53 protein-coding genes, 5 pseudogenes and 1 riboswitch (1 of these 59 running past the window's edge) are annotated in these 57,671 nt (G+C 41.8%); of the genes and pseudogenes, 32 read left to right on the forward strand and 26 right to left on the reverse strand.

Annotation, left to right across the window (positions count from 1 at the left end):
- Positions 1-200 (forward strand): transposase family protein (locus GBN19_RS01915; protein WP_308469259.1); only part of this gene is annotated, 200 nt, incomplete at its 5' end.
- Positions 201-214: 14 nt separating this feature from the next.
- Here GBN19_RS01915 and GBN19_RS01920 read toward each other — a convergent pair.
- The 6 genes from GBN19_RS01920 to GBN19_RS01945 form a co-directional block, all read right to left on the reverse strand.
- Positions 215-1,393 carry a heme biosynthesis protein HemY gene (locus tag GBN19_RS01920; protein ID WP_151776958.1) on the reverse strand — a complete coding sequence of 393 codons (1,179 nt, stop codon included), beginning with the start codon at positions 1,391-1,393 and terminating at the stop codon, positions 215-217.
- 9 nt (positions 1,394-1,402) lie between these two features.
- Positions 1,403-2,236, reverse strand: coding sequence for a hypothetical protein (locus GBN19_RS01925; RefSeq protein WP_151776959.1), 834 nt, complete (start codon positions 2,234-2,236; stop codon positions 1,403-1,405).
- Positions 2,233-3,000, reverse strand: a complete 768-nt coding sequence (locus GBN19_RS01930; protein WP_151777002.1) for a uroporphyrinogen-III synthase — start codon at positions 2,998-3,000, stop codon at positions 2,233-2,235. Before GBN19_RS01930 ends, GBN19_RS01925 begins: the two co-directional genes overlap by 4 nt.
- Before the next feature lie 2 nt (positions 3,001-3,002).
- Positions 3,003-3,923 carry a hydroxymethylbilane synthase gene (gene hemC / locus GBN19_RS01935; RefSeq protein WP_151776960.1) on the reverse strand — a complete coding sequence of 307 codons (921 nt, stop codon included), beginning with the start codon at positions 3,921-3,923 and terminating at the stop codon, positions 3,003-3,005.
- Positions 3,924-4,007: 84 nt separating this feature from the next.
- Positions 4,008-4,748 (reverse strand): LytR/AlgR family response regulator transcription factor, encoded by a 741-nt coding sequence (locus GBN19_RS01940; protein WP_151709340.1) that lies wholly within the window; start codon positions 4,746-4,748, stop codon positions 4,008-4,010.
- 43 nt (positions 4,749-4,791) lie between these two features.
- Positions 4,792-5,934 (reverse strand): sensor histidine kinase, encoded by a 1,143-nt coding sequence (locus GBN19_RS01945; RefSeq protein ID WP_151776961.1) that lies wholly within the window; start codon positions 5,932-5,934, stop codon positions 4,792-4,794.
- On the opposite strand from GBN19_RS01945, the gene argH reads away from it, so the two are divergent.
- A complete protein-coding gene (gene argH, locus GBN19_RS01950) occupies positions 5,925-7,358 on the forward strand; it encodes an argininosuccinate lyase (protein WP_081407025.1) in 1,434 nt (477 codons plus the stop codon). The two genes, GBN19_RS01945 and argH, sit on opposite strands and share 10 nt — an antisense overlap.
- Before the next feature lie 13 nt (positions 7,359-7,371).
- Positions 7,372-7,644 (forward strand): oxidative damage protection protein, encoded by a 273-nt coding sequence (locus GBN19_RS01955; RefSeq protein ID WP_151709337.1) that lies wholly within the window; start codon positions 7,372-7,374, stop codon positions 7,642-7,644.
- Between the two features lie 318 nt (positions 7,645-7,962).
- Here the strand turns inward: GBN19_RS01955 and phoU are convergent, their stop codons facing one another.
- Positions 7,963-8,685, reverse strand: a complete 723-nt coding sequence (gene phoU / locus GBN19_RS01960) for a phosphate signaling complex protein PhoU (RefSeq protein WP_151776962.1) — start codon at positions 8,683-8,685, stop codon at positions 7,963-7,965.
- A 305-nt stretch (positions 8,686-8,990) separates the two neighbouring features.
- Between phoU and GBN19_RS01965 the strand changes: the two genes are divergently transcribed.
- The 7 genes from GBN19_RS01965 (at position 8,991) to gluQRS (ending at position 16,333) form a co-directional block, all read left to right on the forward strand.
- A complete protein-coding gene (locus tag GBN19_RS01965) occupies positions 8,991-10,085 on the forward strand; it encodes a hypothetical protein (protein ID WP_151776963.1) in 1,095 nt (364 codons plus the stop codon).
- A 65-nt stretch (positions 10,086-10,150) separates the two neighbouring features.
- The gene (locus GBN19_RS01970; RefSeq protein WP_151776964.1) at positions 10,151-11,032 is read left to right on the forward strand and encodes a DMT family transporter; all 882 of its coding nucleotides are present in this window, start codon (positions 10,151-10,153) and stop codon (positions 11,030-11,032) included.
- Between the two features lie 77 nt (positions 11,033-11,109).
- Positions 11,110-11,232: riboswitch (TPP riboswitch) on the forward strand.
- Between the two features lie 91 nt (positions 11,233-11,323).
- Positions 11,324-13,219, forward strand: coding sequence for a phosphomethylpyrimidine synthase ThiC (thiC, locus tag GBN19_RS01975; RefSeq protein ID WP_151776965.1), 1,896 nt, complete (start codon positions 11,324-11,326; stop codon positions 13,217-13,219).
- A 75-nt stretch (positions 13,220-13,294) separates the two neighbouring features.
- A complete protein-coding gene (locus GBN19_RS01980) occupies positions 13,295-13,903 on the forward strand; it encodes an NUDIX domain-containing protein (protein WP_151776966.1) in 609 nt (202 codons plus the stop codon).
- A 24-nt stretch (positions 13,904-13,927) separates the two neighbouring features.
- Complete coding sequence (locus GBN19_RS01985) at positions 13,928-14,716, forward strand: metallophosphoesterase (RefSeq protein WP_151776967.1); 789 nt, start codon at positions 13,928-13,930, stop codon at positions 14,714-14,716.
- Between the two features lie 213 nt (positions 14,717-14,929).
- Positions 14,930-15,442, forward strand: coding sequence for an RNA polymerase-binding protein DksA (dksA, locus tag GBN19_RS01990; protein WP_151709330.1), 513 nt, complete (start codon positions 14,930-14,932; stop codon positions 15,440-15,442).
- 3 nt (positions 15,443-15,445) lie between these two features.
- A complete protein-coding gene (gluQRS, locus tag GBN19_RS01995; protein WP_151776968.1) occupies positions 15,446-16,333 on the forward strand; it encodes a tRNA glutamyl-Q(34) synthetase GluQRS in 888 nt (295 codons plus the stop codon).
- Positions 16,334-16,360: 27 nt separating this feature from the next.
- On the opposite strand, the gene ftsW is transcribed toward gluQRS, so the two are convergent.
- The 5 genes from ftsW to GBN19_RS02020 all read right to left on the reverse strand — a co-directional run bounded on the left by ftsW (position 16,361) and on the right by GBN19_RS02020 (position 21,453).
- Positions 16,361-17,554 (reverse strand): putative lipid II flippase FtsW, encoded by a 1,194-nt coding sequence (ftsW, locus tag GBN19_RS02000; RefSeq protein ID WP_151709328.1) that lies wholly within the window; start codon positions 17,552-17,554, stop codon positions 16,361-16,363.
- Positions 17,555-17,568: 14 nt separating this feature from the next.
- A complete protein-coding gene (gene murD, locus GBN19_RS02005) occupies positions 17,569-18,918 on the reverse strand; it encodes a UDP-N-acetylmuramoyl-L-alanine--D-glutamate ligase (RefSeq protein WP_151709327.1) in 1,350 nt (449 codons plus the stop codon).
- Positions 18,919-19,072: 154 nt separating this feature from the next.
- Positions 19,073-19,324, reverse strand: coding sequence for a DUF6587 family protein (locus GBN19_RS02010; RefSeq protein ID WP_151776969.1), 252 nt, complete (start codon positions 19,322-19,324; stop codon positions 19,073-19,075).
- Positions 19,325-19,342: 18 nt separating this feature from the next.
- Entirely contained in the window at positions 19,343-21,196 is a 1,854-nt protein-coding gene (gene feoB / locus GBN19_RS02015) for a ferrous iron transport protein B (RefSeq protein ID WP_151776970.1), read from the reverse strand.
- The gene (locus tag GBN19_RS02020) at positions 21,193-21,453 is read right to left on the reverse strand and encodes a FeoA family protein (RefSeq protein ID WP_151709324.1); all 261 of its coding nucleotides are present in this window, start codon (positions 21,451-21,453) and stop codon (positions 21,193-21,195) included. The genes feoB and GBN19_RS02020 overlap by 4 nt, the downstream gene beginning before the upstream one ends.
- 151 nt (positions 21,454-21,604) lie before the next feature.
- Here GBN19_RS02020 and xerD point away from each other — a divergent pair, with 151 nt between their 5' ends.
- The 4 genes from xerD to thrC all read left to right on the forward strand — a co-directional run bounded on the left by xerD (position 21,605) and on the right by thrC (position 26,047).
- A complete protein-coding gene (xerD, locus tag GBN19_RS02025; RefSeq protein WP_151776971.1) occupies positions 21,605-22,522 on the forward strand; it encodes a site-specific tyrosine recombinase XerD in 918 nt (305 codons plus the stop codon).
- 114 nt (positions 22,523-22,636) lie between these two features.
- A complete protein-coding gene (locus GBN19_RS02030; protein ID WP_151709322.1) occupies positions 22,637-23,449 on the forward strand; it encodes a DsbC family protein in 813 nt (270 codons plus the stop codon).
- A gap of 99 nt (positions 23,450-23,548) precedes the next feature.
- On the forward strand, positions 23,549-24,850 hold the full coding sequence (locus GBN19_RS02035; protein WP_151709321.1) for a homoserine dehydrogenase: 1,302 nt from the start codon (positions 23,549-23,551) through the stop codon (positions 24,848-24,850).
- Between the two features lie 57 nt (positions 24,851-24,907).
- The gene (gene thrC, locus GBN19_RS02040; protein ID WP_151709320.1) at positions 24,908-26,047 is read left to right on the forward strand and encodes a threonine synthase; all 1,140 of its coding nucleotides are present in this window, start codon (positions 24,908-24,910) and stop codon (positions 26,045-26,047) included.
- 209 nt (positions 26,048-26,256) lie between these two features.
- On the opposite strand, the gene GBN19_RS02045 is transcribed toward thrC, so the two are convergent.
- Positions 26,257-27,273, reverse strand: a complete 1,017-nt coding sequence (locus tag GBN19_RS02045; protein WP_151776972.1) for a serine hydrolase — start codon at positions 27,271-27,273, stop codon at positions 26,257-26,259.
- Between the two features lie 211 nt (positions 27,274-27,484).
- Between GBN19_RS02045 and gacA the strand changes: the two genes are divergently transcribed.
- From gacA to GBN19_RS02060, 3 genes are read left to right on the forward strand one after another with little or no spacing between them, the layout of a single operon-like run.
- Positions 27,485-28,120 (forward strand): response regulator transcription factor GacA, encoded by a 636-nt coding sequence (gacA, locus tag GBN19_RS02050; protein ID WP_151709318.1) that lies wholly within the window; start codon positions 27,485-27,487, stop codon positions 28,118-28,120.
- Between the two features lie 13 nt (positions 28,121-28,133).
- A complete protein-coding gene (locus tag GBN19_RS02055; RefSeq protein ID WP_151776973.1) occupies positions 28,134-29,705 on the forward strand; it encodes a sensor histidine kinase in 1,572 nt (523 codons plus the stop codon).
- A gap of 14 nt (positions 29,706-29,719) precedes the next feature.
- Entirely contained in the window at positions 29,720-31,207 is a 1,488-nt protein-coding gene (locus GBN19_RS02060; RefSeq protein WP_151776974.1) for a sigma-54-dependent transcriptional regulator, read from the forward strand.
- A 54-nt stretch (positions 31,208-31,261) separates the two neighbouring features.
- On the opposite strand, the gene GBN19_RS02065 is transcribed toward GBN19_RS02060, so the two are convergent.
- The 3 genes from GBN19_RS02065 to GBN19_RS02075 form a co-directional block, all read right to left on the reverse strand.
- On the reverse strand, positions 31,262-32,455 hold the full coding sequence (locus tag GBN19_RS02065; protein ID WP_151776975.1) for a S41 family peptidase: 1,194 nt from the start codon (positions 32,453-32,455) through the stop codon (positions 31,262-31,264).
- 10 nt (positions 32,456-32,465) lie between these two features.
- Positions 32,466-34,013 (reverse strand): 2,3-bisphosphoglycerate-independent phosphoglycerate mutase, encoded by a 1,548-nt coding sequence (gene gpmI / locus GBN19_RS02070; RefSeq protein ID WP_151776976.1) that lies wholly within the window; start codon positions 34,011-34,013, stop codon positions 32,466-32,468.
- Positions 34,014-34,337: 324 nt separating this feature from the next.
- A complete protein-coding gene (locus tag GBN19_RS02075) occupies positions 34,338-34,754 on the reverse strand; it encodes a hypothetical protein (RefSeq protein WP_151709313.1) in 417 nt (138 codons plus the stop codon).
- A 58-nt stretch (positions 34,755-34,812) separates the two neighbouring features.
- Here GBN19_RS02075 and GBN19_RS02080 point away from each other — a divergent pair.
- From GBN19_RS02080 to GBN19_RS02100, 5 genes and pseudogenes are all read left to right on the forward strand, one after another.
- Positions 34,813-35,481 (forward strand): annotated as a pseudogene (locus tag GBN19_RS02080) (helix-turn-helix domain-containing protein); the annotation flags it as partial.
- Between the two features lie 88 nt (positions 35,482-35,569).
- Entirely contained in the window at positions 35,570-35,998 is a 429-nt protein-coding gene (gene tnpA, locus GBN19_RS02085) for an IS66-like element accessory protein TnpA (RefSeq protein WP_151776977.1), read from the forward strand.
- Positions 35,995-36,330: an IS66 family insertion sequence element accessory protein TnpB gene (gene tnpB / locus GBN19_RS02090; RefSeq protein ID WP_068523813.1), complete on the forward strand. Its 336-nt coding sequence runs from the start codon at positions 35,995-35,997 to the stop codon at positions 36,328-36,330. Before tnpA ends, tnpB begins: the two co-directional genes overlap by 4 nt.
- 74 nt (positions 36,331-36,404) lie before the next feature.
- Positions 36,405-38,023 (forward strand): annotated as a pseudogene (tnpC, locus tag GBN19_RS02095) (IS66 family transposase).
- Between the two features lie 29 nt (positions 38,024-38,052).
- Positions 38,053-38,444 (forward strand): annotated as a pseudogene (locus tag GBN19_RS02100) (IS481 family transposase); the annotation flags it as partial.
- Positions 38,445-38,580: 136 nt separating this feature from the next.
- Here GBN19_RS02100 and GBN19_RS02105 read toward each other — a convergent pair.
- From GBN19_RS02105 to ispH, 8 genes are all read right to left on the reverse strand, one after another.
- Entirely contained in the window at positions 38,581-39,021 is a 441-nt protein-coding gene (locus tag GBN19_RS02105; protein WP_171494415.1) for a type IV pilin protein, read from the reverse strand.
- The gene (locus GBN19_RS02110) at positions 39,022-39,486 is read right to left on the reverse strand and encodes a type IV pilin protein (RefSeq protein ID WP_171494416.1); all 465 of its coding nucleotides are present in this window, start codon (positions 39,484-39,486) and stop codon (positions 39,022-39,024) included.
- A 12-nt stretch (positions 39,487-39,498) separates the two neighbouring features.
- The gene (locus GBN19_RS02115) at positions 39,499-43,371 is read right to left on the reverse strand and encodes a pilus assembly protein PilY (protein ID WP_151776978.1); all 3,873 of its coding nucleotides are present in this window, start codon (positions 43,369-43,371) and stop codon (positions 39,499-39,501) included.
- 10 nt (positions 43,372-43,381) lie between these two features.
- Entirely contained in the window at positions 43,382-44,149 is a 768-nt protein-coding gene (locus tag GBN19_RS02120) for a pilus assembly protein PilX (protein WP_228271192.1), read from the reverse strand.
- A gap of 5 nt (positions 44,150-44,154) precedes the next feature.
- Positions 44,155-45,084: a prepilin-type N-terminal cleavage/methylation domain-containing protein gene (locus GBN19_RS02125; protein ID WP_151776980.1), complete on the reverse strand. Its 930-nt coding sequence runs from the start codon at positions 45,082-45,084 to the stop codon at positions 44,155-44,157.
- A gap of 1 nt (position 45,085) precedes the next feature.
- Positions 45,086-45,679 carry a type IV pilus modification protein PilV gene (gene pilV / locus GBN19_RS02130; protein ID WP_151776981.1) on the reverse strand — a complete coding sequence of 198 codons (594 nt, stop codon included), beginning with the start codon at positions 45,677-45,679 and terminating at the stop codon, positions 45,086-45,088.
- Positions 45,669-46,187 (reverse strand): GspH/FimT family pseudopilin, encoded by a 519-nt coding sequence (locus GBN19_RS02135; protein WP_151776982.1) that lies wholly within the window; start codon positions 46,185-46,187, stop codon positions 45,669-45,671. The genes pilV and GBN19_RS02135 overlap by 11 nt, the downstream gene beginning before the upstream one ends.
- Before the next feature lie 128 nt (positions 46,188-46,315).
- Positions 46,316-47,266 (reverse strand): 4-hydroxy-3-methylbut-2-enyl diphosphate reductase, encoded by a 951-nt coding sequence (gene ispH / locus GBN19_RS02140; protein ID WP_151709306.1) that lies wholly within the window; start codon positions 47,264-47,266, stop codon positions 46,316-46,318.
- A gap of 119 nt (positions 47,267-47,385) precedes the next feature.
- Between ispH and gmk the strand changes: the two genes are divergently transcribed.
- The 6 genes from gmk (at position 47,386) to bfr (ending at position 52,139) form a co-directional block, all read left to right on the forward strand.
- Entirely contained in the window at positions 47,386-48,006 is a 621-nt protein-coding gene (gene gmk / locus GBN19_RS02145) for a guanylate kinase (RefSeq protein ID WP_151776983.1), read from the forward strand.
- Positions 48,007-48,081: 75 nt separating this feature from the next.
- Positions 48,082-48,360, forward strand: a complete 279-nt coding sequence (gene rpoZ / locus GBN19_RS02150; protein ID WP_151709304.1) for a DNA-directed RNA polymerase subunit omega — start codon at positions 48,082-48,084, stop codon at positions 48,358-48,360.
- Between the two features lie 205 nt (positions 48,361-48,565).
- Complete coding sequence (locus tag GBN19_RS02155; RefSeq protein WP_151776984.1) at positions 48,566-50,674, forward strand: RelA/SpoT family protein; 2,109 nt, start codon at positions 48,566-48,568, stop codon at positions 50,672-50,674.
- A gap of 76 nt (positions 50,675-50,750) precedes the next feature.
- Positions 50,751-51,131 carry a RidA family protein gene (locus GBN19_RS02160; RefSeq protein ID WP_004754460.1) on the forward strand — a complete coding sequence of 127 codons (381 nt, stop codon included), beginning with the start codon at positions 50,751-50,753 and terminating at the stop codon, positions 51,129-51,131.
- A 156-nt stretch (positions 51,132-51,287) separates the two neighbouring features.
- On the forward strand, positions 51,288-51,482 hold the full coding sequence (locus tag GBN19_RS02165) for a bacterioferritin-associated ferredoxin (protein ID WP_151709302.1): 195 nt from the start codon (positions 51,288-51,290) through the stop codon (positions 51,480-51,482).
- A gap of 183 nt (positions 51,483-51,665) precedes the next feature.
- Positions 51,666-52,139, forward strand: coding sequence for a heteropolymeric bacterioferritin subunit Bfr (gene bfr, locus GBN19_RS02170; protein ID WP_151709301.1), 474 nt, complete (start codon positions 51,666-51,668; stop codon positions 52,137-52,139).
- Positions 52,140-52,181: 42 nt separating this feature from the next.
- Here bfr and GBN19_RS02175 read toward each other — a convergent pair whose 3' ends face one another.
- Entirely contained in the window at positions 52,182-53,834 is a 1,653-nt protein-coding gene (locus GBN19_RS02175; protein WP_151776985.1) for a PglL family O-oligosaccharyltransferase, read from the reverse strand.
- 207 nt (positions 53,835-54,041) lie between these two features.
- Between GBN19_RS02175 and GBN19_RS02180 the strand changes: the two are divergent.
- Together GBN19_RS02180 and GBN19_RS02185 are read left to right on the forward strand one after the other, a co-directional pair.
- Positions 54,042-54,923: pseudogene (locus tag GBN19_RS02180) on the forward strand (pirin family protein); the annotation flags it as partial.
- Entirely contained in the window at positions 54,920-55,333 is a 414-nt protein-coding gene (locus GBN19_RS02185) for an OsmC family protein (RefSeq protein ID WP_151776987.1), read from the forward strand. The pseudogene GBN19_RS02180 and the gene GBN19_RS02185, both read left to right, overlap by 4 nt.
- A gap of 6 nt (positions 55,334-55,339) precedes the next feature.
- Here the strand turns inward: GBN19_RS02185 and GBN19_RS02190 are convergent, their stop codons facing one another.
- Entirely contained in the window at positions 55,340-56,203 is an 864-nt protein-coding gene (locus GBN19_RS02190; RefSeq protein ID WP_151776988.1) for a pirin family protein, read from the reverse strand.
- A 144-nt stretch (positions 56,204-56,347) separates the two neighbouring features.
- On the opposite strand from GBN19_RS02190, the pseudogene GBN19_RS02195 reads away from it, so the two are divergent.
- Positions 56,348-57,272 (forward strand): annotated as a pseudogene (locus GBN19_RS02195) (LysR substrate-binding domain-containing protein).
- Positions 57,273-57,361: 89 nt separating this feature from the next.
- A protein-coding gene (locus tag GBN19_RS02200; protein WP_151776989.1) for an FFLEELY motif protein crosses the window boundary here: on the forward strand, positions 57,362-57,671 show its 5' end (the start). The gene runs 395 nt beyond the window's last position; only the first 310 of its 705 coding nucleotides appear in the window; the start codon lies at positions 57,362-57,364; its stop codon lies off the right edge, out of view.

Here is a 57,671-nt window from a genome sequence, read left to right on the forward strand (position 1 = left end):
ACAAAGGTGGTAACTTGCATTCTGAGCTCAAAAAATACAACCGAGAAATCAATAAAAGAAGAATAGGAATTGAGCATGTATTTGGCAGACTCAAAACCTTTAAGATTCTTGCTGGACGTTATCGAAACCGAGGCAAAAGACTGGGACTAAGGTTTAATCTAATTGCTGGAATTTACAATAGGGAGTTGAGCAAAAAATGATTTATGAAAGAGGTCTAATTATTATTGCCTTCAAATAATAAATTTAACTGCTGCAATAATACTTCATTATCTTTTAATTGATTTTTAATTCTTAAATAACTCATTAATATATTATCTGGATATAATTCCAATAATTTTTCTGCACCCTCAAAACGTTGGGTTGCCTGATAAACAAACCATCGCGCAAAACTAAATACAGGAATATTAGGATATTTTTCTTCCCACATATTTAACTGTTGTTCAATTTTATCATAATCAGGGTTTTGCTTAAGCAATTGTTTTTCAAACCATAAATAAAAAACTTCCTGATCAAATAATTCATCTAGCAAGTTTTCTGCAAGCAAAGCATGCATCTGACTCATCTCAGGTAACCGCGCTAAAATTTTCAACCATAAAATCTTGTTCTGACGAGTAGCCTGCTGAATTTTAGTGTCTTTATACGTTTCATAGCGCTGCTGCAAAACCGTTAATTCATCTGGATTGGCATGTTCAAAGTTTTGTAAGACCTGCTGTAACCAGATGGTTTTATCCGCATCATGTAGATTGCCAAATTGAGTACTCTGCAAATATAACCATGGAAACTGTGCTGCAAACTGCCCCCATAATCGTGTTAGACATTGTGCATAACCTTGCTGAATATCTCTCAACCATGGAGAAAGTTCATGTTGAGATAAAAATTCCAAGTGAGTCAATGCTTGATGTGCATTATACTCAGATAAGTAAATCTTAATTCGTTGTAATTCAGCCAACTCAAATGCCATTGCCGAGCTTTTTTCCAGTAGATTTAAAGCTGTTTGATTTTCACCTTGCTTTGCTAAAAAATAAGCTTGAATTACCTCATTCAGTAGTTGTGATTGTTTAAAAATCCCTTCAACCATGTTTCTTTTTTCTTGGTTTGCATCTAGCAACCACAAAACTGCTAATTTTTCATAAGGGTGTAAATGTTCAAAATTAAATACTTTTTGCTTACGTTGCTCAAGTCGACCAAAATAACGTTTTAATAACAACCATAATACCTGCCCAATTAAACTGAGTAACACCAGAAAAATGAGTAAAGCCCAAAAATTACTTTGAATCTGCCAATGACGGAAATAAATATAAACATAGCCTGATCCATAGCCATAACTTAAAATACTGACAACAGCAACCAAGATCAGTAGCACAAATAAATATAAAGAAAGAATTTGTTTCATGCCTGACCTCTAATTCAATATTGCCAGTGCGGTCAATTTAGGTGCAGTTACCACAGGAATTTGTTTGGCCTTTTCTAATAACTGTTCTAAAGTTTGGCGGTTAAATGTTGGAGCTTGAGTGAGTAACTGATTTACATCCAATAAAGTTTGTTGGTATTGATCATATTCACCAGAATTTAGCAATTGTCTGGCGAGGACTAACCGCAACTGGATTTCCTTTAAAACCAAACGCTGGTTCATTAATTCTGTTTTTGGCTGATCTGTCGATTCGACTTTGAACCAACCATTCCAGAAATGCTTTTTCTGCAAAGGCTGATATTGTTGAGTTTGCCGAGATAATAATTGATTCAATTGCTGATCAATCTGGCGAAATAATAAATGTAGCTGATCCAATTGATTTTGGTGGTTATCATGATATTGCTGCAGATTCTGTAAATCCTGACCAATTGCCTGATATAAACTTTGCTGCAAAGCAGGCGACAACTGATAATTTGCAATGTCATGATTCAACTTTTGTAATTGTTCAAAAGCATAAACTTCTTGCTGCTGTTGCAAAGCAAACTGTACCAATTGCAGTTGTTGTTTGACCAAAATCGTAGGATTTAAACTCTGTTGATTGGCTAGTGGAGCATTGCTCGTCGCTACAGTTGATGCTGTTGGTGCATCGTTGAATTGACGCTGTAATGCCACCACTTGATCATTGACATTGGCATTGGCTTGTTCACTATGCAAAATGCGCGTTTGTAGCTCTTGCAATTGTTTTGTGTTTTGCAGCACATCATAGTTGAGTTTTGCAATCCAAAATAAAACCAATAGGCTCGAGGCTACAACTAGCTTTCTCATGCGCTACCTTTGTGTTGAATTAGAAAATGGCAGATCTGCTCAGGGTCTAAATCATCTAGCTGATGCGTGACCAATGGCATCTGCTGCTGCCTAACCAAGGTGGTTAAACGAGTCCCTAAAGTTAAATACTGACATTGAGATAAAATGTCGGGGCTATTTTGACATAGTTTAAGCCAGTTCAACCAACTCGCTTCACTACTTATACAAACCCATACAGACTGATGTTGATGTCTAAATCTGGACTGAAATTGTTCAAACTGAATGTGAGCCTGCTCAGGACATTGACGTTGATACAACACAAAATTTTGAATCTTTACTCCACGCTGCTGTAAAGCGTCCATCATAAACTGGCGTCCACCACGCCCTCGCCAAAATGCTACCTGTTTTACCGCTAAATTTTGCAAAACAGGTAACGCAAGCATACCTTCCGATGTTTCAACGTCAGGAATGCTTGCAGAAATTCCATAATCTTTTAAGCGTTGTGCTGTCGCCTGCCCTACTGCAATCCACTGTATATGCGCCAGACTCGACATCTCAATTTGGCTTACTTGAAGATATTGCATTCCTACATCAACGGCTGTTGGACTCACCACCACAATCACTTGTTTATCAGCAAGCTGTGCATAAAGTGCTGCGAGTTCTGCCGAATAGGGCAATCCCGTCAATTCAAGCAATGGCAGTTCAACAACCTCTATACCTGCTCGATTTAGTCTTTGACTCAGCGTAGCAGCACGCTGAGTTGGTCGCGTATTCAGCAACAACATCATTAGTGCTGTAAAGCCTTGAGTAATTCACCTGCCCCTTGAGCAAGTAATTGTTGAGCTAAGGCTTCACCAAGTTGGGTTGCATCAGCAACTGCACCGTGTACTCGTGCTTTTAGTAGAACCGTGCCATCGACACTTCCCACACGCCCTTCAATTTGCAACTGTTGATCATGTAACGTTGCAAAACCTGCGATTGGAACTTGGCAGCCCCCTTCCAAGTAGGCATTAAATGCACGTTCAGCCGTCACACACGCTTGTGTTTCCGCATGAGCCAATGGTGCGATTAAATCCAGAACAGTTTGATCATCTGTGCGACATTCCAAACCCAATGCCCCTTGTCCAACCGCAGGCAGGCTCATTTCAACCGCAACATGGTGACGAATACGTTGCTCAAGCCCTAAGCGTTTTAAACCCGCACTGGCCAAAATAATCGCATCGTATTGACCATCATCCAATTTTCCAAGACGTGTTCCAACATTGCCACGTAAGTCTTTAATAGTCAGATCAGGACGCTGCTGTAAAATTTGACATTTACGGCGTAGACTGGATGTACCCACCACCGCACCTTGAGGTAGCTCATTAAAGTGTGCGTAGTGATTCGATACAAAAGCATCCATTGGATTTTCGCGTTCACAAATCACGGCTAGACTTAAGCCTTCAGGCAGTTGCATTGGAACGTCTTTCATCGAATGGACAGCTAAATCAGCACGCCCATCGAGTAAAGCATTTTCTAATTCTTTTACAAATAAGCCTTTACCACCAATTTTTGCCAATGGTGTATCGAGGATTTTGTCCCCTTGCGTCACAAAAGTGACCAATTCTACAGTTAAATACGGATGCAGTTGCTCAAGTCGACTTTTAATATGCTCCGCTTGCCACAGGGCAAGTGGGCTTTGACGAGTCGCAATTTTCAAAATATTCATAATGGATGAAGTCTGAGCATTGAAATAATGCACTAAACTTAACCTGATCTAATAAAAATGCAAGACCCAAACCCAAAAAACTGTTTAGAGTTGCTGCATGGACTCACGTAACTGCGGCAAATGCCGACGGCTAATCACAAGACGTTCGCCAATCTCACGTAAGCGTACTTGGTACTGCCCTGAACAAATGCTTTCAATACCATCAAGAAAATGGATTGAAACCAAAGCATTACGATGAATTCGAATAAATTTTTCAGGAAATTCAGATTCTAGATCTTTCAAAGTTTCATCAATCAGCACACTGCCTTTTTGATGGCGAATCGTTACATATTTTTGATCTGCCAAAAAATAATAGATTTGATCGACAGGAATTAATTCTACGCCACGATGAGATTTAGCCGTAATATGTTGACGTTGCTTCTTCGCTACAGGTGCTGCTTCTTGTGGTTTTAACTGATTCATCTGTGCCTGATTAGGTTTACAGATCTGATCCAAAACCTCTCTCAGTTCAGTTTTTGCAATTGGTTTTAAGAGATAGGCTTGTGCTTGCGACTGAAATGCTTGTAATGCATGCTGATCATATGCCGTGCAAAATACAATAGCAGGTTTAATTTGTAGTTGTGCCAACTGACGGGCACAGCTTAAACCATCCATTTCAGGCATTTGAATATCCAATAAAATCACTTCAGGCTCATGGGTCAAGACCAAGTCATAAACTTGCCCACCATGTGTTGCCGTTGCCACCACCTGATGTCCTAAATCAGTGACTAGGCGTTCCAGTCGCTCAACTGCGAGTGGCTCATCATCACAAATTAAAATATCCATACGCGCTTTATATTCCCCCTATCTGTTTTGTTTCATCCGCTTATTATTGATACGGATAGGTTAAGATTGTGGTAAAGATGCCTTGCCCCGCAAAACATTGTATATAGGCAGCATCGCCATAATAGGCACGTAGCCGTTGTTTAACATTTTCTAATGCAATGCCATTGCCTTGGCGTTGCCCTTGTTGTTGTTGTAAATATGGATTGGTAATCACAATATTGACTTGTCGATCAAGAATCTCGACCAATACACTGATCTTACACGGACTGCTTATTTTTTCAACACCATGAAAAATACTATTTTCAAGTAAGGGCTGCAAACTTAATACAGGAATTTGAATATATTGCAATGCCTGTAGATCAGGTAAGCGCCAGTCCATTTCTAAACGATCTCGCAGACGGATTTGCTCAATTGCAATATATTGACGACATATTTTTAATTCTTCTGCCAAACTGACCAATTTCAATTCCTGAAAACTGACCCGAAATAAACGAGATAAATTAATCAACATATCCTCAGCTTTATCTGGATCGGTCGCAATCAAGCTGACGACACTATTTAAGCTGTTAAATAAAAAATGAGGTTGAATCCGTGCCTGCATCGCCTGAATACGGGCTTGCAACTCGCTATGTTGTTGTTTAAGCCACTGATTTCTTATATATAAATATCTCAAACAGAACGCACTCATCAACACCCCATAACTCAAGTGCAATCCAACACCATCCCACCAGCGCGATCCCTCAAATAATCGCTGCCAACCAAAATGCACCCACAGCAAAAGCGCATTCAGAGATAGGCTACTGAGTAAAATGATTGCCTGTAATAAAAAAAAGGCGGCTGTAAATGCCTGAGTATGGTTCATTTTATTTAAAGGCTGTTCTAGTTTTTGTACAGCAACCACAAATGCCAAAATCACCCAGTAAATATAGAGCAAATATTGAAGCGTATGTCCCCAGCTCATAACCTCCCAACCACCTGATTCTGCAAGACTTAATGTAAGTGCCAAAATACTACTGGCTGCAAATAATTCGATTAAGTGTTGCCAACGCCCTATTTTCGTAAAAAAATAGGCAGACTGATTGTGCAGCGCGTCGCTACTCTGGACTGAATGATGATCTTGAGCATCGGCAAGTTGCTGAGCTTTTGTTATACTGCTTTTTATTTTACTGAGCCGCCATGACCACATCTTCTCATTCCTCTAATACTCCGCAAACCAATGAAACCTCAGGTATGTGGGGAGGTCGTTTTACTGAAGCTACTGATGCCTTTGTTGCTGAATTTACTGCATCTGTACAATTTGACCAACGTTTTTATCAACAAGATATTGCAGGTTCGATCGCACACGCGACTATGCTTGCTAAAGTCGGCGTTCTCACTGAAGCTGAACGTGATGATATTATTCAAGGCTTGACTGAAATTCGTCAGGAAATTGAAGCGGGTACGTTTGAATGGCGTATCGACCTTGAAGATGTTCACATGAACATTGAATCACGTTTGACCAATCGTATTGGCATCACAGGTAAAAAACTACATACAGGTCGTAGCCGTAACGACCAAGTTGCAACCGACATTCGTTTATATGTTCGTGATGAAATTGACGACATCTTAAAACTACTTGAACGCCTACAAAAAGGCATTCTGGGTTTAGCTGCAAAAAACACCACGACGATCATGCCTGGCTTTACCCATTTGCAAACGGCACAGCCTGTGACTTTTGGTCACCACTTAATGGCGTGGTTTGAAATGTTGGTACGTGACAGCGAACGTCTGATCGACTGCCGTAAACGTGTTAACCGTATGCCACTTGGTTCAGCAGCTCTTGCAGGTACAACTTATCCAATCGACCGTGCGTATACTGCCGAATTGTTAGGCTTTGAAGCCGTAAGTGAAAACTCGCTCGATGCAGTTTCTGACCGTGATTTCGGCATTGAATTCAATGCGGCTGCATCTTTAATCATGATGCACTTGTCACGTATGTCTGAAGAAATGATTCTATGGACATCGGCTCAGTTCAAATTTGTGAATATTCCTGACCGTTTCTGTACAGGTTCATCCATCATGCCACAAAAGAAAAACCCAGATGTTCCTGAGTTAATTCGTGGTAAGACAGGTCGTGTTTATGGTGACCTGATGAGCTTGTTGACCCTCATGAAAGGTCAGCCATTGGCATATAACAAAGACAACCAAGAAGACAAAGAGCCTTTGTTTGATGCGATTGATACCGTTCGTGGTTCACTTATGGCATTTGCTGACATGATTCCTGCGCTGGTTCCAAACATCGAAGTGATGCGTGAAGCAGCTCTGCGTGGCTTCTCTACCGCAACGGACTTGGCGGATTATTTGGTGAAAAAAGGCGTGGCATTCCGTGATGCGCATGAAATTGTGGGTAAAGCAGTTGCTCTTGGCGTACAGGAATCGAAAGATTTGTCTGAACTCAGCCTTGAACAATTACAACAGTTCTCTGACCTGATCAGTGAAGATGTATTTGAAAAAGCATTAACCCTTGAGGCTTCTGTCAGCGCACGTAACCACATCGGTGGTACTGCTCCTGTACAGGTTGCTGCAGCAATTGAGCGTGCGCACGCACGTTTAGCTAAACTCTACGCTTAAGGATCAATAAGATATGACTCGACAAGTCTTTTGCCGTAAATATCAAGCGGAAATGGAAGGTTTGGATTTTGCACCGTTCCCAGGTGCAAAAGGACAAGAACTGTTTGATAGCGTGTCTAAACAGGCATGGCAAGAATGGTTAAAACACCAAACTACACTGATTAATGAAAAACGCTTAAATGTGTTTGAACCAGACGCGAAAAAGTTCCTTGAAGAACAGCGTGAAAAGTTTTTCAGTAATGATGATAGTGTTGAGAAAGCAGAAGGCTGGACAGCAGAGAAATAATATTTTTAACCATAAAAATATGATCTTGTACTGACCATTCGATAAAAAAAGCAACGACCAGATCGTTGCTTTTTTATACAAAATTTACGTTATATCTACAAACAAGCATAGAAAATAACAAGTCCTCACAGGACTACACATGACAACTTCTTAAACGATGGTTATGATGTTTTTAACAAGGCGAAGTTCTTGCTGATATAACGAATTACCCTTTTATAGATCCCAGATCACCCCCAACTCTGGGATTTTTTTTATTCTCAATAAGCATAAAAAAAAGGTGAAAATCATTTCACCTTTTCAAAGCCAGTGAGTCGTCAATTAACGGCTATGTACTCGCTGCTCAATTTCATCAACGCTGGTATGACGCACATCTAAGCCTTTGACAATATAAATCACCTGTTCTGCGATATTACGTGCATGATCACCAACACGCTCTAATGAACGCAGTACCCACAGCACACTCAAAACTCGTGAAATATAACGCGGATCTTCAATCATATATGTCATAAGTGTACGTGTTGCAGACTGATACTCACGGTCAATATCTGCATCGGCACGCAAAACGTGCAGGGCTTGTTCAGCATCTAAACGTGCAAATGCATCGAGCGCCTCATGAATCATGACCCGTACCTGATTTCCAATATGTCGCGTTTCCATGAAACCTCGAGGCGATCCCCCTTCTTCACACAGACTTTGAGCAATATTGGCAATTTTTAAGGCTTCATCCCCAATTCGTTCCATATCCGTATTGGCTTTACTCATCGCAATCACCATACGCAAATCAATGGCTGCAGGATGGCGACGTGCTAAAATCAGAGTTAAACCTTCATCAATCTCACATTCTAGGCGATTGACATTTTTTTCCTGATACTGAACATCAAGAGACATACTGACATCTGTATCGAGTAGCGCATGAATGGCATTGGTGACTTGTTGCTCGACTATCCCTCCCATCGCCATAAATTTAGCATTCACTTCTTGTAAATCTTCATTGAATTGTGAAGAAATATGATGCGCTAAGATGGGGTTTTTAAGGCTCAAGAGAAATCTCCAAAATCGAGAAACGAATAATCGTATTGAAGCATACAGCGCATGACGCTTTCATGACAGCAAGCATTATTTTTTGATCTGAGTTTTAAAATCTTAGAGATTTTATGCCTATTTTTTTGAAAAAACATACTTGTTTACATGCTAAGGGTATATCGCTGCTTTTCTTGACACTTCGCTAAATTTATTAACCAAAGTTTGCAACTCTACAACAGCTTTTATTGAGCAATCGACTGAAAATATCCTGAATAAATTCGCACTGTTAGAAAACATATCCATCTAAATTCTGAGGTTGATCTATGCCGTTGAGACTAGGGCGCGTCACGTTGCTGCTCGTGCTGTTGATCGCAGGCTGCCATCAACAATCTAGCGAACCGCATCGGGAAGAATCTCAACCGCATGTTGCACACAAAACAGTGATGTCTTTATGTAATCTGCTCAGCCAGCAAATGCAAAATATCAATAGCAGCAGCTCAGTCGAAGATTTGCAATTTGTCAATCAGCAGCTTGAAAAATGCCTACCACAAATTCCAATGCAACAAAGACAGCAACTTCTCTACGCCTCAACCAGTATGTACCAACGCTTTTTATCCACAGAGCGTACGCCTGAGCAAGAGCAGGCTTTTGACCAATATGCCATGAATAGCAATGGCTATGCCACCAGTTATCAAGCTCAATTTGCTGAGCGTGATCGCTACTTACTGCAACATCAGGGGAGCCGTGCCTACTTTGAGGTCTATGACTCTGGTGATACAGGCATTATGTACCGCCGACAGCCACAGTATTTACTGCATATCTTTGCGCCTTACTTACCCAAAACCGAACAAATTTTTATTAAAAATCTTGCTGCTCAAAATGAATTTCCGATTTTATCGGGAAGTACATTTAATGTGTCGTGGTCTGAAATTTCTAGACGTGCGCGCTTTTGGCAAAATTATGTCAATGAGTATGCCAACAGTGCTCTGATTGATGATGCTCAACGCTTAAAATTCAAATATGCCCAATTTCTGTTTCATGGCATCAGTAGCTTGCCTGTCTCTACAGATTATGTCGGTGAGGATTCGATTAATCCTGAAGCTTTACAGGAAATTAAATATCTTGCGGCTGAAGATCATTCTGCATTAGGTTTACAAGCAGAAAAATTCTTACAGTTTATCCAGATTCCCACAGCGCAACGTGACCAAGATCTGCCGATTGAACTCAGCCCAACCGAAAAACGTTCCAGTCAGTATCAAACAATTAAAACCATTAAACAGTTAGACCGTTATATGGGGCTTTATGACCCTCTAACTTTAGATAGTACCCACATCAATCGTGACTGTTTAAGTGATGCAATTTGTATTACACATGCGGGGAAGGTCGCCAATAGTTTGGTCAGTAAACAACAGTTCTAGACAATGCCGTAAAAATAGCCAATTTATGCTATCTTGAGCAGCGATTTAAACTTTTCTCTCCCATCATGACCTCTGCTCCTTCAGATCCGTTAAAAGCAGTTGCTTGCCTTATTGTTTCTGCCTTTTTATTTTCCATTATGGGGGTCTGCATCCGCTATGCTTCACATAGTGTTGATAATTCAACCGTGGTATTTTTCCGAAATTTTGTTGGATTATTTATTTTTATTCCAATGTTAATCCAAAAAGGTCCCAGCTTTTTTAAGACTGAAAAACTCTGGATGCACCTTTGGCGCAGCATCGTTGGCTTATCCGCCATGTATGGATTTTTCTATGCGATCGCCCATTTAAAACTCTCCAATGCCATGGTGTTTACCTATTCCTCACCAATTTTTATTCCCCTGATTGCTTGGCTGTTTCTCAAAGAACGCATTACTAAATCAATGCTGATTGCTGCTGCAATTGGTCTCACAGGCGTACTCTGCGTTGCAAAACCCGATTCTGGCATGTTCAATAGTATTTCCCTGATTGGTCTTAGTGCCAGTTTCTTGGCAGCAATGGCTTTTGTGACAGTACGTGCCCTGACCGACACTGAACCTGTTGAACGAATCGTGTTTTATTTTTGTGTGTTCGGCTCTCTCGTCTCTGCCATTCCGATGTTTTGGCTGATTCGTCCCTATCATTTGCATGAACTCGCCTTTTTAGTTGGCGCAGGTTTACTCGCCAATATCAGTCAAATTTTCATGTCGAAAGCTTATAGTCTTGCACCTGCGGGGCAGATTGGCCCTGTGAATTATGTCGCGATTATTTTTGCAGGAATTTGGGGTTATTTATTTTGGGGAGAGCTGCCTGACTACACCAGTTTGATTGGTTTCACTTTAATTTTCACCTCAATCTTGCTATGTAACCCTGTGGTTTTATCCAAGCTCAAAATTAAAAAATATTTCTAATTCAAATCATTAATTTGAACCGCTTAGCATTTTTCCCCTAGAGTCTTTTTTCTCAGATAAAACATGCTAAGCTGTTGCCATGCTTGACGGAGCGCGAGTAATACCTCGCTGAGATTGTGTCAGTGCCTTTGCATTTAAACACAAGTACCGTTGAACCTGATCAGGTTAAGACCTGCGTAGGAATCAAGCCATCTAAAAACTACAGCCCTCTTTTTATCTTTTTTACAAGATAAATCCGCCAGGTTTTTGGTCGTGCTTGATTCGTTGATGTCATTCATAAGGATCATGACCATGAACCAATTAACGAATCTATCCCCTGCTGATATTTCAGCACAACATGAACAAGATGCGAAAGATCTCACCCGCATTTTACCTGCATCTCGCAAGGTCTATGTCGAAGGTTCTCGTCCAGATATTCAAGTGCCTTTTCGCGAAATTTCACTGACTGAAACTCCAACAGGTTTAGGTGGTGAACACAATCCCCCTATCATGGTCTATGACACTTCAGGTGCCTATACCGATCCAAATGCACACATCGACCTGAATCAAGGTTTAGCTTCTGTGCGTAGTGCTTGGATTGAAGAACGCGAAGATACTGATATCCTCGACAGCTTGACTTCTAAATTTGGTCAGGAACGTCTACGTGACATTCGTACTGCTGAAATCCGCTTTGCGCATATTCAAAACCCGCGTCGTGCTAAAGCAGGCAAAAACGTATCGCAAATGCACTATGCCAAGCAAGGTATTATTACCCCTGAAATGGAATACATCGCCATTCGCGAAAATCAGCGTCAGCGCCACGATGTCGATATGCGTCAGCATGCTGGACAAAACTTTGGGGCACAAAACCTGAAAGAAATCACGCCTGAATTTGTGCGTCAGGAAGTGGCTGCTGGGCGTGCGATTATTCCTGCCAACATTAACCACCCTGAACTTGAGCCGATGATTATTGGTCGTAATTTCTTGGTGAAAATTAATGCCAACATTGGTAACTCGGCACTGGGTTCATCAATTGATGAAGAAGTCGCAAAAATGACATGGGCAACCCGTTGGGGTGCAGATACCATCATGGACTTGTCAACAGGTAAAAATATTCACGAAACCCGTGAGTGGATTATCCGTAACTCGCCAGTGCCAATCGGGACTGTACCAATCTATCAAGCACTAGAAAAAGTCGATGGCGTTGCCGAAAACCTGACTTGGGAAATCTTTAAAGACACGCTCATCGAACAAGCTGAACAAGGCGTGGATTACTTCACCATCCATGCAGGTGTCTTGCTCCGTTATGTGCCGATGACAGCAAACCGTCTGACAGGCATCGTGTCCCGTGGTGGTTCAATCATGGCGCAGTGGTGTTTGGCGCATCATGAAGAAAACTTCCTCTACACGCATTTCGATGAAATTTGCGAAATCATGAAAGCCTATGACGTGTCGTTTAGTTTAGGTGATGGTTTACGTCCGGGCTGTATTCAAGATGCCAATGATGAAGCGCAGTTCAGCGAATTGAAAACTTTAGGTGAATTGACCCACCGTGCTTGGGAACATGATGTTCAGGTGATGATCGAAGGGCCAGGACACGTGCCAATGCACATGATCAAGGAAAATATGGACTTGCAGCTTGAAGTGTGTAAAGAAGCACCATTTTATACCCTTGGGCCACTGACCACGGATATCGCACCGGGTTATGACCATATCACTTCTGCGATTGGTGCAGCGATGATTGGTTGGTACGGCACAGCGATGCTCTGCTATGTCACACCAAAGGAGCATTTGGGTCTGCCGAACAAAAAAGACGTGAAAGATGGCATCATCACTTACAAGATTGCTGCTCATGCTGCTGACCTTGCCAAAGGACATCCAGGTGCTCAAGTCCGTGACAATGCGTTGTCAAAAGCACGTTTTGAGTTCCGTTGGGATGACCAGTTCAACCTGAGTTTAGACCCTGACACAGCACGTAGTATGCATGATGAAACTTTACCCAAAGATGCACATAAATCGGCGCACTTCTGCTCAATGTGCGGGCCTAAATTTTGCTCAATGAAGATCACACAAAACGTGCGTGATTATGCAGAAAATCAAAAGAATGTAAACCACTTAACTATTGAAAATCAAGAAGTTGAACAAGGTTTACAAGAGATGAAAGCCACTTATCAACAAACTGGACAAAAGTTATACCACAAGGTCTAATTTTGATAAAAAAAGTGTTGCCTTAATCGCCAGCTCAGTTAGGATGAAGTGAAATATTTCATCCTAATTTTGCTTATGAATATCGTTGAGCATGCCAGCTATAATCAACACGATGTTGAAGTGACTTCACGCGAAACATTATTTAAAGGTTTCTTACAAGTTGAGAAAGTCAGTCTACGTCACCGCCTTTTTGAAAAAACAGGCTACACACCCATCTTACAACGTGAGTTAATTCATCGCCCAGAAGCTGCTGGAGTACTCATTTATAATGATCAACAACAACGCTTTGCTCTGATCGAACAATTCCGTGTCGGTGCACTCGATGATGCACAGTCACCATGGCAACTCGAAATTATTGCTGGGGTTCTCGATGGTGATGAATCACCAGAAACCTGTATTCGCCGTGAAAGCCTTGAAGAATCAGGCTGTGCGATTGATCAACTCCAGCATTTATTTAGTTTCTATCCTTCTGCGGGCGCATGTTCAGAACTGTTCCATTTATATGTCGCACAAGCCGAACTGCCTGAACAAGGTGGAATTTTTGGGGTCGCTGGGGAAGGTGAAAATATTCAATTGCATTTATTTCATTATTCTGACCTTGCACCATTACTTCGCAGTGGACGATTGGTCAATGCACCTGTGATCATGGCATTGCAATGGCTACAGCAACATATTCAAAAATAAAAGCATTTAAGTGTGATGGATGCAATGACACAACAAGCTCAGACCATTATTCAGATTAGTGATACTCACCTCATGGAACACGCAGATGCCACATTTGTCGAAATGTGCCCTGAGCATAGTTTCCATGACATCATGCAGCATATTGTGGCTCAGCATCCAGATGCAAAAGTCATCATTCATACAGGGGATGTTGCACAAGATGCGACCCCTGTCACCTACGCACGCTACCTTCAATATATGCAACGCCTTGGAATCCCTTTTTATCAAACCCCAGGCAACCATGATGATTTAGAGATTTTCCCTTATTCACAATCGTCACCCATCACCGTGATTGATCTCAAGCCTTGGACAATCATTTTACTGACCAGTGCCGTCACGGGAAAAATTGATGGACATATTGATAAAGATCAATTAGATCAATTAGATCAATTGTTACAACAAATAAATGATGGTTTTGTGCTGATCGGCTGCCATCATCATCCGCTCCATATGCAGTCCGACTGGATTGATCATCATCGTCTGAAAAACAGTGCTGATCTTTGCTCGGTATTGCATAAATTTCCTCAAGTCAAAGCCGTTATTCACGGTCATGTTCATCAAGAATTTTCACAGATTCAAGACAATATCCAATTTTTAGCCGTCCCTTCTACCTGTATTCAGTTTGAACCACAAAGCCATGATTTTGCTTTGGGACAGCATGATGCAGCAGGTTATCGTGTATTGGAATTGTATAACGATGGGCACATTGAAAGTCAGGTTTATCGTTTAGACCATCTCATTCCAAAAATAAATAACGAGATTTCAGGTTATTAACTTTCCATTTCGTGTAATTTCGATTAATTTAACTGTCTTGAAAAAGGATCGCTTGGGTAGAATTTAATACTATTCAAGTATGCAAAAAGTCTTTATGATGACGACCCCTTGAACATGAATTAAATTCTTGTTTAAGGGTGAAATAACAACAAACTTGCATATCACCATAGCGATTACGTCGATCTCGATGTATATGATGAGGAATGCCCTATTATGGCGAATGACAACCTAAACCAAGTCTTAGATGACCAAACAGATGCACCGAAACGTGCACGCAAAACCAAGCCTAAGGCTTCAGAAGGCAGTTCAACAGCAAGCTTATTCGGTATTGCTCCTTACGAGCCGAAAAAAAATGAAGAATACATGTCTGAAGGCCAGCTTGATCACTTCCGCAAAATCTTAGAAGCATGGAAAGCGGAACTGATGACCGAAGTGGATCGTACCCTCAACACCATGCAAGACGAATCTACCGCATTGCCTGATGTCAATGACCGTGCGACTCAAGAAGAAGAGTTTGCGATTGAACTACGTACCCGTGACCGCGAACGTAAACTGATTCGTAAAATTGAACAGTCTCTTGCGACCATTAAAGACGAAGACTACGGTTTCTGTGAAACTTGCGGTATCGAAATCGGTTTACGCCGTTTAGAAGCACGTCCAACAGCGACTTTATGTATCGACTGCAAGACGTTGGCGGAAATCAAAGAGAAGCAAAACAACGGTTAAACCATGAGTAAATTGCAGTCCATGCAGTCTGCTTACATGGGTCGGTTTGCACCATCGCCAACCGGCCCGTTACATTTTGGCTCCCTGCTCACCGCAGTGGCAAGTTATTGTGATGCAAAGTCACAACAGGGAACATGGTTGGTTCGCATAGAAGATACCGATATTCCCCGCATTTATCCTGACAGCGAAACGCATATTCTGCATTGTCTAGATGCCTTTGAGTTCGAACCCGATGCCGAGATCATTTTCCAAAAAGATCGCCTAGAGATTTATGAAGAAGTTATCTATCAACTTCAACAACTCAATTTGGTCTACGCCTGTCAATGTACCCGTAAAATGCTTGGTTCAAATGCCATTTATGCAGGTACGTGTCGTGATCTCAATTTAGCCTTTGAACATCAGGCGATTCGTGTCAAAGTCAATGATCAACTGATCTGTTTTGAAGATCGTTTACAAGGTCAGCACTGTTCCAACCTTGCACATGACTTGGGTGATTTTGTACTGAAACGTCGTGATGGCATTATCAACTACCAATTGGCTGTTGTGGTCGATGACTATCTGCAAGGCATGACCCATGTCGTGCGTGGTGCAGACCTGCTGGATAACACTGAACGGCAAATTTGGCTTGGACAATTACTCGGTTACCCACGCTTGCAATACATGCATTTACCTCTAGCAATGAATGCACAGGGACAAAAGCTTTCAAAGCAAAATCTGGCGCAAGCCCTTGATCCTGCTCAAGCACCGCAGCTTTTACAACAGGCGATTCGTGCCTTACATCAATTGCCCGTAGATCTAGATCGACCTGCCCGTATGCTACAACAAGCCGTAGCTCAGTGGGATGTATCACGCATTCCAAGAACAACGCAGCTCGAACAGATCTATCAATAAAAAACCACGCGATTGCGTGGTTTTCTTTTAGAAGTTGGAAACTTCCTGATTCGGATTTGTATTCTGTGTAGAGGAATCAATCTTTAAGACAAAGGCAACCATCACCGCACACATCATTAAAGATGTCCCACCATAACTAATAAATGGTAAGGTCAAACCTTTGGTCGGTAACATCCCCATGTTCATCCCTGCATTCACCAAGATCTGCATCAGGAAAATCATGCTGATACCGTAAGCCAAATAACCTGCACGTAAGTAGTTATTTTTTAATGCACGTTGCCCAATACGGATACAACATGCCAGCATAATAAACTCAAGTGCCAGCACCGTGGTAATCCCGATGAAGCCAAACTCCTCACCCAAAATTGCCAGCATGAAGTCGGTATGTGCTTCGGGTAAATAAGACATTTTCTGCATACTATGCCCTAAGCCAACCCCGAACCATTCACCGCGCCCAAATGCCATTAAGGCATTAGAAAGCTGATAACCCGAACCGAGTGGGTCTGCCCACGGATTACTAAATGAAACCAGACGTTCATAACGATACGGTTCAAATAGAATCAGGAAGACCAAGGCAATAATAATTGCGCCGATATAAAACAAAAACTGAATAATCGGTGCGCCCGCCAAGAAGAACACGCCAAACATCATCATGACAATCACGACGGTCGCCCCAAGGTCAGGCTCAGCCAAGATCAAGCCGACGGTAATGGACATGATGCCACCAAGACGAACCAGTCCCATCCAGCTATTTCGGACTTCATGCGCACGACGCACCACATAGTCTGCGGTAAAAATCGCCATCATCAATTTAGCAATTTCCGTTGGCTGTAAAGTAAATCCTGCTAGGCGAATCCAGCGAGTTGAGCCGTTGACCTCTGTACCAACGCCTAAAGCCACCACCAAAAGACCAATCGTGACAAGCCAAAAAAGGAAAGTATTTTTAAACCAATAGTCCAATGTAAAACGTGATGAAACAAAAGCCGCAAATGCAGCAATCACAATCGAAATGGCATGACGCTCTAAGAAATAAAATGGGTCATGCTGCTTGGCATCTGCATACGGCATCGATGCCGATGCCACCATAATTGTGCCGATAATCAGTAAAGTCGATACACAAAAAATGAGAACATTACGCGCTGTAATTTCCGCAGGTAATTTTGGTGCAATACGTGCATACCAAGTTTGGAATTTACTCATCCCTTGGGCAATTCCTGCCATAGATGCCCCCTTACTCATACAGATAATGCGCTAACACAAGCGACAAATTGATGCCCACGGTCAGCATATCCTTTAAACATGTCAAAACTGGCACAGGCAGGTGATAACAGCACAACATCATTTGCATGGGTCTGTTGTTGGCAAAGTTGAACGGCTTGCATCAAGCTTTGTGCATGCAATAGCGTTGTTGTCCCTTCAATCGCCTGTTCAATCACAGGTGCATCTTCACCCATCAGCACTGCCACTTTGACATATTTTTGTAGTGAATCACGTAAAGCTTTAAAGTCCTGACCTTTCCCCTGACCGCCTAAAATCACCGCCACTTTACCTTGTTGAACTTCAATGGCAGCGCCTAAACCATCAATTGCGGCTAACGTTGCGCCAATATTGGTACCTTTCGAGTCATTGTAATAACGTACGTCATTGACGGTTGCCACATATTCACAGCGGTGCTCTAGACCTTTGAAATTTTTCAAAGTTTCTAGCATCGAATCCATCGGTAAGCCAATCGCCTCACCCAAAGCTAAACATGCCAAGGCATTGGCAACATTATGCGTCCCCTGAATATACATCTCAGAACTTTTCAGCAAACGCTCACGCCCACGTGCCAACCAAATCGTACCATCTAAATCTTTTAAAATGCCGTATTGATGAATGTCTGGTGCATTTAAACCAAAGCTTTGCATTGGCGTGGTATCTGGAACAAGCGGACGAGTCAGATTGTCATCTCGGTTAAACACCACCTTTTTCACGCCTTGGAAAATACGGTGCTTGGCTTGATGATAACCCCACATATCACCATGACGGTCGAGGTGATCTTCACTCATGTTTAAGACCACTGCGACTTCAGCATTCAAATGGGATGTGGTTTCCAATTGGAAGCTCGACAATTCCAATACCAAAAGTTCAGGGTCATCTTTGAGCAAGTCCAGTGCTGGGCGACCTAGATTGCCACCAACAGCTACTTTCTTACCTGCATCTTTAGCCATTAAGCCAACTAAAGTGGTCACGGTACTTTTCGCATTTGAACCTGTAATTGCCACAATCGGCACTTCGGTCGCACGGCGAAGTAGTTGCACATCACCCACAACTGAAATTCCTTTGGCAATTGCCTGCTGAATTTCAGGCAATTGTGGTGCAAGTCCTGGGCTTAAAATAATTTCTTCAGCTTGCAGGAGCAAATCAACATCCAGCTTACCAAAACTGGTCTGTACATGACTTGGAATTTGATCATGTCCAGGCGGTGTAGCACGTGAATCAGTGACTGCAACCTGATACCCCTGTTCCACCAGAAAATTCACAGCTGAAACACCAGAAATACCAAGCCCTGCAACGACTTTCAATCCACCGCGTTGAATTAACATATTTGCCCCATCGCATTTATTTTTAAACTTGGCAAATGTTAGCACTTTGCTTTTTGGAAAGCTTTTCCCGATGATGGCTTATCGCATTTTTTTTGTATATTCACGTAAAAAAACCGCCAGTTTTAGGCGGTTTTTAATCGTGGCAATCAATCGATTATTTCCACTTTACGGCTTGTAGCGTGGCTTTTTTAGGCTGTGAAGAATTGTCCGCACTACAACCACAACCACCCGAACACCCTGCTGCCATTGTAGGGCGCAACCAATTTGCCAAAGTCATCCAACCCCGCTGTTCACACAGGCGAGCTAAAGCAGAAAAGACTTTAAATGCAGATTGTGGAAAAATCTTTTTAAAGCTATAGATGGTACTCCAAAGTACCAATACCGCAATAATTAGATACTGAACCATGAGAAACCTCCTTTACCATTAACCCAAATAATGCAATGCAATTTGATAGGTTAAAAACGCCATAAAATATGCCAAGCCAAATAAATAGCCTGTCATCCATGCCACCATTTTCCATGACCCTGTTTCACGGCGTACCGTTGCCAATGTCGATAAACAATGTGGTGCATAGATGTACCACACCAAAAGTGACAAGCCTGTTGCCAGACTCCAGCCACTACCTGGTGCACTGATTAAATGACTTAAACCCTGTGCCATCGCATCATCGTTGGCAGCAGACAATGCATAGACTGTTCCAAGAGATGCCACCATCACTTCACGGGCAGCCATCCCTGGAATGAGGGCAATACAGATTTGCCAGTTAAAACCAATCGGTGCAAAGAATGGCTGCATCAAGTGCCCTAGACGTCCCGCAAAACTGTAGTCAATCGGTGGCAACGTAGCATGATCGGGCGGGCTTGGAAAACTACACAAAAACCAGAGTAAAATTGAAAGTGCGAAAATAATCCCCCCCACCCGCTTCAAGAAAATCTTGGCGCGGTCGAGCAAACCAATCCCGATACTTTTCGCATTCGGAAAGCGATAGCTTGGCAATTCCATGAGCAAAGCGTATTGGGATTTGTCTTTCTGGAAAAATTTCAGCACAAATGCCACGATTAATGCACTGATAATGCCTGCCATATACAACGCAAACAGCACTAGCCCCTGCAAATTGAAAATGCCCCACACCATTTTGCTGGGAATAAAGGCCGAGATCAGCAAGGCATACACGGGCAAGCGTGCCGAACAAGTCATGAGCGGCGCAACAAAAATTGTGGTTAAGCGGTCACGCGGGTCCTGAATGGTTCGGGTCGCCATAATCCCAGGCACAGCACAGGCAAAACTCGACAATAACGGAATAAATGCACGCCCACTTAAGCCTGCTTTATACATGAGTTTATCAAGCAAGAAGGCTGCACGAGGTAAATAACCCGTTTCTTCCAGTACCAAGATAAAGAAAAACAGGATCAAAATTTGTGGCAAAAATACCACAACACCACCCGCTCCAGCGATCACGCCATCGACAACCAAGCTATGTAAGAGTGGCTGACTAATCAATGCCCCAATCTGCTCGCCTAGCCACGTAAATGTACTTTCAATGGCATCCTGAAAAGGTGCAGCCCACGTAAATACCGCTTGGAACACCACAAACATCAGGACTGTTAGACTGATCAGACCTAACACAGGATGAAGAAAAATTCGGTCTAAAAATTCAGTTCGTTTATCTTCATGATCAGAAAACACCACAACATCGGACAGAATTTGTGCCACTTTCTGGTGCTGATCCCCCACTAAACCATTCATTTCAGTTTGAGGCAAAGCAAATTTTTGCTGACTTAGAGCATCAATCAGGTTGGCAACCCCTGAGGTTGTTTTAGCCACTGTTTCGACAACAGGAATACCCAAACGTTCCGAAAGCTTCTGTGCATTGATTTGAATACCACGACGACGTGCTTCGTCCATCATGTTCAGCACCAACAATACTGGTCGCCCTAACTCAATGACTTCCAAGACTAAGCCCAAATGTAGACGCAAGTTGGTCGCATCAACGACACACAAAAATGCATCTTGCTGGCTTTCATCTTTGATTTTTCCAAGGCAGACATCTCGGGTGACTGCTTCATCTGGACTTGTCGCATCTAAGCTATATGTGCCCGGCAAATCCAGTACCCGAACCTGATTGCCTGAAGGTAACTGGAAAAAACCGACTTTACGTTCTACTGTTACGCCTGCATAGTTGCCGACTTTTTGGCGTGTTCCAGTCAGTTGATTAAAAACAGATGTTTTACCGCAGTTTGGGTTTCCAACTAGCGCAACACGTAAGGTTTCGCTCATGTTGCTGTCCCCTGTGAGGAAATCTCGATTTTATGAGCTTCCGCTTTACGCAAAGCAAAACGAGTAAAACCAATTTGAATCAGCAAGGGGTCACCACCAAAGACACCTTTGGCAATCACTTTGACAGGCGTACCTGGAATAAATCCCAGTGTTTCCAGTCGACTTGCTATTAAATCCGCCTTGCCCTCATCAACAGTTTGACGATTGACTTTGGTAATGACAGCGGCTTGTTTAACTTTCAGCTCAGATAACCGCACAGCGTTCCACTCACAATTGTTTGATTTATTATAAACATAAATGAGAATAATTTACATACACGACTTGCATCTAGCTTAGCTTTACAATTCGACTTTTCTCAGATTTTATTTTAGAGTGAAACAGCTTTTTTATGTTGATAGATTTTCATCAATGCTGAACAAAAAACCACGTATTCCAACAGCGATTAACATACCAGAAAAATTAGATTTCTTAGTTGGTTATAAAGATTATCTCATTGCAAATACAGTCAGCCCACATACTCGAAATGCCTATTTATCTGATCTGATTCAGTGTAGCCAATATCAGGACAAACGATTACCAGAGTGGTCAAGCAGTGATATTACCGATGTATTGATTGCGTTAACACAACAAGGAAAAAGCCCTCGCTCTATTGCACGTTCGTTATCTGCATTACGTTCATTTTTTAAATTTCTACGTGAACAGCAATTACGCACTGACAATCCTCTCAGTACACATAAAACGCCCAAGCTAGGTCGTGCCCTACCGAAAGATCTATCAGAAAGCCAAGTCGAAGCGCTGATTGCTGCCCCCAATACCGAAACAGCATTAGGTTTACGTGATCGCACCATGCTCGAGGTCCTTTATGCCTGTGGATTACGGGTTTCCGAGCTGATCACCCTACGTCTAGAACTACTTAACCTTAGACAAGGCTATGTGCGTATTGTTGGTAAAGGCAACAAAGAGCGACTGGTACCACTAGGGCAGATCGCCTTAGAATGGCTAGGGCATTATCTGAATGAATCGCGCCCTCAATTACTTAAATCAAGTAGTGATTATGTATTTTTGACTCAGCAAGGTGGCATTATGAGTCGGCAAAACTTTTGGTATGCGATTAAACGCTATGCATCACAAGCTAGTATCGACTTTGAAATTTCTCCCCATACCTTACGACATGCCTTTGCGACCCATTTACTCAATCATGGTGCTGACTTACGTGTCGTGCAAATGCTATTAGGTCATAGTGATCTCTCTACTACACAGATTTATACGCATGTTGCACAGGTTCGGATGCAACAACTACACCAACAGCATCATCCTCGAGCTTAACCATTAATCGGCGGATTAATGGATAACAGAAGATCATGAAAAGTCACGAAGCACCGAATATTTTTTGTTATGCTAGCGGCTTGTTCTTTTTATTGACCAGTCAAAGGGTTATTTATGTCCTTGCACCGTTCCAAAATTCTTCTGGCGTGTATGCTTACTGCGGGCATGCTCAGTGCTTGCTCTAAAGATAAAAATGCTGAACAAAAAACAGATTCTCTCACCGCAACCGCACCTGCAACAGGACAAGCGTCCCCAATTTTAGAACGTAATGCAAAACAGCGTTTAATCAACACTTTGCAAGAAGGTCTTAAAAAAGCCAATATTAATGTCAAAATTATCGACATTAAAACAACAGAAGTCCCTAACCTGTATTGGGTCAATCTAGAGGGTATGCCATCGGTATATGCCACAGCTGATGGCAAATATATTATTCAAGGTGATGTACTGCGTTTAGGTGACAGTAAACTGCAAAATGTTAGCCAAGCCTTACAAGCCACTGAAAACAAAAAACAGTTTGCTGCGCTGAATCCAAAAGATTTGATCGTTTACCCTGCTCAGGGTCAAACTCAGCATGTTGTATATGTCTTTACCGATGCCAACTGTCCTTATTGCCATAAACTGCATGAACACATCCCCGAACTCAATGCCAAAGGGATTGAAGTTCGTTATATCGCATGGCCGCGTGGCGACCAGTTCTTCCCTGCAATGGAAGCAATTTGGTGTAGCAGTGACCGTAAAGCCGCATTTAATGCCGTGGTTCAAGGTCAACAAATTGTTCCAACCCAATGCAATAGCCCTGTCAAAGCCCAATATCAACTGGGTATAAAAATTGGGGTAAATGGCACGCCTGCGATTTACTCAGAAGATGGCTTATATCTAGGTGGCTATCTAAGCCCTGAAGAATTAGAGCAACGTTTGGAAAAATAATCTGAAATAAGGTGCAGATATTATGATTTGCACCCTAGAGTCTGTGCATTTTTTTAGCTATGATCAAACCTCAATCGCAATAAATATTTGGAGTGTGACGTGAAACCAGTTCGTCTGGCTATATTAGGTCTTGGTACCGTAGGTGGCGGTGCCCTTAAATTATTACAAGAAAACGCCGCTGAAATTAAACGTCGCACAGGTCGAGAAATTCAAATCACCCACGTAGGCACCCGTCGTCCACGTCCTGATTTGAATTTGGAAGGAATCAAACAAAGCGCTGACTTACTCGAAATCGTCCGTCAACCTGACGTGGATGTTGTGGTTGAAGTCATGGGCGGTATTCACCCTGCTTATGAAGTCATCAGTGAAGCCATTAAACACGGCAAACAAGTCGTCACTGCCAACAAAGCACTCCTTGCTGAACATGGCAATGAACTGTTTAAAGCGGCTGAAGACAACGCGGTACAAGTTGCCTATGAAGCAGCCGTTGCTGGTGGTATTCCAATTATTAAAGTGATTCGTGAAGGTTTGGCTGCCAACAAAATTGACTGGTTAGCAGGCATCATCAATGGTACAGGCAACTTCATCTTGACTGAAATGCGTGATAAAGGTCGTGCCTTTGCTGACGTATTAAAAGAAGCTCAAGAATTAGGTTATGCCGAAGCTGATCCAACTTTTGATGTTGAAGGGATTGATGCTGCACACAAGCTCACCATCTTAGCGTCTTGTGCATTTGGTATCCCATTACAGTTTAATAAAGTCTATACCGAAGGCATCAGCAAAATTACAGCTCAAGATGTGAAATATGCTGAAGAACTCGGCTTCCGTATCAAGCATTTAGGGATTGCTCGTCGTGCAGAAAAAGGCATTGAACTGCGTGTTCACCCAACTCTAATCCCTTCTGAAGAACTGATTGCCAATGTCAACGGCGTTAAAAACGCGGTGCTTGTTCAAGCCAATGCCGTCGGCCCAACATTGTATTACGGTGCGGGTGCGGGTGCTGGCCCAACAGCTTCAGCCGTTGTTGCCGATATTATCGATATTGTTCGTGACATTTCTTACACCGAAGATGGTGCAGGTACAATTCCTCAATTGGCCTTTGAAGCATTAACCGATATGCCGATCTTGAGCCGTGAAGAAATGACCACAGGTTATTACATTCGCCTCAATGCAGAAGACCAAACAGGTGTGCTTGCCGATGTCACAACAATCCTCAGCCGTGCAGGCATTAGTATTGATGCCATCATGCAGCAATCTCGCCTTAAAGATTTGATTCCTATTGTGATTTTAACTGATCCAATCGTTGAATCAAAAATGGATGAAGCACTTGCTCAAATCCAAGCTTTACCTGCCATTCATGGCGAAATCGTGCGAATTCGTTTAGAATCGCTGGATAACTAATCAGGTCGAGGGGAAGCAATCCCCTCGTCATGCTTCTTTTTTCATTGGAACATCATCATGTCGAATGCCAATCGTTATACTGGTCTTGTAGATCGTTATCGTGATCGTTTACCTGTATCTGCAACTACACGTGCAATTTCTTTAGGTGAAGGTAACACCCCTCTCATTAAACTGGAGAATATTCCACGTATTATTGGCAAAGATGTTGAAATCTATGTGAAATACGAAGGTCTTAACCCAACTGGTTCATTTAAAGACCGTGGTATGACCATGGCAGTGACTAAAGCAGTTGAAGCAGGTTCGAAAGCTATTATCTGTGCATCTACAGGTAACACTTCTGCTGCTGCGGCGGCTTATGCAGCTCGTGCTGGCATCAAAGCATTCGTTTTGATTCCTGAAGGTAAAATCGCAATGGGTAAAATGGCTCAGGCGATGATGTACGGTGCAATTACCATGCAAATCCGTGGTAACTTCGATGATGGTATGCGTCTTGTAAAAGAAGTGGCTGATCAAGCACCTGTAACAATTGTCAACTCAATCAACCCTTACCGTTTGCAAGGTCAAAAAACCATTGCTTATGAAGTGGTAGAAGCATTGGGTCGTGCACCAGATTATCACTGCTTACCTGTCGGTAATGCGGGTAACATCACTGCGCACTGGATGGGTTATACCGAAGCCGTTGCCAATCAACCTGCTGACCAGTTTGAACAAGTCATTTACGATGCTGAAACTGATCAATTCACAGGCCCTAAACCAGAAGGCTTACCAACAATGGTCGGTTATCAAGCTGCTGGCGCTGCACCTTTCCTTCGTGGTGCACCTATTGCGAATCCTGAAACAGTTGCAACAGCAATTCGTATTGGTAATCCACAAAGCTGGAACCATGCGAAAGCGGTTGTTCGTGACTCTAAAGGTTGGTTCGACGAATTACAAGATGCTGAAATCCTAGAGGCACAACGTTTGCTTTCAATGTATGAAGGTGTGTTTGTTGAGCCTGCTTCTGCTGCTTCAATTGGCGGTGCGATTCGCGATATTAAAGCAGGTAAAATTGCTGAAGGTTCTGTGATTGTATGTACAGTGACTGGTAACGGTTTGAAAGACCCAGATACAGCGATCAAACAATGTGCAGATGCTGTCATGTTATCTATTGATGCCACTATGGATCAAGTGAAAGATTCTATCCTTTCAAATATGTAAGTCTTTTGCTGAAGTAAAAAAACCAGTTGCTTGCAACTGGTTTTTTATTTTGATCTTCTCGCTTAGATGAGCTAATAAAAGTTTAAAAATGTTGTTTTTTTAGAAATTTTCCAGTTCAATCAAGCATCTGCAAAATACCAATACACCCGATTTGTTAGACATAAAAAAGCCTTTCATCTTAGAAAGGCTTTTTTTGAAAAGTCATCAGATTAGATCTGTTTTGGTAACTGATTCACCCAGCTCAACAAATTGGTTGCATCACTGTTACGTGATTGTGTGGTTGGTTCACCCAACAATACCACAACTGTCGGGCGTGAATTGATCGTTGCATGCATGACAACACAACGACCTGCTTCATTAATAAAACCTGTTTTAGACAAGTTGATATTCCAACCACCATTACGTACCAAAGCATTGGTATTATTTGATTTAAGTACACGATAACCCAAATCAAAATCATAATGTGGTGTTGATGAGAACTGACGAATCACGCCATAACGAGATGCTTCAGCCACTAAAATACCCAAATCACGTGCAGAGGACACATTACGTGCATCTAAGCCTGTTGATTCATAATAATGGGTTGAACTCATTCCCAACTGGCGAGCTTTAGCATTCATCGCGGCAACAAAGGCAGGTTTGCCTCCTGGATAAGTCCGAGCCAACGCAGCAGCAGCAGGATTTTCTGACTTCATTAATGCAACAAGCAACACTTCAGCACGGTTCATCTGATCACCTGGCTTTAATGTTGAGCTTGCACGTTTTGGACCATCAAAATCACTCTGCTGCAGTGTAATCTGTTCAGACATGTTTAAACGTGCATCAGCCGTCACAACAGCTGTCATGAGTTTGGTAATCGATGCAATCGGACGTGATGCATTGCTATTTTTGCTATACAAGACTTCTCCTGTATGGGCATCCATCACCAATGCTGAACCCGCTGCAACACTTGGTCCACCACGATTGGCAAAACTTGCATCAATCACACGCGGTGTGTTACTACGTAAAGTTGTGGTTGCACTAACGCTTCCGCGTGGGGAAACCTCAGCACTGTTTCGATCTTGACTGAGCAATTGTTTTGCTTCATCGGTTGACCAGTTTAATTTTGCTTGGGAAACTGCCCCCGAGCCACTGTTCACGATGAGTTCTGCAAAACTGTTGGCGCTCAACCCAACCAGCATCGACATGCTCAAAGCACGCACTAAAGATTTTTTTAAACTTTTCACAATATTACACTCAACTCAGGGGCGGTAAGATACATTTGCGTATTACCACGAATATGCCTTACATTTGCACAATACACTCGCTTCTTTGGAGTTGAGTTATTGTGCATAACTTTTAGGTTATATTTTAGGATAGCATTGCTAATTTTGTCGTTTCATTGCAAGCTTAATTTGCTTTATGTAACAAAAATAATTTGGATTGGAGGTGTCATTCGTGATTTCGGTTTTAGTTGTGGATGATCATGAATTAGTACGCACAGGGATTTGTCGTATGTTGGCAGACCATGCGGATGTTGAAGTCATTGGTCAAGCCGAATCAGGAGAAGAAGCGCTCATCTTAGCACGGCAACATCATCCTAATGTGGTGTTACTTGATGTCAATATGCCAGGTATTGGTGGCGTTGAAACAACTCGCCGTCTTTTGCAAATTACTCCTGAAACCAAGGTGATTGCTGTCAGTGGCTTAGCCGAAGAACCCTATCCCTCTTTACTGCTGAAAGCAGGTGCCAAGGGCTATATCACTAAAGGTGCCCCTATTCAGGAAATGTTGCGCGCCATCAATAAAGTCATGCAAGGTGGTAAGTATTTTAGTGCCGATATTGCAGAGCAATTGGCTAGCTCTTATTTATCTGAAACACAAAAATCACCATTCGACCAACTCTCTGAACGAGAAATGCAAGTTGCGATGATGGTCGTCAATTGTCATAGTGCTCAGGCGATTGCGGATAAGCTATTTGTCAGTGTCAAAACCGTCAACACCTACCGTTATCGTATTTTTGAAAAACTCGAAATTGATAGCGATGTCAAACTCACGCATTTGGCCATGCGCTACGGTTTAATCAAACCTTAATGGATCATCTGCCATGAATGCTCTCTCTGCCGTCAGCTCCAATACGCTCTATCGCCTTGGGTTGTGGTATGGGGTATATCGGCTGATTATTTCTTTTAGTCTATTACTCATCTTTTTTTTGACATTTAATCAGCTTAAAGATAACTACAGCCATATTGATGTCTATTTTTTTACATTATTAGTGTATGCCTTTTTGGGGACTTTACAACTTTTAATGCTTAGACTGTTTCCAACAGTTGCATTACCCCGACAGTTACTCCTGATTAGTTTAATTGATGTTACTTGCTTTGGTGCATTGACCTTTGCAATTGGTGGGCCAAACCTTCATATCGGCTTGTTATTTGTTATTACGATCTTTGTCACCAATTTATTACTCAGTCGACGTCAAGCGCTAAGCATTACTTTAGCCTCCACAATTGCTGTTTTATACTTACAACTTTTTGGGAGTTGGTTGAGTGCCTCTGATCTGAGCAATATTGGCAATAGCATCCTACTGGCTTTTTTGTTTTTTGTGGTCTATCTGACGGGGCAATTTGCGGTTCAACGCTTTCGTTTGCTTGAAAATATCAGTATTTCCCAGTCTTTAGAGTTATTACAATTACAGAATATCAATCGCTATATCCTCGAACAAATTGATATGGGCTATCTTGCAATTGATGAAGAAATGAACGTCGTTCTCAGTAACCCTGCAGCCTATAACTTGTTGGGCATCCCCACATTACTGGTCTTTCGCCCGGCACCATTACAAGAAATTCAACCTGATCTTTATCAGTATTTATTACAAAATGTGGTCAATCAAGGAGAGCGCTTTATTTTTGAAACCATGCAATCTCGCTATGGTATTCATATTCGGGTACAAAAATTAGAGTTACCGCAACAAACCTTAACGCTATTTATCATGCAAGATGCCCAAAAGCTCAATCAACAAGTTCAACAGCTTAAACTGGCAGCACTTGGGCAACTCTCTGCAAGTATTGCCCATGAAATTCGTAATCCACTGGCAAGCATTGTACAAGCCAATGCCTTATTTATCGATGCCGAGCCTGAACAACAACACATGCTGACTGGCATGATTCAGAAACAAGCTAAACGGATTGATCACATTATTCAATCAACTCTAAATATGGCACGAAATCAGGCAACTGTACCAACAGATATCGCATTAGAAAAATTTTTACCTCAACTCATCGTTGAAGATTTGAATGAATCTCATCAAAAAATTCATGTAGAAATTCCTAATCCTGTGTTAATTTCATTTGATGAAGCACAATTTAGACAGGTTCTTATTAACTTGATTCGTAATGCTTTAAGGCATAATTCACCTGAACATCCACAAATTCATGTCTATGCCTATCAGCAAGAAGATTATGCTTATATTGATGTGATTGATTTTGGTGAAGGCATTTCTGCGGATAAAGTACATAACCTCTTTAATCCTTTTTTCACCACACAAATTGATGGAACAGGCTTGGGGCTATACCTTTCACGTAGTTTTTGTGAAGCAAATCAGGCAAAATTAAGTTATATCAAACTACAAGACGGAACCTGTTTCCGCGTTGAATGCCCTGCCATTCAAATACAATAAGTCATTGGAGCATTATGTCAACTCAGCAACCGCGCGTGCTTTTGGTCGATGATGAAAAAGATTTATGCATGCTCATGCAGATGAGTTTAAAGCGTATAGGGATTCGAGCTGAAGTCGCCTATAACGTGACTCAAGCCAAACAGCAACTTAAGGCACATCGTTTTGATGCCTGCTTAACCGATTTAAATCTCCCTGATGGTGATGGTATCCAACTGGTACAACATGTCACTGAACATTATCCCAATACACCGATTGCGGTGATTACGGCGTATGGCAATATGGAAATTGCAATAGCAGCACTCAAAGCAGGTGCTTTTGACTTTGTCAGCAAACCTGTTCGACCTGAAGATTTGCAACAGCTTTTGGAAAAAGCCATTGTTGCTGTAGATGATCGTCAAGATGCAATCGCATCCTCAGAAATTGAAGAGCGTATGCTGATTGGTAGTTCTCAAATCATGCAGCAGCTGAAACATACCATTCGTAAAATGTCCAGAACCCAAGCTCCTGTTTTCATTACAGGAGAATCTGGGACAGGTAAAGAGGTGGTTGCCAACCTGATTCATTGCCTCAGTAATCGCAAAAATGGTCCATTCATTCCAATTAACTGCGGTGCAATTCCTGTCGAACTTATGGAAAGTGAACTGTTTGGACACAAAAAAGGCAGCTTTACCAATGCGACTCAAGACAAACAAGGTCTGATTCAGGCAGCTCATGGCGGAAGTTTATTTCTTGATGAAATTGCAGAACTCCCCATGAATATGCAGGTCAAACTGCTGCGTGCTGTTCAGGAAAAGAAAATTCGACCTATCGGTAGTGACATCGAAATTGCCGTTGATTTTCGAATCATTAGTGCAACACATCAGAATTTAGAAGCACTGATTCAACAGGGTAAATTTCGTCAAGATTTGTTTTTCCGCTTACATGTCATGGACATACGCCTTCCACCACTACGTGAACGCGGACAGGATATCTTAGAACTTGCCCATTATTTTATTCAGAAAGTCTGTCATGAATGGCAAATTCCAAACAAACAACTCACTTTGAATGCACAACAATTTCTACTCGAACAAACCTTCTCGGGCAATGTACGCGAGTTACGCAATATTATTGAACGTGCATTAACCCTCAGTGATTCCAATACAATTGATGTCATTCATGTAAGATCCAACTCTAAACAACATCCTAGCCCACAGCCATTCACTCCTACAGCGAACGGTCGATTAGATCATGATACATCGCTTGGCATGCTACATCCTCTAGAATCCTCTTCTGTGGCAATGGTACAAGATGATGTTATGGTATCACGCCAGCGTTTTAAATTACCTGAAGAAGGTTTAGAGGCTTATTTAGAAAATATTGAGAAAAATATTTTACTGAATTCTCTTGAAATGACGCATTGGAATCGGACACTAGCGGCAAAGAAATTACAAATGTCATTTCGCTCTTTACGCTATCGTCTGAAAAAATTTGGGCTAGATGTCGATGGTGATGAAGAGAGCTGACTGCTTTACTGATACTCTAATTCACAGATAACGATGAACTAGAGTATCCATTGGCTACTTATGTTTCACTAAAATTTCAGCAATATTATCTACATATAATTCATCTTTCATTTCAATCGGCAGTGCATAAATCTGATTGGGTTGGATTCCTTGCCCATCGATCATATTGCCTTTAGGGGTATAATAATGAGAAACCGTCATTTGTAAAGCTGCACCATTTGGCAGTGGAAAAAGCTTTTGTACAACCCCTTTACCATAACTTTTTTCGCCCATGACCCATGCACGATCATGCTCTTTCAATGCAGCAGTAAAGACCTCTGCAGCTGATGCTGAACGACCATTAATCAACAAACCTAATTTGATATTGTTGAATTTATTACCAGGCAAAGCTTGAAAAGTTTGATCACCTTCAGAGCGGCTTTTGGTGGTGACAATCACCCCATTACTTAAAAATAGATCAGCCGTTTCAACTGCTGCTGAGAGTAATCCCCCAGGATTATTTCTCAGGTCAATCAAGACAGCTTTAAGACGATTTTGGGAATACTGCTCAATAATATTTTTAATTTCACTGGCTGTTTCTTGTTGAAAAACAGGCACCTTGATGACTAAAACTTGATTGTGTAAGAGCGTAGAAGATACTTCCACTTCAACTTTTTTATTGCGCACGATAGTAACAGGCTGACCAATAGGTGCCGTTTGTACCGTGAGTACTGTACCGATTGAACCATAGAGTAAATTACGAACTTGTTCGCGGTTCAAATCTTTTAGCTCTTGATTGTCAATTTTATAAACGGTCATGCCATTATGTAGACCTAACTTGACAGAATCCGAGCTATCTTTTAAGTCTTGTATTTGCCACTGATGCCGTAATTTATCGAATACCAAATCAAAATCGACTGATGCGACATCTCCTTCAGTGTATTGCATCAGTTGACGATAATCTTCAGGTGAAAGGTAACGCGAATAACGATCTAAGCCACCCACCAAGCCCTTAATTGCCTGTTCAAACAGTGCATCATCTGATTTTTCGGTGACATAGTTATCTTTGACAAGACTATAAATTTGAACAAATTTTTGAATAGAATCGACAGGAACTTCATCATTACGAGACTCTGAGCCATCGGTATCATAATCAAGTTCGGCATCAGCTTCATTTGTCGCTGCTGCCGTTGCGGCATAAACTGGATGACTCAAACAACAGAGTGCTAAACTGGTCGCAAGACAGACATGCTTGAGTTTTTGAATCATCCATTCACCTTTATGCTTGTAATGTAATTAAATTGCGTCCACGCATTTCAGCGGGCGCAGGAATATTCATGAGATGTAATAAAGTCGGTGCAACATCGGCTAACACACCACCTTCAGCAATCACCGCTTGGGTTGGGCCCACATAAATAAATGGCACCAACTCAGTGGTATGTTGGGTATGTACCTGACCACTGTCATAGTCTTGCATTTGCTCAACATTACCATGATCGGCAGTAATCAGCATATGACCATGATTCGCCATCACTGCATCATAGACGCGGCCTAAGCAGGTATCAACTGCTTCAACTGCTTTTACTGCTGCACTGAAAATACCTGTATGCCCCACCATATCACCATTGGCAAAATTCACTACCAACAGGTCGTATTCACCAGAATTGATCGCATTCACCAGTTCATCTGTCACTTCGTAAGCACTCATTTCTGGTTTGAGATCATAAGTTGCAACATTCGGTGATGGAATCAAAATGCGTTTTTCACCAGGGTATTCGTCTTCACGACCACCACTGAAGAAGAAAGTGACATGGGCATATTTTTCAGTTTCAGCAATACGCAACTGGGTTTTACCCAAATTCGACAAGTATTCGCCGAGTGAGTTATGTAAAGCTTCAGGCATATAAGCGACAGGTGCATCAATGCTGGCTTGGTAACGGGTAAGCATCACGTATTTTGCCAGTTGTGGCACAGCTTTACGTTGGAATCCTGTAAAGTCTTTTTCCACAAAGGCGCGGGTCAATTCACGAGCACGGTCGGCACGGAAATTCATAAAGACAACGCTGTCACCATCTTGAATGGCAGCAATATCACCCACGCGAGTTGCTTTGACAAATTCATCGCTTTCATCTGCTGCATAAGCTTGTGCCAGACCTTCTGTTGCTGTAGCAACAACGCGAACAGCCTCACCTTCGGTCAATAAACGATAGGCTTGTTCTACACGATCCCAACGATTGTCACGATCCATTGCAAAGTAACGACCAATCATGGTCGCAATACGACCTTGATTTGGATATTGAGCAAAGACAGCATCAAGTTTTTGTAAAGATGGCTCAGCGCTGCGTGGTGGTGTATCACGACCATCAAGGAAAGCATGCAGATAGACTTTTGCACCACGTTTCAGTGCCAGTTCGCACATCGCCACGATATGATCTTCATGTGAATGCACACCACCTTCAGACAACAGCCCCATAATGTGGACTGCACCGCCTGTCGTTTTGGCTTTTTCGACAGCATCGACCAATACTTCATGTTCAAAAAACGCACCTGAACGAATGTCTTTAGTAATGCGGGTAAAGTCTTGATACAACACACGACCTGCACCCAAGTTCATGTGTCCAACTTCAGAGTTGCCCATTTGCCCGTCAGGTAGACCAACGTCTTCACCTGAACCTGAAATTAAGCTATGCGGATGCTTTGCTTGCATTGCCGTCAAATTTGGCGTTTTTGCTGCTAAGAAAGCATTGTCTTCAATCGCTTCACGATGCCCAACACCATCCATAATCACCAACACATGAGGAATCTTAGCTGCCTTCGCATCCGTCATTTTAAGCTCTCTTTCAATAGTCAATTGCGTGGGCGCATTTTACCTAATTTTTAAGCAATTCTCCATTGACTAAAATTCATAGTGATCAGCAGATCAGTTCTGATGCGTTTATTTATATTCAAAAAAGGACGCTTACGCGTCCTTCTTCTCAAAACTTTCTATTCTGTCACGAGCATAGCTCTTAGCGGAATTCAGGCAAGAAGCTTCGCTTTTTGAAATCCCTCCTGCCGCAGGCATAGCCTTTGTCGTAAAATCGGCAAAATGCGTTTCATTTTGAAATCCCGATTTTACTCCCATTCAATTGTTGCAGGTAGTTTGTACGTCCTAATGCGATATTTTTTGCATTTGTGGATGTGACAATAATTTCTCTATCCAAAACTGAGAAGGCTTAGATACATCAGCATCTACAGGCTGAATATTAGTCCATTCACGACAATCTACCATTACCCAATTTTTATTATTATTCGGCTGCCCATCCCGTATATCACAACGTCCAGATTCTTTTAATGCATTTGCACGCTTCATAATTTGTGCAGAATTAGCACCTTTTGCTGAAAGATTTTTCCATGCTTCCCATCGTGTCCAACCCAACTCTTTAGTAAAGTACATACGCTCCATAGCACCTGCTAACTGATCATTTTTCTGTGAAAAGTGATCAGTTATAATAGTTGGAATAGGATTTGTAAGATGATGATCAATATCCTTTCTGAATCGCATAGGCACTAATTTCCATTTAGTCATAGATTGATCTAATTGAACTGGACAGCTATCGGTATTTAGTGTTTGACGAAGATTTGAAATCTTTGAGCTAGATCCAGTTGTAAAAACTGAACTATCAAATAACAATTTAGCTAAAGAACTTCAGAATGTCTCTAGCGCTTGTAAAGTCATGGGAGTCTCTAGAGATACCTTTTACCATTATCAGGAACTCGTCGAATCAGGTGATGTAGATTGACTCATCAATAAATCCCGACGAGTACCGAATCTAAAAAACCGCGTGGATGACGCTACAGAGCTAGCGGTTATTAATTTCGTAATTCAATATCCAGCTTATGGTCAGCATCGTACTAGTAACGAATTGCATAAGAAGGGTGTATTTGTTTCAGATAGTAGCATTTGCTCTATTTGGCTCTGCCATAATTTAGAGAACTTTAAGAAGCGTTTAAAAACACTCGAAGCTAAAGTGACATAGGATGGTATCGAACTAAATGATCATCAAATTGCTGCGCTTGAGCGTAAACATGAAGATGATGTTGCCTGTGGCGAAATAGAAACACGCTATCCAAGATATCTTGGAGCACAAGATACATTTTACGTTGACAATCTCAAAGGCGTTAGTCGAATCTATCAACAAACGCTCATCGATACCTAGAGTAAAGTCGTACATTGTAAGCTTTACACTACAAAAATACCGATTACAGCAGCAGATCTATTAAATGATCGCGTACTACCATTTTATCAGTCACAGGATCGTAAGCGTCCGCTGAACCCCACTTTTTCTAACTCATTAATACCGCGATAGTGTCCACTAAAATTTAAGTGGACACCTATTTATTATGGATTTAAAGACAGTTATAGACAGCGCACCAACGCTAAAAAAGCCCCGTCGAACCTTCACGGCTGAATTTAAACATCAACTTATTCAGCAATGTCAGCAGCCAGATACATCGGTGGCCAAGGTAGCAATGCAACATCAGATCAATGCCAATCTGCTGCATAAATGGATTCGTCAGTTCAGATCAATGCCCCCTGCATTAACAACCCCATCCAGTATACAGGTCGACTTTCTTCCCATTGTGCTACCTTCGACTCCAGTCAAACAAGAAGCACCTCCGCCACCTATACCAGAGAATAAAGCAGTTGCTCATATCAGGATTCCACTACGTGAGGAACAAGGTTCCGCAAGGGATCAGATGATCGAGATCGACTGGCCTGTGGAGTCAGTAACTGAATTACTGTTGCTGATCCAGGGTTTGACTCAATGATCCGCATCGATGAAATCTGGCTTTCTACCCAGCCGATGGATATGCGTGCGGGGATGGATACTGCCATGGCTCAGGTGGTGAGAGCCTTTGGCTACATCAAACCGCATTGCGCCTACCTGTTCTGTAATAAACGTGGTCATCGTATGAAAGTGTTGGTACATGATGGGCTGGGTATCTGGCTGTGTGCCCGGAGGTTGGAACAGGGTAAATTTCACTGGGCTCAAGTTCACCAAGGTGAAACCGTGGCCCTCAGCCCGGAACAGTTACAGGCATTAATCCAAGGTTTGCCCTGGCAGAGAATTGGATTGCAGCAAGTGGTGAATATGCTCTAAACCAAGCTCGACCATTCTGCCATCCTCCAAACGTTCTATTTCATTCTCTTCATGACCTCAGGCATACTGCGGTCATGAATACGCTGCCTGACTTAAGCCAACTGACCCATGAACAACTGCTGGAATTCACCAGACAGTTGGCGATGCAGCATCAGTCTCTAGCACAATCAAACCAGCAATTAGATGCCAGAGTTCAACATCTTGAAGTCACCAATCAGCAATTAGATTCTAAAGTTCAACATCTCTCAATCAAAAATACGAGCATGAACTCGCACTATTTAAACAGCACAAATTCGGCAGTAAAAACGAACATCTCACTGCAAAACAAATCCATCTATGGGATGAAGCGGTTGAAGAAGATATTGCCGCGGTTGATCTAGAACTGGAACGGCTAAATGCAGATAAAACCAATGCAGCGACACAGAAAGCCAAAACCAATAAACCTAAACGTCGACCACTGCCAGATCATCTACACACCATCCGTATTGAGCATGAACCTGTATCAACCCAATGTGCTTGTGGCTGCCAACTCCGTCGTATCGGCGAAGATATCAGTGAAAAACTGCATTTCAGACCGGCACAGTTCTATAAGGAACAGCATGTGCGTGGTAAATGGGTCTGTGATCAGTGTGATACCTTGACGCAGCAAACGATGCCTGCCTATGTGATTGATAAAGGCATTGCCAGTCCTGAACTGCTCAGCCATGTGCTGGTGTCCAAATATGCCGATCATTTACCTCTGTATCGCCAACGCCAGATCTTTCTGCGCGCAGGTGTTGATCTGTCTAGATCCACATTATCGGACTGGATAGGTCGCTGCGGGGTTGAGCTGGAGCCATTGGCAGAAGCCTTAAAACAGATCATATTGCAGCAACAGGTGATTCATGCGGACGAAACACCGGTCACCATCATGCAGCTAGGTGATGATGAGAAAAAACCGAAGAAAGGTTATGTCTGGGCCTATGCCACCACACAATACAATCCCATTCAGGCGGTTATTTATGACTTCCAGCCGAGTCGATCAGGTCAACATGCTGAAGATTTCCTGAAAGGCTGGCAGGGTCATTTGGTCTGTGATGATTACAGTGGTTATAAGGCAAGCTTTAAATCAGGTCAGGTCATCGAAGTGGGTTGCATGGCGCATGCGCGTCGTAAATTCCATGAACTGCATGTGACCGGGAAAAGTCAGGTCGCTGAACAGGCCTTAGTGCTGATTCAGAAACTGTATGCCATAGAAGCAGAACTCAGGAGAAAGACCGATGGTACAGCGGAACACCGCCGCGAATACCGGCAACAGCATAGTCAACCGGTGATGCAACAACTATATGAATGGCTCAACCAACATCATCTGACGGTGCCATCGAGTTCTGCCACCGCCAAGGCCATCAATTACACTCTGAAGCGTTGGCTAGCCTTAAGCCGCTATCTGGATGATGGCAATTTGCCAATTGACAATAACTGGGTGGAAAACCAGATGCGTCCTTGGGCCTTGGGACGCAAGAACTGGCTGTTTGCTGGGTCACTGCGTAGTGGTCAGCGAGCGGCAAATATCATGACTTTAATCCAGTCAGCAAAACTGAATGGGCTGGATCCGTATGCCTATCTCAGTGATGTGTTGAAAAGGCTGCCGACACATAAAGCGACCCAAATAGAAGAATTACTGCCACACCGCTGGAAACCTGAACCGAATTAAAAAATAGGTATGGGGTTCAGCGGACGCTTACACAGGATCTACCAATGCGGCGTATTCTGACAGACAGGGGCACCATTTTGCCCAGCAGCGCTGCTCATGCAGTAAGGTTGAACAACATGATTATGAGCTGTATTTAGCCATTAATGATATTGATCACATAAAAACTAAAGCAGCATCACTGCAAACGAATGGGACCTATGAGCATTTCCATAAGACGATCTTGCAAGAATTTTATCAAATTACATTTAGGAAAAAGCTTTATAGCATGCTCAAAGAGCTGCAAATGGATCTAGACGACTGACTGAAATTTTATAATACTGAACGGACTCATCAAAGAAAAATGTGCTGTGGTCGTACACCACTAGAAACCCTATTTGATGGAAAACGAATTTGGGCTGAGAAGAATTTAGCTCAAATTTAACCTGACAGGCACACTAAAAAATGGGGAACTGTGACAGCTCAGGTTTGAGCTAGTACAGCCTAGCTCAGTTTGATCAGCTTACACAGAGTATTGGTCTATACTCTGTGCAAGCTACCTACAAAACCATAGATATATTTTAGTTAGTATCCCAAGTTGATGTACTGCTTAGCACACAAGCTGTCGCTCCTTGCGACCAGTACTTTTGTCCATCTTGGTTTAAACACACCACGCCATTACCTGTTTGTAGACTTGAGCTGACTGGTGTAGCCGTTAAGGTATAGCCTTGGTTATCGTCATCAAGAGCCAATGAAATTGTATAATACGCTGTTCCTGTGCTTGGATAATTTGCTGTTCCACCAACACCAGTCAATGTTGCACTTGCATAAGTATTATTCGCCAGCTTATAACTTTGTAAGCGTCCAGCAACTCGCATCAATTCACTTTGTACATCAACACGATTTCCCTTTATCTTATATTTGGTATAACTTGGATAAGCAATCGCCGCCAAAACCCCAATTATTGCGACAACAATCATTAATTCAATCAAAGTAAAACCATTTGGCTTGTATATTGTCATTTACCAACTCTCTGAACCAGTAGTACCACAACTCGTATATGAAACACTGCTTTGTGTCTTATTCTTACAGCGAACCCCTGTACTCGTTAATAAATAATTATAATTTCTGTCATCTGCCGTTGTTGCTTTGATTGCCCAATTACGACCCACGGCTGTACTATTTGTCAAAGTAACATTGCTTACATCTGGATCAACGATGGTCAGGGTATAGGGATATGATGTATTACTTGCCACTGTGGTTGTTGTTGTCGAAAAACCTTTGTAATTAAAATTGCGGGCTTTATGACGATCCAACAAAACAGCCAAGCGCTGCATTTCCTGCTCAGCCTGAGATGCACGAGAACGTCGTGCATACTCTTGATAAGCAGGAACTGCAATTGCTACTAAAATAGCAACAATTACAACCACTACCATTAATTCTATCAGCGTAAATCCTCGATTTTTTGAAATTTGATTCATGTTCATGCTAAAAACACTCTACTTGCTCGTTTCATACCAACGTTTTGGCAGTAATGCCAATGCTGTTGAATATGTTGAAGCAGCATTAGAGCCACTTGTTAAAGCTCCAGTTGCCGTAATTAATGCACGATTTGTTCCTGAACTATTACTTGATCCAACACTTGGGGCAACAATCCCTGTTCCTATAGATGTATGCGAAATGAAGCTCGAAGCTGCAACCTCAGTGGCTGTACATACACCATATGGCATGCAGAATTGTGTTACATAGCTTTCACCTTTTACACCAGAACCACAGTCACCCGATGAACCTGCTTGGCTACCATCATAAGAGGTTACGTAAAGATCATAATCAAGTACAATTGGAGTCGTCAGAATTTTCTCATCCTGCGTCATACTTGATGCAAAATAATAATACCAACCTTCTTTTGTAGCATAGGGCGCAACTGCTGTTTTATTTGCATTGCTTGCAAGCTTTCCGAGATTCGAAAGTGTATTGTCTGATGTATTTAAAGTAGAACCTGTACATGTGGTACTCGTTGCAGCACAGACCGTATAAGCTGAATTGGCACTGTTCATATTAAATAAATCAGAACGCGCTACATCCTTATCATAAATATTGTAAATCGCATCATTTTTATAATTTGTATCCGAAGTATCAAATAGTGGCGAACTGTGATTTCCACTACCAATCGTCACAACACCAAATTTCGAACCATTATTCGTATAAGTTGAAAATGCAGGCATATCATAAAAACGTGGGCTGTACTGACCATTATTTAAGTTGAGCAAACGTACAGGCGTTTTTGCAAACATACTGGTATCTGTGGTTGAGGTTAAGGTGTTATTTAAATCAACACGCCAAACCTGCCCACCCAAATCGCCAAAATACAAGTGATCAATTAAACCGTCAGAATCACGGTCAACTGTTTTAATTTGGCTGACTACACTATATTTCATGTTGGCTGAGGTTGTATATTGAACGCCTGAGGTTGTATTTGCTGAGGTCGCATTTGCACCAGCCCACCAAAGTAACTGACCTGTCAAGGCGTCAAACATATAGACACCTGAACCTTTGTTATTGGCTTGGCTATTATATTCTCCTTCATAACCTGAAAATGCAGTACGTTCACCTGTACTACTACTGAATGTGCCATCACCGTTGGTACCACCTGCATCATAGCCACCACCAACAAACATCACCAACCGTTTAGAACCTTTCCATTTCACCCAACCGACACTTGGCTTAGACCAGCTCTGTCCCATATAACCCAACTCTTTATAAGTTTTTGAACTGGAACAAGTTTCTGGGGTATCCGTCTGTGAGCTACTATTACAATACACAGCTGTATTATTTGGATCGATACGGAACGCAATCTTCGGATTACTCATATCTTTCAGATTTAAAGCATAATAGCTTCGTCCACCCATACGTAGTCCACCGTATGCCATTTGCATACCACTGCCTGTTGCACTACTAATATCAGAAGAGCCAACAGTTAAGCTACCATCAGTCTTTGCAACATACTCACTATAAGCTGTCCAAGGAGCATCAACGCCATAATAAAGCGTTTGATAGGTAGAACTACTAAACCCTGTCGTTGCCGTATTGGTTTGGAAAGCTCGTTTTTGTGTGGTAATCAATTCATTCGGTAAGAAAGCAAATTTCTCTTCCCCAGTATCGGCATCAACAACAGACAAGACACCCTGTGTTGTACCAAATAAAACATAATCATCACGATTTGAGCTACTGGTCACGCCACCTGTGGTGATTACTGTACCTGACTGAGTCAACAAAACAGGTGTAGAATGCATGACTGCACCGACTTGACGAAGACTACTCAGCGCAGACAACCCTGCTGTCGTTGTTGGTAAACTGGTTGTATCATCTGGAGTACTAATCACATAGCCTAGCAAGGATAGAAGATAACCACGATCCACATCAGTTGTATTGGTGACATAACTTGAACCAATTTGATTTAATGTTGTAGCTGTGACTGCTCCACTGCTATCTCGGTTGGTTAATAATTTACGATTGGCAACATAAGATGATGTCATACCCACCGGTAAAACACCTTTCACACCACCTGTCGATGCTAAGCTAGAGTCTGTCACATATTGCGACCAAATATCGTAGTTAGTCACGTAAGTACCGCTACTATCAACAATAGAGTTACCTTTAATATCCTTAACCAAACCACTGATAACATTATATTTTTTTAGGTTACCCGCCCAAAGCTGATAAACTTCACTTGGAGTTGGCTGAAACTGTGCAGAGTAAGCATAATTTTGTACAACGGTCGGGTTGAGTTCATCGGTTGGAATGTATGATGCACCTGTCGTTACAGCAGGAATATTAGTAGTTAATGAAGTAATAAAGTTGTTTACACTATTGACAACGTCACTTGAACTCGAACCTGCGTACCAACCACCACCACCATATACACCCCACGCAGCAGCTTTTTTTGCATCGCTATTTAATGCGGCTTTAATTGCACTCAGATCAGTATTGGTACTAGCTAAACCAGCAATATTATTTAAGTTTTGCAACTGAGTGAGAGAACTACTATAAGATGTTATATTATTCATAGTATCACCAAAACCCACAATTGCGGTTTTAATATCAACACCTAGAGGATTAAGCTTGTTTGAACTTGTTGAACCAGCAATAGTTCTGTTACGTAATAACTGGGAGAAGTCACTGATACAATTCCATGCATTGCCAGAATAATTTGCCCCAGTACTATTAAATAAAGTACCTGAACAAGTCATATTATTACTATAAGTACTGGTTAAGGCATTTTGCATTAAAGCCTTAACCACACTATCTCCATTACCATTTGGTTCACCATCTGTTAAAAAATAAATCCCCTGCCCACTACACTGAGTACTATCGGTATTTACAGGAGATGTATACGCTGTAAGAGCAGCGTTTTTAGCACCGTCAACTGAATAGGGGAAGCCACTTCCTGTTGGCGTTGTAGCAACTGATTTATAATAGTAGGTTGTTTTACTGCCACTTGTTAAATAATAATAAGTCGTTGTGGTTGTACCACTTGTTGTACCACCATCTGAAGTATAACTTGTTACCGTTGGGGTACTAGTACTAGTTGTACAGCTACTTTTATTTGTTGACCCACTGCTACCACAGCTATACCAAGTTTTTGTACCTGCTGTAGTCGTACCCAACATATAAGCACCTACCTCAGCATATGCCTCACCTGAAGGTGTTGCAAAGCTCCCCGTCCATGTACTTAAAAAGCTCAACAACAAGGTTCGTTGATCTGTCACGCTTATGGTGGTGTTTGTATAGTACAAAGTACATGTTTTACTATTTACATAAGCACAGGCTGTCTTCGTATAGCTGTTTAATGCTGGTGCAGTTGTTGTTGTTGCTCCCCATGAGGTACAGGTTGCATAATCACTCCATGCTGTACATGAGCTATATACATACTTTGAACCATTATAATAATATTTAACCATTGGTTTTTTTTGAGTATAAGTACCACCACCCGCAATTGTAGTACTCAAGGCACGTGCTGGAACCATTACATAGCCTGCAGAGTTGCTATAAAATGTAGATAAACCAATCACTTTATCATCATCAATTTTTGAAACACCATCCCCACCTGCAAGGGCTTCAATCATCCCAAGACGTACACGTTCTAGTCGGGTAATCCCTGTAGAATCTGTACTCGCCATACTCCCCGAGTTATCGAGCAAGAACATAATGGTGACTGTACCTGCCGTAGCCTTTTTATAAATCTCGATATCACTGGCTTGTGTGGCAGGAATAGCCAAACAAAGTAGTAAAGTCATCGCCCCAGATAAGAATGCAGCGATTCCTTGTTGAAAGCGATGAAGGGTTTGTTTAAGTTGAATCAATAATTTCATCACGCTCTCCTTAACTACTACTTGTCAGAGTTTGTGTTAACGTGTACTCAGAAATATGTGTCGTGAACGGCACATTTAAACCAGCCAGACATTCTGAAATGCTCTGGTCTGCTCCTGAAGATGCGGTGTAGCCTGCTGGAACCACTGGATTACTCATATGAGTAGATAAACAACTATAAATAGCTGAAGTCGAAGCTGTAGAGAGTGTCGGCATAAGTGATACAGCATGTACAATGGCTTTTTCAGCACTGATGACTTTTGCCGAATCACTATCTGTTCCATCCACAGTTCCCGAGAAAGGAGTATCAGTTGTTGAAGAATCAACAAACTGCACTGTGATTTGTGTCATGACGACACTGCGCCCACTGGTATAATAATTAGATGAACTACTTGGATTACAATAGCCTGCGATTCCAATTTCACTATTAATGGGTGCACTACCTGACTGCCATTTGATGATGCTGGCATTTGAAAGTGTGAAAAAATTAGTATTTGTTCCACGATAACAAAACACCAATTCCTTACCCTTATTACTACTGGTTCGAATGTAACCAAACATGCCATTGGTTGCCAATTCTTGGGATAAATTATCAGCATCTTGTAAAGTAAAAACGGCTGAATCTGAATTTTCAAACATTAACTGCTGTGCCTGGCCATTGGTTGCAATATTTAACGACACTAAGCTTTGTCGAATTGCCAATGTACCAACAATAGTAATAAGAAGTAACACAACCAAAACAATGATCAGTGTTGCCCCTGTTTGAGAACGTTGATTCATCATCTTTAACGATCTCCCAAAGCATTACGCATAGCGACAGCCTGTGCGACCACCTGACGTAAATTTTTTGTTTTAATATTTTGAATCGTGCTGTTTAAAGTTACCGTTTTATCCAATACTGCAAATGATTTTGTTAGATCGATATTGGAATCAACACCAACTGATTGATTCGAACGGGTTAATACACCTAGTTTTACACCTAAAATACGTGCTGTCGGTGCATTTGTGACATAGTCTGAAATACTCATGTCTCTCAAACTGCCTGCGCTATTTTGTACCGTCAACAAGACTCTAAAATAGTCAACACGCTTCATAATGATTTGACCATTAAGTCCAAAATTAAGAGAAGAAGAAGCTGGACTAAAAGTCATAATACCTGCACTTGTTGCACGCCCTGCATCACACGCTAACGCTAATGCTGTTGCGGATGTTTCGTTGCTATTGAGTTTGTCATCCTGACGCACAAAATAACGTTCTACTACAAATGGAATAGTTTTTGCTACAGGATCAATAAATTGAACTTGTGTTCCTTCACAATCGAATAAACCACTGTCAATTTGAGCTTGTGTTGGCAAATATTGAATAACCAGTTGATCACTACCCACATCAACATTTGATGTATTGCTGACCTCACTTTTACTGACATTGGCAGTCGATATACCTGCCAAATTGGTTGTGCTAAAAACAATGCCACCATTTGCAGAACTCGCAGTCATGGTTGCAGTTACAGCATTTAAATTTGCCATCCGAATATCTTTGGCCATGTAATTTAAGGCAAAATTGGCATTATCCTGAATATCAGCAGCACCTTGTTGTAGCGCAAAACTTTTTTGCCCTGCAATAAAAAGCATAACCGCTGCTGCCACAATAATTAAACCCAAAGCCAGTGATACCATGAGTTCAATAAGCGTAAACCCTCGTTGTGAATATCGCATCTTAATAGGTCTCCATCACAATACAGGTCGAATTATCATTGTAAGAAAAGCTTGAACTTGAACTTGAACTAGTGGTACATTCGGTATGTCCTGTTGTCATCGCAGTTGTATCTACGGGGTCTGTTTTACCCCAAGCAACATAAATACAACGACGGCCATTTGCTGTACCTGGGCAAGTGATCATATTCAAAGTCATACCTGCACTGGTTGCCTGTACAGAAGCTTCATGAACATCAAATACCGCTTTTTCTGTTGGCGTACAAAAACCTGTATAACACTTACTACCTGAAGTAGCCTGATTGTCGTTATTCCCGTTATTGCCATTATTCCCGTTATTCCCGTTATTCCCGTTATTGTCGTTATTGTCGTTATTGGCTAATTGAGTCTGATATTCGGTTATAGCAGAATTATTAATCCGTATTTTTTCAGCCAAATCTCGTGCAATATTGATAGCTTGAATACGGTTTGCACCTTCTGCTGTGGCTTCAACTGCTCGAAGCTGTAACGCAACAAAGCCTAGTACTGCAATTGCCAATAGCATTAATGCAACCAATACTTCGAGCAATCCTACCCCTTGTTGATATTTAACTTGCATTGCAACTCCCCGAAACAAGTTCGCCTTGTTGTACTGTTCCCATGCGGGAAATAATGATTTTTTTAGAATACTTAGCATCCGCCTGAGCATTATCACAAAGTACCAAGGTTAAATCTGAACTTAAAGGTATTGTGGGCGTAATCGGATCTTGAACCAAACCATCGCTACGAAAAATTACTGCAGTTGTAGTTGAAACTAAAGTAGTCTTTCCAGAGGCCACCCAATTCAGAGTACTTTCATCTTTTGATAGAGTACTTTCTGTATCTTCTGATAGAGTACTTTTTGTATCTTCTGATGATGGCTTTAAAGTAACGGTTACAAGACGACGTTCAAGGGCTGCTTTACTCCGTGCTTTATTTAAAGTAATAACGAGTTCACGTGTACTTTTATTTAGATTTTGTTTTAGCATTAGATTATTAAATGAGGGTATAGCTATAACCGCAATAATCGCCATTAAACTTATAGTCACCATAAGTTCAACAAGCGTAAAACCCCAAACTTTTCTCATTTTTTGCCTATAGACAGCCCATTCCCTATTTAAAATCATAGTTATTTTTATTACAAACAAAATACAATTAGGATAAAAGGCATAAAAAAGCGGACAAGTAACTATCCGCCTTCATTTTTTCTACTTTTTTAAGCCTGAACGATATGAATTCTTAACTCTTTAGGCAAACTAAAAGTTACATTTTCTTCACGCCCATCCAATTCATTGGGCACATCCGCCCCCCAATCTTGCAAACGTTGAATCACCTGTTTAATCAAAATTTCTGGTGCTGAAGCGCCTGCTGTAACCCCCACTTTTGTATTTGGCTGAAACCAGTTTGCTTGGAGTTGCTCGGCATTATCAACCAAATAGGCAGCCTTGCCCATACGCTCAGCCAGTTCACGCAAACGATTCGAATTGGATGAATTGGGTGAACCCACAACTAATACGACATCGCACTGCTCAGCCAAGTCACGCACCGCATCCTGACGGTTTTGGGTTGCATAGCAAATATCATCTTTACGAGGACCTTGAATATGCGGATATTTTTGACGCAAAGCATCAATCACTTTAGCAGTATCATCAATTGAAAGTGTGGTTTGCGTAACAAAAGCAACGCGTTCAGGATGTTTCACTTGTAAATCAGCAACGTCTTGTTCATCTTCAACCAGATAAATCTCACCGCCATTGCTTTTATCATATTGCCCCATCGTTCCTTCAACTTCAGGATGCCCATGATGTCCAATCAAAATTGCCTCGATACCTTCGCGAGCATATTTGGTCACCTCAATATGAACCTTGGTGACCAATGGACAAGTTGCGTCAAAAACTTTTAACCCCCGACGTGCAGCTTCTTGCTGAACTGCTTTAGAAACCCCATGAGCACTAAAAATGACAATATTATCATCGGGTACTTCGTCAAGCTCATCCACAAAAATCGCACCTCTTTGGCGCAAATCATCAACAACAAATTTATTGTGCACCACTTCATGGCGGACATAGATGGGTGGCTGGAAACATTCAAGTGCCCGATTGACGATCGCAATAGCACGGTCAACACCTGCACAAAAGCCTCGTGGGTTAGCCAATACAATTTCCATAACTTCCTCAATCTGACACATAGTCACTGTTTTTTTGAATTTATCAGCCAAACTATTCAGTTTAGCGGCACTCTACTCTAAAATAGAGAAGATATTTTATCATATCAGGAAAAAATATCATGTCGGGTCTATTGTTTGTCGTTTCTGCTGCGTCGGGAACGGGCAAAACATCTCTGGTCAAAGCCCTGCTCGAACGTGTAACCAATTTACATGTTTCTGTTTCTCATACAACGCGTGGGCAACGTCCCGGTGAGCTCGATGGTGTCCATTACCATTTCACAAGCAAAGATCATTTCTTAGAGCAAGTTGAACACGGCGGTTTTATTGAATATGCCGAAGTTTTTGGCAATTATTATGGAACGTCCCAAGCCACTGTACGCCAACAGCTTGAAAAGGGTCATGATGTACTTCTTGAGATTGATTGGCAAGGTGCTGAACAAGTTAGAAAACTTTTTCCACAATCAAAACAAATCTTTATCTTACCTCCAAGCCAGTTTGATTTACGCCAGCGTTTATCTAATCGAGGGACTGATGCCGTTGAAGTGATTGAGCATCGTTTGAGCTGTGCTATTACTGACATGCAGCAATATGTCAATTTTGATTATGTTATTATCAATGATGATTTTAATAAAGCCTTACATGACCTTGAATCTGTCATTAATGCCAACCGTTTGACCATGTTGCAGCAAGCCAATCGTCATCAACAATTAATTGCTAAATTGTTGTGCCCTGAAAATTGATTAAAACTTGAGTCTATTCGCAAAGCATTTTATACTGCACAGTCTAGTTAAATTTAACTCAGTAAGAGATTTCTTATGGCACGCGTAACTGTTGAAGATTGTTTAGACCATGTAGACAACCGTTTTGAATTGGTCCTCGTGGCAAGTAAACGTGCGCGCCAATTATCACGCCAAGGCATTGAACCAACTGTAGAGTGGGACAATGATAAACCAACCGTTGTGGCGTTGCGTGAAATTGCAGCAGGTCATGTGAGCAAAGACATTTTGAAACAACGTGAGCAAGATTACCAAACTTCTAGTCTTGATCTTGCGCTTTCTGCGAATAATTTGAACCTTGAAGGCTTTACTTTCTAAGCTCAAATTTTCTGTATAAAAAGCCTAGTTGGTTCAACTAGGCTTTTTTGTTTGCTCTATTTTAGTGCAAAATCGACTAAAACAATCAACTTTATTGAAATTTTCAGGTTTTTTTTCAATCAGACAAATTGACAAGACTCGTAGAATGTTTTTCATTAAAGGGCTACATTTCTATTTGTGATTTAGCATTATTTAAAGGTGGTTTATGCCAGGCGAAGAAGTCAGCCAAGCAAAGCAACAACTTAAACTGATTATTGACGAATATTTGTCAGAAAAAGATGTCGAGCTGGTGCTTGCTGCCTGTGATTTCGCCGACCTTGCGCATAGTGGTGTAACGCGCAAAAGTGGCGAACCTTATGTGCTGCACCCGATTGCGGTCTGCGGTATTTTGGCACACATGCGTCTTGATGCTCAAACACTCATGGCAGCACTGCTACATGATGTGATTGAAGATACCGAATTTACCAAAGAAGAAATTGCCGCAAAATTTAGCAAGGTCGTGGCAGAACTGGTCGATGGCGTCACCAAGTTGACCCATTCGAGTGACAAGCAAGTCAATAAGGCGGCATCGTTCCGTAAAATTCTTCAGGCAACGCTTCAAGATCCACGTGTCATTATTATCAAACTTGCCGATCGTTACCATAACATGACCACGCTTGATGCCTTACGTCCAGATAAACGTGCACGTATTGCCCAAGAAACCATTGATATTTTTGTTCCAATGGCACGAATCGTCGGTATGAATGAAATGGGGGATAACCTCGAATATCTGTGTTATCAAAATCTTGATCTTGATGTATTTAATGAAATCCAGCAAGCACTGCAACAGACTCGACCTAAACGCTGTGAATATCAGCAAATTTGGGAAAAAAATCTGACTCAGTTGCTGCAACAGCATCAAATTGCAGGCCGCATTAAAAAGAAAAATAACAATATTGAGTTGATTCGCCATTTTCTGAAAAATGACATTAACCTACAGGAACTCACTCGTAGCCATACCTTTGAAATTATTTTGACCAGCATTGCAGATTGTGATCGCTTGGTGGAAATTTTGCGAGAAAACTTCCAAGTTTTACAATTTGATGATCACATTCGCCGTCCGCTACCAGGGGGCAACCAGTCATTAATGATGAAACTCAAAGGTGAAAAAACGACACTTTCATTAACCATTCAAACTGAATTGATGCGTAAAGCTGCACGTTTTGGTGTGGTTTTAGGGGAAAATGCACCGCAAGCCTGCCGTTCAGCGATTCAGGCATCTATGCAAAATCTCAATACACTGATTGATGGCGAGTGTGCAAAAACCACATTCAATGAATTACTTGATTATCTGCATCAGGAAAAAATTTGGGTATATACACCACAAGGGCATTTACATGAGTTGCCACAAGGTGCAACTGTTGTAGATTTTGCTTATGCTGCCAGCCTTTTCCTTGGTAATCATGCGATTGGCGCAAAAATTGATGGTGAAACACGCCCTCTTTCAACGCCTCTTAGCAGTGGTCAAGTTATTGAAATATTGACTGATGTACTTGCGACACCCAATCCAGACTGGCTCAGTTTTATCAATACACAAAAAGCACGTCGTGCAATTCAAAACATCTTACGTGATCAAGATATTGAAGAACAAAGAATTATTGGCAAGCAAGCATTAGACCGTGCATTACGTTTATTTAACAGCGCAAGCCATCAACTCTCAGCCGATGATTGGGCAAATGTTTTAGAATGGCGTCATCTCGACAGTCAAAATACCCTTTACGAACAAATTGCTGTGGGTGATCTGTTACCACAACTGGTTGCCAACCATTTATTTTCTAGCGATAGTCAATTTGAAGAAGAGCAAAGCTCACATCGCCTTATTCAAGGAACTGATGGAATTGATGTCAAATATGCCCGTTGCTGTAATCCAATTTTAGGTGATCCAATTCAAGGGCACTTATCACGACGTGGTTTGATTGTGCATCGTGAACGTTGCTATAACCTGTTGCATGAGCAACATTTGCATCCTGAGAATATTATGCCGCTTCACTGGAGTGAACATAATGTTGACGATGTCAGTTTTACCGCTTATTTGTGTATTGATATGAGTATGGATGATGAGCAGATCTCTGATCTCATCTACCAATGTCGTAAAGCAAAATTTGGGGTCGAAATGGTACGCTCCCAAGATCATAAAACCTACGTCAATGTCGTGGTCAATAACCGTAAAGAAATTGCACAAGTGATTCGTGAATTACGAATGCATTTTGGCTTTCCACGCATTTTACGCCAAGATACGCCTATTACGATTACTGAAACACATAAAGTTGTGTAAAGGTAAGCGCATAGTGAAAGCATTGTGTGTTATATATTGATTTAATTCGGTTATTGAATTTGTAAAGGAGATCTTCATGTCACGCCAAGTGATTCATACTGAAAACGCACCTGCTGCAATTGGAACTTACTCTCAAGCCATTTTAGTTGGGAATACCTTGTATCTTTCTGGGCAAATCGGTTTAGATCCATACAGCATGGAATTGGTAGATGGCATTGAAGCGCAGATTCGCCGTGTATTCGATAATATTAAAGCCGTGTGTGAAGCTGCAGGTGGTTCTCTAGCCGATTTTGCTAAGCTCAATATCTTCTTGACAGATTTATCTAACTTTCAGCTTGTGAATCAAATTATGGGTGAGTATTTTCCTCAGCCTTACCCTGCTCGTGCTGCACTCGGTGTTGCTAGTTTACCTAAAGGTGCTCTCGTTGAAATGGATGGGATTGTGATTATTCCTTAAGCATTTCAGCATGGATATAAAACCACCGATCAGGTGGTTTTTTTTTATTCAAAAAGCCAATGAAAGTTTAGACAAAATGCAAATGAAACAAGTTGACAAACAATAATAATTATCAATAATATCAATCATCGTATTTATCTTCTTATAGGTGCGCACATGTATGTTTGTTTATGCCGTGGTATTACTGACCAAGACATCAAGGATGCAGTTGCCAATGGTGCAGAAACTTACCGAGAAATCCGTGACTTACTGGATTTAGGGACATGCTGTGGACGCTGTGCGCCTGAAGCACGTAGCATTATTAATGAAGAATTAGCTGAAATTGCTGCAAAGATTTCTGTCGCTGCCTAATCATAAATCTGTTGTTGACTTCTTTTACCTACCCTCGACTCAAGGGTAGGTTTATTTTTATGTGTGATTGTGATTTTCATTTGCCGTTCTATAAACTACTCGCAGCAATACTCGATATTGGTTAAGATCAATTTATTATTGCTTAACTTCTGTTTAAGCTTATATTTTTGCGGAGAAATAATAATGAAAGGCAATCGTGAAGTCATTAATCAGTTGAATCAGGTACTTTATCACCATCTCACTGCCATCAATCAATATTTCTTACATTCACGCATGTTTAACGACTGGGGCATCGAAAAGCTCGGTTCAGCCGATTACAAAGAATCTATTCGTCAAATGAAACATGCAGATAAAGTGATTGAACGAATTTTATTTTTAGAAGGTCTGCCAAATTTACAGCATTTAGGCAAACTTTATATTGGTCAACATACTCTTGAAGTTTTGCAATGCGATGTGCGTAAAGTGAAAGAAAACATTGAGGCTCTCAAACAAGCTGTTGCATTGTCTGAACAGCTTCAAGATTATGTTTCACGTGACTTGGTACAGGAAATTCTAGAGTCTGAGGAAGATTACTGGGACTGGCTTGAAACACAAATTGACCTGACCGAAAGTGTCGGTATCGAAAATTATATTCAAAGCAATATGGCTGACGAATAATAAAAAAGCTGCCGAATGGCAGCTTTTTTATTGGCTTAAAATTTAATGCAGTGGATTGCCATTGTGATCTTGATCGAGCAATAGCTGGTTATCAGGATGATCCACCCGATATAAACCATGAATTAATTTAAGCTGATGCTGTGCTTGTTGCATTTTACCATTATAAGCCAGTAATTGAGCATATTTATATAAATCATAATGTGTTGGTGTAATCACAACCACATGATGATAGCGTTCGAGCTGCTTTGGCGTTAAATAGCTAAAACGATTTAAGTAATACCATTCTGCACGCTGATCAAATTGATCCAAGACATAAAGATGATCAGGTTTGACCAAAGGAATGCCTTGGTCTGAATGTTTACGCCCCTGATTTAGAGCATCTGCAGCACTCAGATAATCTCGCCAAATCAGACCATAAAGTAAAATGGACAGCACCAAAATAAAAGTATTTAGATTGGCAGAGAGTTGCCATGTTGCCATAGATGTCCGTGTATGTGCTTGTATAACGCCCAATAGAAAACCGACAGGCAATAAGAAGTAAGCATAATTCTGTGGAAACTCAAACATGGCATGTATCAAAACACAACACACCATCAGTGTAGCCACCAAAGCTTCACTTTGTTTGACCTGTTTATTCAACTGCCAAATCCACCAAGCGATATATGCGACAATCGCTGTGCCTAGCACCACACCATTCCAGACCAATAATTCTAAAATTAAGTTGTGGGCACTGTTGGTTCGCTCATTATGCTCAAGGAAGTCTGCGCCAACCAATTGTGCATAACTGGTTTGATTCCAGCCATACCCCATAAGTGGATGCTGCTGAATGGCATAGAGCATTTGCATCCAGATATTAAAGCGCGAGTGACTTGAACTTGCACGCTCAATCACATCTGACATCTCAGAGTGAGATAAACCCAGATTGACCAGCATGGTATTTAAGCTTGGAATCGCCAACAAACAGCCTACATAGACACTCACCCATGCCAAAACATGATATCGAGTGAAACGCTGCTCTGTTGCAGACAATTTAAAAAATAAATAAATACTCAAAACCACACACGCCACCCATGGTGTACGTGATTGACTCAGGGCAATCGTAAAGGTCAGCAATAATGCCCCAATCGTCACCAGCCATGTCGGTAAGATGCGTTTTTCAAAGAGATATAAGCACCCCATGAGGCTCATCATCAGGAAAGTAGCCATATTGTTGGGCTGAGCAAAATTGGCATACGGACGATTTCCGCGCAACTGCATCACGCCTAGAATCCCTTGATCTAAATGCAGCCATTGTAAGAGTGCGATTGCGACCGTAATGAGCCCAACAACAAAGGTTAAAAGACTAAAGCCCTTAAAAATCTGTTGACGCGATACTGGTTCACGACTGAGATTGAAGCCGAGTACCACCATCATGGCAAAGGCAAATACATATAAAGCAGCTAACAAGGCTTTACTGAAGTAAAATTCGATCCCCAGTAACCACTGTAAAAATGGAATACAGGCAATCAAAAATAATGGCAATTGTTGTTTAGGCAATGCTAATGGTTTGTCGATATACAATCCCAGCGTACATAGTGCTGCTGCATAAGCAAACAATTCACTGGAAAAGGTGAGCCACGGTGTATAGTGATCTGGAGATAGCCATGACAATGCCAGTAGCACGCCAATAAGCAAAAACAGGAATCTTTGCATCATGAGCAAACAGGTGGAAAATAAAGCGCGTATTATAGTGTATTTTTTCTAAAAGCTATGTAGCTCAACTGCACTTGACAAGAACGGATCTTCATTTTTCTATTTATAGGATGATGATTTACTAAACTCACCAGATGAGTCCTCAACAATGCCTGCTAAGATCAGAGTCATCATCTTCATGAGTATGCCCCCATGTCAACGCTAGCTACTGAACTTCCTTTACGCCGTGCCGAGATTGGTCAAGGCACTGTCATTGCCCGCGCACTTCCACATCGTGAGAAACGTATGATCGGGGCTTGGTGTTTTCTCGACCGTGCAGGCCCTGTTCAGTTTGCACAAGGAAAAGGTCTAGACATTGGCCCACATCCACACATCGGTTTACAGACTTTTACTTGGATGATTGCAGGAACTTTGATGCACACGGATAGTTTGGGGTCAAAGCAATTGATTCAGCCGAAACAAGTCAACCTTATGACGGCTGGGCATGGGATTTCACATACAGAAGTTGCGCCTCAAACTGAAACTGAGCTGCATACTGCGCAATTATGGATTGCACTTCCTGATGCCAAACGTGATATGCCTGCAAAATTTCAGCACTATCCTCAACTGCCTGTTATTCAGCAGCAACAACTCGAATGTACCGTATTGGTCGGAGAATTCCTCGAACAGCTTTCTCCTGTTGAAGTGTACAGTCCATTAGTGGCTGTAGATTTCTGCACAGCACAATCTGCCAGTCAAGCCACCCGCTTTAAACTCAATCCCAAATTTGAATATGGGCTGCTGCTGCTCACAGGAGATGTTCAAATTAATGGACAAACGCTGAGCAATGACAATATGATGGTCTTTTCAACAGGCACAACAGAAATCGTCATTGAGCTTGCAGCGAAAAGCCGAGTTTTGTTGATTGGGGGAGAACCTTTTGAATCCCCTATTTTGCTGTGGTGGAATTATGTGGGTCGAACTGAACAAGAAATTAAAACGGCTCACCAACAATGGCTTGCGCATGATCGTCGTTTTGGGGAAATTCATGATTATGATGGACAACGACTACAGGCGCCAACATTTCCCACACATATGAGGGCATCAAGATGAGTATTATTGGGCGTAGTCATGTAGAAGCATTTAATGAAGCATGGAAAGGTTTAGTGAGTTGCGGGGAGCATCAATTTTTAACAGATGAACCCAAATCACTCGGAGGGCAAGATCAAGGCGCTGCGCCTTATGATCTGCTGTGCAGCAGTCTTGCCGCATGTACCATGATTACATTACGAATGTATGCCAAACATAAAGCGATTGACCTCGAAAACTTTGCCGTTTCAACCGAATTCTTTAGCCATCAAGATGGAACTGAATATATTCAGCGCCATCTTGAATTTAATACAGCACTCGATGAAGTTCTCAAACAAAAATTATTGGCAATTTGCGAAAAAACGCCCGTCACCAAGACTTTGCTGCGCAGTGTACGGATTGAAACGCAAATAATTGATATTGCACAGCGCTAAACTGATTTACATTTCACCAAAATCACCACGGTTAAAGTCATGAATCGCCTGCATAATTTCTTGCTGGGTATTCATGACAAAAGGTCCGTAACCTTGAATCGGTTCATTCAGCGGTTGTCCTGTCAAAATCAGAATCCCTGCGCCCTGTTCAGCACTGATCTGAATGGGCGCAGCATCATCTGGGTCAAACAACACAAAACTGTGATCGGTCACGTCATATTGCTGGTTAATCCGCACGGTGCCTTGGCGCACCACCACAATACAGGTTTGCCCAACAGGAACGTTAAATTCATGCTGCTGCCCTGCTGCCAGTTGAATATCCCAGACATTCACAGGGCTAAAGGTTGAAGCTGCGCCCTGTGCATCGGCATATTGCCCTGCAATCACCCGCAAATAACTGCCTGCGTCATCCAGCGCAATTGAAGGAATCTGCGCTTGGGTAATCGCTTGGTATTTGCCTTTGGTCATTTTGTCTTTAGCTGGCAAATTCACCCAAAGCTGTACCATTTCCAGCTCACCACCTTGTTGGGTAAACGCTTCAGAATGCAGTTCTTCATGCAGCAAGCCTGCACCTGCGGTCATCCATTGCACATCACCCGTCTGAATGGTGCCACCACCGCCGTGTGAATCCCGATGCGAAATTTCACCTTTATAGGCAATGGTGACGGTTTCAAAACCACGATGGGGATGTGCGCCGACCCCGCGTGGCGTGTTGGTTGGGCTAAAAAATTCAGGTGCGGCGTAGTCGAGCATTAAAAATGGACTCAACACTTGCCCTAAACGGTCATAAGAAAATAAGGTGCTGACATGAAAACCATCGCCCACCCAGTGTTTTTGCTGTGTCCGATATTGCCCAATGACTTTTTTCATGTCGAAATCCTCAGTTGATTTAGAGGATAATTTTACTTGTTATTCAGCAGTCAAAAAATCCATAAAAATAAGAAGCACTATCTTATATATGCGATAAACAACTTCCGTTACAATCTAGCCGCTGTCCGAACACAGGAATTCGCCATGCATATTTTTGATGATTACTATTATTTTTATTTGGTCGTCAAACATGGTGGTTTTAGCGCAGCCAGTGAAGCAACACACATCACCAAATCCAAACTGAGCCGACGGATTTTAGAACTCGAAGAACGCTTTAATATCAAGCTAATTCAACGCACTACACAATACTTTCAGGTCACGCCACTCGGTCAGCAGTTCTATGAAGAATGCCAAAAAATCGTCAACCAGATCGAATACAGTAAAAACGTACTCTTACAACAAAAAAGTGAGCCGCAAGGTCTGGTTCGAATTAGCTGCCCAAATGTGATGATGCAGTTTCAGATTCGCCCAATTCTGAATGCTTTTTTTAAAACAATACCCGAAAGTCCAACTCGAACTGGAGTTGACCAGTCGCCGTGTCGATGTGTTACATGACAATATCGACATTGCGATTCGTACCAGTTTCAACCCGAATGAAGACTCCAGTTTAATCGTGCGGGATGTGGTCAAAACTACCCATTGTCTGGTGGCGAGTCAAAGCTTACTGCAAGGACACGAAATTCAGAATTATCAGGAATTAGTACACTACCCTGCCGTAGCTTTGGGTCTGATGAAAAGCCGTTACACTTGGCATTTACAGCATTTGACGACAGGTGAAACCGCTGATTTTCATTTTGAACCACGTTTGAAATGTAATGACTTGGCGGGTGTGTACTATGCCGTAAAAGATGGATTAGGCATTGCTGACTTACCGATCTTGACGGTGCAAAAAGATTTGGAGAATGGCGATCTGATTCAAATTCTTCCCGAATGGCAATCTAATACAGGTACGGTGCAACTGGTGTATGCCTCACGTAAAGGACAGCGTTTAGTCATCGAAAAGCTGATTGAGGCCTTGGTTCAGGGCTTACGCGATATGATCGGACGCGAGGCGGGTTATATTCATTAGCTCATCAATTGCTTGGCTTTTACGTAAAAGCATAGAATTTTATCAGTAAGCTGTTTTAAGATAACTTTCTTTTTCAGTAATTTTGAGAAATGTCAAAGCTCAGTGCATTAGATCAACTGCTACAACGCTATAAACAATTGCAATATCATCAAGATCCTGTGTTATTCCAACGCCTACAAGATGTACAACAATGGCAAAAAAATCGTTTAAAACACTCTCATCAAGGTCTATTTTCCGAAAAAAATAATCGACTCATGGCCGATTATTTTGTCAATCGTCTTTATGGTGGTCCAGACTTTGATGCCTTGGCACAACAAATCGAACGCTTAATGAAGTATGCCCACAAAGCCGAAAAGTTTATTCCTGAAAATGCGATTAAAGCAGGCACTCATGGCATTC

Origin of the sequence: Acinetobacter brisouii (assembly GCF_008993995.1) — a bacterium.
GTDB classification, from domain to species: domain Bacteria; phylum Pseudomonadota; class Gammaproteobacteria; order Pseudomonadales; family Moraxellaceae; genus Acinetobacter; species Acinetobacter brisouii_A.

Coding starts and splice junctions, on each gene's coding strand:
- GBN19_RS02115 (WP_151776978.1), bottom strand. CDS start 43,371: ATGAAATTATTGATTCAACTTAAACAAACCCTTCATCGCTTTCAACAA.
- GBN19_RS01925 (WP_151776959.1), bottom strand. CDS start 2,236: ATGAGAAAGCTAGTTGTAGCCTCGAGCCTATTGGTTTTATTTTGGATT.
- GBN19_RS01965 (WP_151776963.1), top strand. CDS start 8,991: ATGCCGTTGAGACTAGGGCGCGTCACGTTGCTGCTCGTGCTGTTGATC.
- GBN19_RS02010 (WP_151776969.1), bottom strand. CDS start 19,324: ATGGTTCAGTATCTAATTATTGCGGTATTGGTACTTTGGAGTACCATC.
- GBN19_RS02105 (WP_171494415.1), bottom strand. CDS start 39,021: ATGACAATATACAAGCCAAATGGTTTTACTTTGATTGAATTAATGATT.
- GBN19_RS02185 (WP_151776987.1), top strand. CDS start 54,920: ATGAGTATTATTGGGCGTAGTCATGTAGAAGCATTTAATGAAGCATGG.
- GBN19_RS02055 (WP_151776973.1), top strand. CDS start 28,134: ATGAATGCTCTCTCTGCCGTCAGCTCCAATACGCTCTATCGCCTTGGG.
- GBN19_RS01985 (WP_151776967.1), top strand. CDS start 13,928: ATGACACAACAAGCTCAGACCATTATTCAGATTAGTGATACTCACCTC.
- thrC (WP_151709320.1), top strand. CDS start 24,908: ATGTCGAATGCCAATCGTTATACTGGTCTTGTAGATCGTTATCGTGAT.
- GBN19_RS02125 (WP_151776980.1), bottom strand. CDS start 45,084: ATGCGATATTCACAACGAGGGTTTACGCTTATTGAACTCATGGTATCA.
- GBN19_RS01940 (WP_151709340.1), bottom strand. CDS start 4,748: ATGGATATTTTAATTTGTGATGATGAGCCACTCGCAGTTGAGCGACTG.
- GBN19_RS02030 (WP_151709322.1), top strand. CDS start 22,637: ATGTCCTTGCACCGTTCCAAAATTCTTCTGGCGTGTATGCTTACTGCG.
- ispH (WP_151709306.1), bottom strand. CDS start 47,266: ATGGAAATTGTATTGGCTAACCCACGAGGCTTTTGTGCAGGTGTTGAC.
- pilV (WP_151776981.1), bottom strand. CDS start 45,679: ATGCAAGTTAAATATCAACAAGGGGTAGGATTGCTCGAAGTATTGGTT.
- GBN19_RS02165 (WP_151709302.1), top strand. CDS start 51,288: ATGTATGTTTGTTTATGCCGTGGTATTACTGACCAAGACATCAAGGAT.
- GBN19_RS01970 (WP_151776964.1), top strand. CDS start 10,151: ATGACCTCTGCTCCTTCAGATCCGTTAAAAGCAGTTGCTTGCCTTATT.
- GBN19_RS01980 (WP_151776966.1), top strand. CDS start 13,295: ATGAATATCGTTGAGCATGCCAGCTATAATCAACACGATGTTGAAGTG.
- GBN19_RS02065 (WP_151776975.1), bottom strand. CDS start 32,455: ATGATTCAAAAACTCAAGCATGTCTGTCTTGCGACCAGTTTAGCACTC.
- argH (WP_081407025.1), top strand. CDS start 5,925: ATGACCACATCTTCTCATTCCTCTAATACTCCGCAAACCAATGAAACC.
- dksA (WP_151709330.1), top strand. CDS start 14,930: ATGGCGAATGACAACCTAAACCAAGTCTTAGATGACCAAACAGATGCA.
- GBN19_RS02190 (WP_151776988.1), bottom strand. CDS start 56,203: ATGAAAAAAGTCATTGGGCAATATCGGACACAGCAAAAACACTGGGTG.
- GBN19_RS01930 (WP_151777002.1), bottom strand. CDS start 3,000: ATGTTGTTGCTGAATACGCGACCAACTCAGCGTGCTGCTACGCTGAGT.
- murD (WP_151709327.1), bottom strand. CDS start 18,918: ATGTTAATTCAACGCGGTGGATTGAAAGTCGTTGCAGGGCTTGGTATT.
- GBN19_RS02060 (WP_151776974.1), top strand. CDS start 29,720: ATGTCAACTCAGCAACCGCGCGTGCTTTTGGTCGATGATGAAAAAGAT.
- GBN19_RS02135 (WP_151776982.1), bottom strand. CDS start 46,187: ATGAGAAAAGTTTGGGGTTTTACGCTTGTTGAACTTATGGTGACTATA.
- gluQRS (WP_151776968.1), top strand. CDS start 15,446: ATGAGTAAATTGCAGTCCATGCAGTCTGCTTACATGGGTCGGTTTGCA.
- thiC (WP_151776965.1), top strand. CDS start 11,324: ATGAACCAATTAACGAATCTATCCCCTGCTGATATTTCAGCACAACAT.
- GBN19_RS02155 (WP_151776984.1), top strand. CDS start 48,566: ATGCCAGGCGAAGAAGTCAGCCAAGCAAAGCAACAACTTAAACTGATT.
- gpmI (WP_151776976.1), bottom strand. CDS start 34,013: ATGACGGATGCGAAGGCAGCTAAGATTCCTCATGTGTTGGTGATTATG.
- GBN19_RS02160 (WP_004754460.1), top strand. CDS start 50,751: ATGTCACGCCAAGTGATTCATACTGAAAACGCACCTGCTGCAATTGGA.
- GBN19_RS02110 (WP_171494416.1), bottom strand. CDS start 39,486: ATGAACATGAATCAAATTTCAAAAAATCGAGGATTTACGCTGATAGAA.
- tnpA (WP_151776977.1), top strand. CDS start 35,570: ATGGATTTAAAGACAGTTATAGACAGCGCACCAACGCTAAAAAAGCCC.
- GBN19_RS01945 (WP_151776961.1), bottom strand. CDS start 5,934: ATGTGGTCATGGCGGCTCAGTAAAATAAAAAGCAGTATAACAAAAGCT.
- gmk (WP_151776983.1), top strand. CDS start 47,386: ATGTCGGGTCTATTGTTTGTCGTTTCTGCTGCGTCGGGAACGGGCAAA.
- GBN19_RS01920 (WP_151776958.1), bottom strand. CDS start 1,393: ATGAAACAAATTCTTTCTTTATATTTATTTGTGCTACTGATCTTGGTT.
- bfr (WP_151709301.1), top strand. CDS start 51,666: ATGAAAGGCAATCGTGAAGTCATTAATCAGTTGAATCAGGTACTTTAT.
- xerD (WP_151776971.1), top strand. CDS start 21,605: ATGCTGAACAAAAAACCACGTATTCCAACAGCGATTAACATACCAGAA.
- GBN19_RS02075 (WP_151709313.1), bottom strand. CDS start 34,754: ATGACTAAATGGAAATTAGTGCCTATGCGATTCAGAAAGGATATTGAT.
- feoB (WP_151776970.1), bottom strand. CDS start 21,196: ATGAGCGAAACCTTACGTGTTGCGCTAGTTGGAAACCCAAACTGCGGT.
- hemC (WP_151776960.1), bottom strand. CDS start 3,923: ATGAATATTTTGAAAATTGCGACTCGTCAAAGCCCACTTGCCCTGTGG.
- rpoZ (WP_151709304.1), top strand. CDS start 48,082: ATGGCACGCGTAACTGTTGAAGATTGTTTAGACCATGTAGACAACCGT.
- GBN19_RS02175 (WP_151776985.1), bottom strand. CDS start 53,834: ATGATGCAAAGATTCCTGTTTTTGCTTATTGGCGTGCTACTGGCATTG.
- GBN19_RS01955 (WP_151709337.1), top strand. CDS start 7,372: ATGACTCGACAAGTCTTTTGCCGTAAATATCAAGCGGAAATGGAAGGT.
- GBN19_RS02120 (WP_228271192.1), bottom strand. CDS start 44,149: ATGAATCAACGTTCTCAAACAGGGGCAACACTGATCATTGTTTTGGTT.
- ftsW (WP_151709328.1), bottom strand. CDS start 17,554: ATGGCAGGAATTGCCCAAGGGATGAGTAAATTCCAAACTTGGTATGCA.
- tnpB (WP_068523813.1), top strand. CDS start 35,995: ATGATCCGCATCGATGAAATCTGGCTTTCTACCCAGCCGATGGATATG.